Genomic DNA, 57,671 nt, shown 5'->3' with positions numbered 1-57,671 from the left:
AGTCATTGGCATTCGGAGTTTGACTGAATTCGGTAACCCGGTAGGGGCCCCTAGTCCAATCAGTGCTCTACCTCCAAGACTCTTACCTTGAGGCTAGCCCTAAAGCTATTTCGGAGAGAACCAGCTATCTCCAGGTTCGATTGGCATTTCACCCCTACCCACACCTCATCCCCGCACTTTTCAACGTGCGTGGGTTCGGGCCTCCATTCAGTGTTACCTGAACTTCACCCTGGACATGGGTAGATCACCTGGTTTCGGGTCTACGACCACGTACTCATGCGCCCTATTCAGACTCGCTTTCGCTGCGGCTCCGCATCTTCTGCTTAACCTTGCACGGGATCGTAACTCGCCGGTTCATTCTACAAAAGGCACGCCATCACCCGTTAACGGGCTCTGACTACTTGTAGGCACACGGTTTCAGGATCTCTTTCACTCCCCTTCCGGGGTGCTTTTCACCTTTCCCTCACGGTACTGGTTCACTATCGGTCACTAGGGAGTATTTAGCCTTGGGAGATGGTCCTCCCGGATTCCGACGGAATTTCACGTGTTCCGCCGTACTCAGGATCCACTCAGGAGAGAACGAAGTTTTGACTACAGGGCTGTTACCTCCTATGGCGGGCCTTTCCAGACCTCTTCATCTACCTCGTTCTTTTGTAACTCCGTACAGAGTGTCCTACAACCCCAAGAGGCAAGCCTCTTGGTTTGGGCTGATCCCGTTTCGCTCGCCGCTACTCAGGGAATCGCATTTGCTTTCTCTTCCTCCGGGTACTTAGATGTTTCAGTTCCCCGGGTCTGCCTTCTCATATCCTATGAATTCAGATATGGATACCACTCCATTACGAGTGGTGGGTTTCCCCATTCGGAAATCTCCGGATCAAAGCTTGCTTACAGCTCCCCGAAGCATATCGGTGTTCGTCCCGTCCTTCATCGGCTCCTAGTGCCAAGGCATCCACCGTGCGCCCTTTCTAACTTAACCGTTAAAAAGAATCACTATGTGATATCTTGTGTTACTAATTGAATGTGATGTCTACTGTTATCTAGTTTTCAAAGAACACGTTTCGAAGGAATGATCCTTCAAAACTAAACAAGACAGGGAACGTTCTGTTTATAAGACCCAAGGTCTTATATTCCGTATAATATCCTTAGAAAGGAGGTGATCCAGCCGCACCTTCCGATACGGCTACCTTGTTACGACTTCACCCCAATCATCTGTCCCACCTTCGGCGGCTGGCTCCTAAAAGGTTACCTCACCGACTTCGGGTGTTACAAACTCTCGTGGTGTGACGGGCGGTGTGTACAAGGCCCGGGAACGTATTCACCGCGGCATGCTGATCCGCGATTACTAGCGATTCCAGCTTCACGCAGTCGAGTTGCAGACTGCGATCCGAACTGAGAACAGATTTGTGGGATTGGCTTAACCTCGCGGTTTCGCTGCCCTTTGTTCTGTCCATTGTAGCACGTGTGTAGCCCAGGTCATAAGGGGCATGATGATTTGACGTCATCCCCACCTTCCTCCGGTTTGTCACCGGCAGTCACCTTAGAGTGCCCAACTGAATGCTGGCAACTAAGATCAAGGGTTGCGCTCGTTGCGGGACTTAACCCAACATCTCACGACACGAGCTGACGACAACCATGCACCACCTGTCACTCTGCCCCCGAAGGGGACGTCCTATCTCTAGGATTGTCAGAGGATGTCAAGACCTGGTAAGGTTCTTCGCGTTGCTTCGAATTAAACCACATGCTCCACCGCTTGTGCGGGCCCCCGTCAATTCCTTTGAGTTTCAGTCTTGCGACCGTACTCCCCAGGCGGAGTGCTTAATGCGTTAGCTGCAGCACTAAGGGGCGGAAACCCCCTAACACTTAGCACTCATCGTTTACGGCGTGGACTACCAGGGTATCTAATCCTGTTCGCTCCCCACGCTTTCGCTCCTCAGCGTCAGTTACAGACCAGAGAGTCGCCTTCGCCACTGGTGTTCCTCCACATCTCTACGCATTTCACCGCTACACGTGGAATTCCACTCTCCTCTTCTGCACTCAAGTTCCCCAGTTTCCAATGACCCTCCCCGGTTGAGCCGGGGGCTTTCACATCAGACTTAAGAAACCGCCTGCGAGCCCTTTACGCCCAATAATTCCGGACAACGCTTGCCACCTACGTATTACCGCGGCTGCTGGCACGTAGTTAGCCGTGGCTTTCTGGTTAGGTACCGTCAAGGTACCGCCCTATTCGAACGGTACTTGTTCTTCCCTAACAACAGAGCTTTACGATCCGAAAACCTTCATCACTCACGCGGCGTTGCTCCGTCAGACTTTCGTCCATTGCGGAAGATTCCCTACTGCTGCCTCCCGTAGGAGTCTGGGCCGTGTCTCAGTCCCAGTGTGGCCGATCACCCTCTCAGGTCGGCTACGCATCGTTGCCTTGGTGAGCCGTTACCTCACCAACTAGCTAATGCGCCGCGGGTCCATCTGTAAGTGGTAGCCGAAGCCACCTTTTATGCTTGAACCATGCGGTTCAAACAACCATCCGGTATTAGCCCCGGTTTCCCGGAGTTATCCCAGTCTTACAGGCAGGTTACCCACGTGTTACTCACCCGTCCGCCGCTAACATCAGGGAGCAAGCTCCCATCTGTCCGCTCGACTTGCATGTATTAGGCACGCCGCCAGCGTTCGTCCTGAGCCAGGATCAAACTCTCCGATAAAGTAGTTTGACTGACTACGCACATCGCTGTGCGATTTTTAAAAACTGAATTAACAGGTACGTTTTGTCTTGTTTAGTTTTCAAAGATCATTTTGTTCACTTCGTTCAAGCGACTTTATTATTATAACTCGTTGACTCAGTGAAGTCAATAACTTTTTTTAAGTTATTTTTTCGTTATCGCCTTGTTTAGCGGCAACGAATAATAATATACCACCTAGTAAATAATAGTGCAATAGTTTTTTTGAAGAAATACTAAGGAATTTAAAAAGAGCGGCATCCTTTCCCTATGGAGGATACCGCTCTTCTTTATTAGCGTTGTCTCATTTGCGGAAATAACAGCACATCGCGAATAGAAGGGGCATTCGTCAGCAGCATAACCAGACGGTCGATACCGATGCCTAAACCTCCTGTTGGCGGCATACCGTATTCCAGAGCTTCAACAAAGTCTTCATCCATTAGATGAGCTTCATCATTACCGGCTTCACGCTCTTTTAATTGCGCTTCAAAGCGTTCTCTTTGATCAATAGGATCATTCAGCTCTGTAAACGCGTTGGCATGTTCACGGCCAACGATAAACAGCTCAAAACGGTCTGTAAAACGCGGGTCCTCAGGGTTTTTCTTAGCAAGAGGAGAAATTTCTACAGGATGCCCGTAAATAAACGTTGGCTGAATAAGCGTTTCTTCAATTTTTTGTTCGAAGAATTCGTTGATGATATGCCCTACTGTCATAGAATCTTTAATTTCTACTCCATGTTCTTTTGCATATTCACGCGCCTGCTCAACAGTAACCTCTTCCCAGAAATCAACGCCGGTCGCTTCTTTGACTGCGTCAACCATATGGATTCTTTTCCACTCCGGTTTAAGGTCGATTTGCTCTTCCCCGTATTGAATCGTAGTTGTGCCAAGCACTTCTTGGGCGATATGAGCGACAAGGTTTTCAGTTAAGCTCATGATATCTTTATAGTCCGCATATGCTTCATATAACTCAATCATTGTAAATTCAGGGTTATGGCGTGTTGAGACACCTTCGTTACGGAAAACACGGCCGATTTCATATACTTTTTCTAAACCGCCGACAATTAGGCGTTTTAGGTGCAGTTCGATAGCAATACGCATATAGAGTGGAATGTCTAACGCGTTGTGGTGAGTGATAAACGGACGTGCAGAAGCTCCCCCAGGAATGCTGTGCATTGTAGGTGTTTCTACTTCTAAGTATCCATGATCATCAAGGTATCTTCTCATAGCTTGAATGATCTTGCTTCGTGTAATGAATGTATGTTTGCTGTCTGGGTTTACGATAAGATCCAGGTAACGCTGACGGTAGCGCTGCTCAACGTCTTTTAAACCATGGTATTTGTCAGGAAGCGGACGAAGCGCTTTTGTCAGCAATTCAAAGGAAGTTGCTTTAACAGACAATTCGCCTACATTTGTTTTGAAGACTTTTCCGGTTACACCGATAAGATCACCGAGGTCAGAAGACTTGAAGATTTCATATTGGTCGTCACCGACACTGTCTTTTCTTACGTAGATTTGGATTTGGCCTTCTAAATCCTGAAGATGGGCAAAGCCGGCTTTTCCTTTTCCGCGTTTTGTCATCATTCGGCCTGCGATTGTAACTTCAATCGCTTTTTCTTCTAACTCTTCTTTGGTTAGATCTTGATATGCCGAAATAACTTCTTGAGACTGATGAGTTCTTTCAAAACGTGCGCCGAATGGATCGATGCCGTTATCTCTCAGCTGATTCATTTTATCGCGTCTGACTTGCAGCTGATCATTCAATTCTTCATGGTTATGCTCTTCTTGACTCATTGTTATCACTCCATTACAGATATTGTTTCATGAAAAAAGCAGAAAAACTGCCAGCGTAAAACTAGCAGTGAGCAGCAAATAGAGGTAAGTATTATCCTACTTTTGCATTTTGAAGCTCTTTTGCCTCAACTTCAACCGTAAATGCATCTAAAAGCTGTACAAACTCTTCTCTCGTCTCGCAATGATTGATTTCATTACGAACGTTCGCATTGCCTTTTACGCCTTTCAGATACCATGCAGCGTGCTTTCTCATTTCTCTTACCGCTACGTTTTCACCTTTTAAGTCAATCAGACGGTCAAGATGCAGTTTGCATACGGCCATTTTTTCGCGTACTTGCGGCTCTTCTTTTAATTCACCTGTTTCAAGATACTGAACCGTACGGTAAATCATCCACGGGTTGCCCAATGCAGCGCGTCCGATCATCACCCCGTCTACTCCTGTCTCATCGAGCATACGCTTAGCATCCTGCGGTGTCTTAACATCGCCGTTTCCGATAACCGGAATCGATACTGATTGTTTTACTTCTTTGATGATATCCCAGTTTGCCGTTCCTTCGTACATCTGCACTCTCGTACGGCCGTGAAGTGCCACTGCTTTACCGCCCGCACGTTCTACAGCCTGTGCATTTTTCACTGCGAAAATGTGGTCTTCATCCCAGCCCATTCTCATTTTCACTGTAACTGGTTTATTAACAGCATCCACTACTGCAGAAACCATTTCGTAAATCTTATCAGGGTCGAGAAGCCATTTGGCTCCCGCATCGCATTTTGTAATCTTCGGCACGGGACATCCCATGTTAATATCAATGATATCAGCAGTTGTGTTTTGGTCTACAAACTTCGCCGCTTCCACAAGGGTTTCCTTTTTTCCTCCGAAAATTTGAAGGCTGAGTGGTTTCTCACGTTCATCGATATAAAGCATACCCATTGTTCTTGCATTGTTGTAAAGGATCGCTTTGTCACTGACCATTTCAGCGCATACCAATCCGGCTCCGAATTCCTTTACAGTCAATCTGAACGCAGAGTTGCAGACACCAGCCATAGGTGCGAGCACAACCCGGTTTTTCAATTGAATATCTCCGATTTTGAACAATTTTTCTCCTCCTTTCATTTGTTCTATTTTTCTGGCGGCGCCAATTCGTCCGCACTTATATTTAAAACATCTGCTGCATCTTGAATGATGGCAGCTGACGGCAATCGGTTTCCGCGTTCAATTTCGCCGAGAATAGAAACTGATATACCTAATGCTTTTGCAAATCCTTCTTGAGTATAACCTTTCAGCTTTCTGAATGCACGAATTCGTCTACCCCAGATTTCTGCTTCCATACTCTTACACCTTCTTGGTCTGTTTCGGCGTTTGTAGCCTCTTTTTCAACCTGCTGGCAAATTTCCGCAAGAGGCGCAAGGACAAACAAACGCTCATACATTCTCGGATGCGGAACAATTAGTTGCTCTGTTTCAATATTTTCACGATTAAATAACAAAATGTCAAGGTCTGCCGTCCGCGGCCCCCATCTTACTTCCCTTGTTCTGCCTAATTCATTTTCTATCTGCTGCGTCAGTTCAAGGAGTTCAAAAGGGTTCAGTGATGTCTTGATTTCAACAGCCATATTCAAAAATTCAGCTTGGTCTTCGTATCCGACCGGGTCAGTTTCGTAAATAGACGACACTTTAGTGACTGTCACCGCAGCATGCTGATGCAGTAAAGCCACTGCTTGCCTTAAATACGTTTCTCTATCTCCAATATTAGATCCAAGTGCAATATAAGCTATGTTGTTCATGACTTTTTTCTCGTAATTTCAATTGCTACTGATTTATAGTGTCCGGGAATTGGCGGGTCTGGCTTAATCACTTTCACCGTACATTGCTGAACAGGCTGAAATTTTTCGAGAACAGTGCCAGCAATACGTTCCGCCAGCGTTTCTACCAATTTTACAGGCTCCCCTTCCACGATATCTTTACATACGTGATAGAGCTCAGCATAGTTGATCGTTTGCTCAAGGTCGTCTGTTTGTCCAGCTTTGCTCAAATCCAGCTCAGCAGTTAAATCGACTTTAAACCGCTGGCCAAGCTTGTTTTCTTCTTTGAACACACCGTGATATCCGTAAAACTCCATACCTTCTACATAAACTTTATCCATGGTACACCCCTCCCTTATTCAGCATCGCGTCCATCATTTTCGCCATTCTGGCAATTTGCTTTACATCATGGACCCTGACAATGTCACAGCCTTTTTGAATGCCGAGACACACAGTCGCGCCTGTGCCCTCAGCCCGCTCCTCAGGCGGAAGATCCAGAACACGTCCGATGAATCTTTTTCGGGAGGTTGCCAGAAGAACCGGATATCCCAACCCGCTGAAAATCTCTAGTTTGTTCATCACTGCCAGGTTATCGTGATAGGTTTTCGCGAAACCGATACCGGGATCAAGAATAATGTTCTTCTCGTCTACTCCGGCCTCAACAGCAATTTTTACACTCTCCATTAAGTCCGACAGCATATCCGGCAATAAGTCATTGTAGTTTCTTTCAGGGCGGTTATGCATGAGAACAATTGGAACATTATGTTCAGCTGCAACGGAAGCCATCTCCGGATCATGTTTGGCTCCCCAAATATCATTGATAATGGATGCGCCGGCTTTCACTGCTTCATCTGCGACAGAAGCCTTGTACGTGTCTACAGAAATAGGAACACCAAGCTCTTTCGTAATCCGCTCAATCACCGGAATGACTCTGGACATCTCCTCATCCTCAGATACGCACTCAGCGCCAGGCCTTGTCGATTCCCCTCCGATATCAATGATATGGGCACCATCATCGATCATCTCTTTCGCGTGCAGCAGCGCCTTGTCCAAGCTGTCATATTTTCCGCCGTCCGAGAAAGAGTCAGGCGTTACGTTTAAAATTCCCATCACCAGCGTCTTCTCTTTATATGATAAAGCACTGGGCTTAGTGTGGATTACTTGTGTTTGATCTATTGTGTGCTGCGCCATGCTCTTCCTCCCTTTTCATGAATCATGTTCTTTATTTCTTTTTTGTATAACAATTGAAGAGCGGAGGTTGCTTCTCCGCTTTGGCTTCCATAGTTTACTTCTTCTATTTTAGTAAACGGGATGATTTCAAGAACCGAGTTCGTCATCCACGCTTCGTCAGCTGTCAAGAGAGCTTCTAGCTCATATCGGCCCGTTTTGAGCTCCAGGCCGATATTCTTTGCATTTTCTATGATAAAACGTCTCGTGACGCCGTCCAGAATACCGGTATCAAGCGATGGCGTATAGATACAGCGACCTTTTCTCCAGAAGACATTAGATATGATACCCTCTGCAACAGCTCCATCCTCCGTTAGGAAAATTCCCTCGACACGCGGATCATTTCCAATTTCCCGTTTCGCATACATATTATTTAAATAATGATGAGATTTTAACCGGAACGACCCCTCAGGAGTGTTTCTCCGTATCGATAAAATCTTCCCTTCTTTTTGCAAAGGAAGACTTTCTGGTTTCAGCTGATTCACAAAGCATAAAACGGTCGGCTTATCGTACGTCTGGGCGACAAAACCTTTATCGCTGATCCCCGCTGATATGTTCAGTCTGACGCGGGCATTGCCATCCTTGATATCATTTAGCTTAAGCAGCTTGTCCAGCATCTCAAGGATCTCATGCTTTGAAACAGTATATTCGATTTGCAGATCCTTAAGTGCGCGTTCAAGCCGTTCTATATGCCAATCAAGCAGAAACGGGCAGCCTTCGTAGAGCCTGAAGGTTTCGAAAACACCGATCCCATATAAAAACCCATGGTCAAAAGGAGAAAGAACTGCATCTTTCTCCTCCATATACCGGCCGTTTACATATATCATCACGCAATAACTTCCTTGCGGTATGTCTCAATAAAATTTCTGAGCATTTCTTTCCCAAAGGAGGTCATAATAGACTCTGGGTGAAATTGCACGCCCTCTATCGGGAGGTCATTGTGGCGAATAGCCATGATTTCTCCTTCTTTCGTTTGTGCTGTTACTGTAAAACAGCTTGGCAGCGTCTCAGGTTTTACGATCAGCGAGTGGTATCGCGTCGCAACAAGGGGATTTTTCAACCCTTCAAAAATGGTCTTGCCGTCATGCTCGATATCCGAGGTTTTCCCGTGCATAAGCCGTTCTGCCCTAACAACATCACCACCGAACACTTGTGCGATGGACTGATGTCCGAGACATACACCGAAAATAGGAATTTTCCCTGCGAAATGTTTAATTGCTTCGAGGCTGATTCCCGCCTCATCAGGGCTGCACGGTCCGGGAGATATCATCAGAAAGTCCGGAGACAGTTCTTCAATTTCTTCGATTGTGATGCTGTCATTGCGTTTCACAACCAGCTCTTCCCCAAGCTCGCCCAAATACTGTACCAAGTTGTACGTGAATGAATCGTAGTTATCAATCATTAAAATCATTTCTCCGCTCACCTCATCTAATTTTTGTCTCTTCTTTGCTCAGCTCTAATGCTCTTTGCATCGCAAAAGCTTTTTTGAATGATTCCTTGTATTCGTGCTTCGGAACAGAATCAATCACAACTCCTGCGCCGGACTGCATAAATGCCTGCCCTCCGGTTGCATAAATGGTTCGAATGACGATATTAAACTGCAGATCGTGATTATATCCAAACCATCCTATAGATCCAGTATAAAGCCCTCGGCGTGTCGGCTCAAGTTCTTCTATAATTTCCATCGTTCTTACTTTCGGTGCACCAGTAATGGTTCCTCCGGGAAACACAGCATGAATAATATCTACAGCATCATACCCATCCTGCAGTTCACCTTGGACATTAGACACAATGTGCATCACATGCGAGTATTTTTCAATTGCCATGAATTCATTTACGCGCACAGACCCGTAACGTGATACTCTTCCCAGGTCATTTCGCTCAAGATCAACCAGCATGACATGTTCCGCGCGTTCTTTTTCATTGTGGATCAATTCGTTTGCAAGCGCCTCGTCTTCTTCATTTGTTTTCCCTCTGGAACGGGTGCCCGCAATCGGTCTCGTCTCTAATAGCTTGCCCTTTTTGCTGACAAGCAGTTCAGGCGATCCGCAAATGATTTGGAAATCAGGTGTTTCTAAATACGCCATATAAGGAGAAGGATTTACTTCTCTCAAGGTTTTGTATATTTGATATGGGTGGGCAGACAGTGACTGTGACTGCCTTATTGATAGATTGACTTGAAACACATCTCCGCTGGCAATGTATTGTTTGATTTTCTCTACAGCTTGTGAGAACCCATCCTCGGTAAATGGCGCCGCGAAGGAACCATCTGTTTCAGGCTTCATCTCTCGCGAAGAGACAGCGGGAAGCTCAGTCAGCCACATCTGCTCTAACTCAGATAGTTTCACATCCGCTGTTTCCTGATCAGAACCATTAACATGAGTAATCAGCCATAGAGACTCTTCTTGATGGTCATAAACTGCTATATCATCAAAAACAAGAAAATAAATATCTGGTGTTTCTAGATCATCTAATGAGAGCATTTTAAAATTTTCAATGTACCGTGCGTAATCATAGCTGAGAAACCCGATTGCCCCGCCCTGAAAGTCAGGGAACTCATGATTCGTTTCTGTTTCCAGCGTTTTAAACCAGCTGTGGAAGGCCCGTAATGGATCACCTTCTTTAAACAGCATCTCATCACCATGCTTAATTGTAGTTATTCCGTCTTTTCCTTTCACAGTCGCAATTGGATCAAGACCGGCTATACTATATCTGCCGCCTCTTGCACTTTCGAGAAGTACATGATGTTTTCGGGATTGCGCAAGTTTCTCAAATTGTTGTAAGAATGAGTCTTTTTGAAAAGGTACTTTTTTGCCTGCCGGTCTGCGTTGTGCCATTTGTATCATTCCTCTATTTTCTTTTTTACTTGTTTTAATTGTAAAGCAATGTTGTTAGTGAAAAAAGTGAATTTCTCTTCCAAGAATAACATTCGTCGCAGACATGGCATATTTGATGCACGAAATATAAAAAAACTCCCGGCGGACCGGGAGTTTTGGCTTTTTTTAATCGAATTGATACAGCGGCGTGCTTAGATAACGTTCGCCGTTACTTGGAATGATGGCCAATACTTTTTTGCCTTTTCCGAGTTTTTTTGCTACTTGAAGAGCAGCATAAATTGCCGCACCTGATGAGATGCCTCCGAGAATTCCTTCTTCACGTGCAGCTCTGCGGGCATATTCGAATGCTTCTTCATTCTTCACAGGGAAGATTTCATCATATACTTCAGTGTTTAAGATGTCCGGCACGAATCCAGCTCCGATTCCCTGAATTTTGTGGGGGCCTGGTTTTCCTCCTGAAAGCACTGGGGAATCTGACGGTTCAACAGCATAAATCTTGATGGAAGGGTACGCTTCCTTCAGCACTTCACCCGCTCCCGTAATCGTTCCGCCCGTTCCGATTCCGGCTACAAATGCGTCAAGCTGATCATCACCGAATTGCTCAACGATTTCTTTACCCGTTGTTTGGCGGTGAATTTCTGGGTTAGAAGGGTTGTTAAACTGCTGCGGCACAAAGTATCCGTGCTTTTCAGCAAGCTCTTCAGCTTTCTTAATGGCGCCTTTCATGCCTTCCGCACCAGGAGTCAGCACAAGCTCAGCACCGTATGCGCGCAGAAGGTTGCGGCGCTCCATGCTCATTGTATCAGGCATAACCAAAATGGCTTTTAATCCTTTAGCAGCAGCAACCATTGCAAGCCCGATTCCTGTATTTCCGCTTGTCGGTTCAATGATTGTATCACCGGCTTTTAATTTTCCTTCTTTTTCAGCCGCTTCAATCATGGCTAAACCGATACGGTCTTTTACACTGCTTCCAGGGTTCATGTATTCAAGTTTTAGATATACATCCGCACTGTTTTCATCTGCAAGGCGATTTAATTTAACGATTGGCGTATTCCCAATTAATTCAGTAATGGAGTTTGCTACACGTACCATTCTCGACACCTCAATTTCCGACTATTTGTATTGGTATTATGTATATAATCTATCAATTTCAAAATTTTTTGTCAATCACTTAGTACTTTTTTCCCCATAAAACCAAGATACATCGGCTTCTTTCCAAAGTGTCTTAACTGTCGCTTTATCGCCTAGCTGATCCATTGCGATTTGCCGTCTGATCTGGTCCTTTACTTCATCAAATGAGAACGTTCTTGCCTTTAGTTTTTCTTTCAGCTGGATAATGGCATATCCGTTGCTGACCTTTATTGGTTCCTGAGACCATTCATCCTCTTTGAGTGTTTTCGCCTCTTCAATGTATGCTGACGGAATGTTGTCTGATGCCTCTGTGACAAAACCTAAATCTCCACCGTATGGTGATGTATATCTGTCTGTAGATCTTTCGGCAGCAACAGCTTCAAAGCTTGATCCGCCTTTCAGTTCTTTCAGGACTTCTCTCGCTTCTTCTTCATCTTTTACAACAATGTGCCGAATTCGATACGAATCATCAAACTGATATAGTTCCTTATTTTTATTATAGAATGATTCCAGTTCTTTGTTTGAGATATCGATATCCCTTGTTAACAAATCCTCAAGGAGGATATTATAACGAATTTGGTCTTTCCACTCTTTCTCCGTCGTATGTTCATCTTCGTAAAAGGAATTATTGACCGCTTTAATCAGCAAAAACTCACGATCAACTTCGCTTTTGGATATTTTAAGGTTGTTCTTTTTAGCCAGCTGCTCAACAACTCGGACATTGATCATGTCTTCAAGCGTTGACTTACCATACTGGTCTTCCATTTCTTTCAGCCATTCTTCTCTTGTCACACTCTTGCCTCCGATAGTCGCAATAGACTCACCGGATGACGATGCGCCGGCTTGGGATTTCGTCAGCGTATATGCAACAGCAATACAGCAAACCAACAGCGCCCCTAAAATAATGGTCCAGATTGTTCTTGATTTCAAACCTGCTTTCAGCCCCTTTTCTCAAATTAAAAACCCGCTAAAGAGCTTAGCGGGTAGTTTGGTCACGAAGCCCTTCCAGCTCTTCTTTTGTAAATAAGTACTTTTCATTACAAAAATGGCATACTGCTTCGGCTTGTCCATCTTCTTCTATCATATCTTGAATTTCTTTTTTGCCTAGTCCTAAAATGGCTGTTTCGAACCGTTCTTTTGAACAAGGGCAATGGAATCTGACAGGCATCGTTTCCAAAATCTCAGGTTTCTCACCTAGGACTTCTTCTAAAATTTCTTCTGGTGTCAGCCCTTTTTGGATGAGCTTAGAAATCGGCTCTACTTGAGATAGACGCTGTTCAATTTTTGTGATTGTTTCATCATCTGTTCCCGGCATCAGCTGAATAATAAAGCCCCCTGCCGCAAGAATGGTATTGTCAGGATTCACGAGCACACCTACACCCACTGATGAAGGAACCTGCTCAGATGAGACAAGATAGTAAGTGAAATCATCTCCTAATTCTCCTGAAACGATTTCTACTTGTCCTGTGAAGAACTCGCGCAAACCTAAATCTTTTACGACACTTAACGTTCCGTTTGTTCCAACCGCACGTCTGACATCAAGCTTGCCTTGTTCATTTAAATCAAAATGAACTTGCGGGTTAGAGACATAGGCTCTGACTTCTCCTTTGGCATTGGCATCAGCTACAATAGCTCCGATCGGACCTCCGCCCTCGATTTTCACGGTCAGCTTATCATCGCCCTTCAGCATAGCGCCGAGCATAAGTGCAGCTGTCATTGTGCGGCCCAATGCAGCGGATGCTGTCGGCCACGTACCATGGCGTCTCTGTCCCTCATTTACCATATCAGTCGTTCTCGCAGCATAAGCCCGAACTTTTCCGTCATACGCAAGTGCTTTTACTAAATAATCCATTACTAAACCTCCTATACACTTCCTACGCGGTTTCTTTCATAAATCAATTCCAGCCCTTTAAGGGTTAAGAATGGATCAACGATGTCTATACAATCTGATTCGTTCGCAATGAGCGGCGCCAGGCCTCCTGTCGCAATGACCTTTGGTTCCTGTTTTGCCTGCCATTTCATTCGCTTAACGATTCCTTCCACTTGGCCGACATAGCCAAATAAAATCCCAGATTGCATCGCGCTAACAGTGTTTTTTCCGATAATATTGTCGGGCCGGGTGATTTCGATACGCGGAAGCTTTGCTGCACGCGAGTAAAGCGCCTCTGTCGAAATTGTAATCCCAGGGGCAATCGCCCCGCCCATGTATTGTTTGTTTTCATCAATATAGCAGTACGTTGTGGCGGTTCCGAAATCTACAACAATTAATGGATTGCCGTATAAGTGTATCGCAGCGACAGCATTTACGATTCTGTCTGCCCCCACTTCTTTCGGATTATCATATTTTATATTTAAACCGGTTTTCATACCAGGACCAACAATTTGCGGCTCGATATGAAAGTATTTTGTGCACATTCTTTCTAACGCAAACATGATTGGCGGCACTACTGACGAAATAATAATGCCATCTATCTGTTCAAACATAAGCCCGGAGTGATCAAATAAGGAGCGCAAAATCATCCCAAACTCATCTTCTGTTTTATGCCTGCTTGTTTCTATACGCCAGTGATATTCTAATTTTCCATCATGATATACACCAAGTACAGTATTGGTGTTCCCCACATCGATAACCAGTAACAACCTCTATCACCACTTTTGAATAGTTTCTCTACTTTACTTTTCACAAACATTCTACAATACCATACACGATCAGCGGCTCATTTGTAAACAAATCGATACCAGAATTGGATGATTGTAAAAGCCGCATCTGAGCCCATCATTTACATAAAAAAACTGCCAGCGTCAGCCGGCAGTTTTTTTAGAAAGAAAGCGAATTACTCTTTCGTATCGTCTTTCTTTTCTTCTGTTTTTGTCAGAATGTTTACTTTCACATCATCGTTCTTTTCATCATCTGAGAAATTACGCTCAGGTAATGTTCCATGATCGATAAGGTGTTTGATCTGTTCAGCGTCAAGCGTTTCAACTTTCAGAAGCGTTTGCGCAATCAATTCAAGCTTGTCACGATTTTCAGTCAGGATTTGTTTCGCACGCTCATAACATTCTTTGATGATGCGCTGAATTTCCTGATCAATTTCGTAAGCGATTTGATCACTGTAATTCTGTTCGTTGTTGAAATCACGGCCTAAGAATACCTGGCCACCCTGAGACTGTCCAAATTGCAACGGTCCCAGTTTTTCTGACATACCGAATTCCGTAACCATTCGTCTTGCAATGTTCGTCGCACGCTGGAAGTCATTGTGCGCCCCTGTGCTGACTTCACCGAAGATAATCTCTTCAGCAACACGTCCGCCCAAGAGACCGACAATTTTATCAAGCAGCTCCGGCTTTGTTTGGAAATAACGGTCTTCTCTTGGCAGCATAACAGCATAACCGCCAGCCTGGCCCCGAGGAACAATCGTTACTTTATGAACCATATCTGCCTCATCTAAAACGAGACCGATAACGGTGTGTCCGCCTTCGTGATAAGCCACGATATTGCGTTCTTTCTTGGAGATAACGCGGCTCTTCTTAGCAGGTCCGGCAATTACACGATCCGTCGCTTCGTCAATATCACGCGCATCGATTTTTTTCTTGTTTTGACGAGCCGCTACAAGCGCAGCTTCATTCAAGAGGTTTTCTAAGTCAGCGCCCGAGAAGCCTGGTGTTCTCATGGCAATTGATTTTAGGTTAACCGTTTCATCCAGCGGTTTGTTTCTCGCATGGACTTTCAATACAGCTTCACGGCCAATGACATCTGGGCGGTCCACTGTGATTTGACGGTCAAAACGTCCCGGACGAAGTAAGGCTGGGTCCAAGATGTCCGCACGGTTCGTCGCAGCAATGATGATAATTCCTTCATTAGCGCTGAATCCGTCCATTTCAACAAGCAATTGGTTTAGCGTCTGTTCACGTTCATCGTGTCCACCGCCGAGACCAGCGCCACGCTGGCGTCCGACTGCGTCAATTTCATCAATGAAGATCAAACAAGGCGCATTCTTTTTCGCATTTTCAAACAAGTCACGCACACGGGAAGCACCGACCCCTACAAACATTTCAACGAAATCAGATCCGCTGATGCTGAAGAAAGGTACGCCGGCTTCTCCTGCACAAGCCTTGGCAAGCAATGTTTTACCGGTACCCGGAGGTCCGACTAAAAGCACGCCTTTCGGTATTCTGGCGCCGAGCTCGGCAAACTTGCGGGGATCTTTCAGAAACTCAACAACTTCAACAAGTTCTTGCTTTTCTTCGTCAGCCCCTGCAACGTCTTTAAATTTGACGCGTTTCTTTTCCTCTGTATACAGCTTCGCTTTACTCTTGCCAAAGTTCATGACACGGCTGCCGCCGCCTTGAGCCTGATTGAGCAGGAAGAAAAACAGAATAAAGATAATGACAAATGGGATGATGGTCGTCAGGAACGTCACCCATCCGCTTGTTTCTTGAGCGGGCTCAACCTTTACGTCTGTCTTTTTCAAAGCGTTAAATATCTGGTCTGCTCCCTTTCCTTCAGGAACATGAGTCAAAAAGTATTGATCTTTGTCGTAGTTTTTCAGCTGCCCTTTTACCTCATAAACACCTCTGACAGGCTGAACCGATACGCTATCAACTTTCCCGTCATCCAGGTTTTTGATGAACGTACTGTACGACATATTTTCTGTTTTCGGATTTGAGGTCTGGAAGTAGCTCACAACCCCGATTACTACTAATAAAATAAGTAAATAAAAAATGGTATTACGGAAGACCCGATTCATTCCTTACCTCCTCCCACAGTAAGCACAACTATGTTCAATAGTACCATAGAAAATCATTCCAATACAAACAATAACCATCTCGGAAGCAGGCTGCCGATCAGCTTTCATAAACTGCCGGTTTTAACACTCCGATATAAGGCAGATTGCGATAGCGCTCAGCATAATCAAGTCCGTAACCCACTACAAACGCGTCAGGAACTTCAAAACCGACAAAGTCTGCTTTGATGTCCGCTTTTCTTCCGCTCGGTTTATCCAAAAGGGTAACAATCTTAATTGATTTTGCTTTACGGTATCGGAAGAGCTCTACGAGATAACTTAAGGTTAACCCACTGTCGATGATATCTTCAATAATTAAGATGTCCCGGCCCTCTACAGATGTATCCAAATCTTTAATGATTTTGACTTCTCCAGAAGAAACCGTAGAATTTCCGTAGCTTGATACATCCATGAAATCCATTTCCAAATATGTATCAATATGCTTGATAAGATCCGCCATAAAAGGAAGTGCTCCTTTTAACACACCTATTGCCAACGGAAATGTATCTTGATACTCGCTCGTTAATTCTGCACCTAACTCTTTTACTTTCTTTTGTATCTCTTCCTCTGAGATCAGTACTTTCTCGATATCATGTTTCATCATGATTTTGCTTGCCCCCTACACTTTTCATGCTGTCTATATTGTAATACAATGCGGTCGCTGTTTGGAATCACAAGATCTTCAAAAATTGATTTTTTCAAGCCAGGTATCCAGATAATTTCACCGCTTGCGTCCGTCACAATCGGCCAGTTGTCTCTTTCTTGGAGAGGCAGTTTCTTATCAATAAATATATCCTTTACCTTTTTTGAGCCGTTCATCCCTTTTAGTTTGATCCGGTCTCCAGCTTTTCTCGTCCGGATTGTTAAGGGAAACCGCACCTTTTTTTCACTTGTGATAAAAACAGCATTCCCATGTTCTTCAGGCGAGTCCGCATAATGCTTTGCCTCTATCAGATATCCATTGGGGAGCACTGCCGTTTCATCAGCAGCTCCGCTAATTTGGTATTCAAAGGGAACATTTTTGCACTGCCATTGTTCAAATGTAAACAAACATGTCTGATATGATTTGACCACCTTCAGTCCTTTCGGAAAGTCCAATACTCCTGAAGGACTGCCATTTTCCGCCCAATCGAGAAACTGCTGAATGTGATGGGCTGAAAAGGATGATGGAACGTTTTCATAAAGATAGTTTAATATTAGTTGAACTCCTCTTCTTTGTAAAGGCATCGGGAGGGCAAGCAATTGAGAGGAATTGATTTCAACTGATGTATTAGACTGGCTTGTGATTACTTTATTCATTTCATCTTTCGTTAATGACTGTAAGAATTGCTCATCTTCCGTCAGTGCTTCACTCACTTTCTGAAACCTTTTATGCACATCAGGAGATTCCTGCTTCAAAAACGGGAGCACTGTTTTTCTTAATCTGTTTCTTGTGTAGTCATCTTTGGCGTTGCTTTCATCCGTCCGGTAGCTCAAGCCATTTTCACGGCAATAGTGAAGGATCTCTTCCTTTGTAATGGTTAAGAACGGCCTGATGATCCGCCCCGTCCCAAATCGTCTAACCGGCTGCATTCCCGCAAGTCCCGTTCCAAGCGTACCCTTAGCAAGTTTCATAAGCATTGTTTCAACCTGGTCATCACCATGATGTGCAAGCGCCAGATAGTCCGCTTGGTGCTTCGACATAATTTCCTCAAAAAACCGGTAGCGGCAATCGCGTGCTGCAGCCTGCTTATTGAGTCCTTTTTCCTGTGCATATGCGGTTACATTGATTTGAGCCGTTTCGCACACGAGCTGTTCAGCTTTACAATAAGCTTGGACGAAACGCATGTCCTCCTCGGATTCCGCACCTCTGAACCGATGATCAACGTGAGCTGCAATAACATTCGCTGAACGGCCGCATAATGTATGCAACGCGTGAAGAAGAGCCATTGAGTCCGGACCGCCGGAAACGCCTACAATGATTGTCGCCCCTTTTAACGTAAGATTGTGTTTGTTTAAAAAATCTTTGACACTTTTCACAATGTCCTCCTCACAATGAGCAGGTATTTTAAAGATATTCATATCCTAACACTTTCAACCCCTCCAAGCAAAGAAGAAGCATAGGCTCTGCAGTTTGCACCATTCAGATTAAGAAAAAGACAATATAGGCGAAATAAAGCGCTAAAACACTGATCACGATAAGCGTTGTTTCAAATAACCCCCCCGACTTAGCCGGTTTCTGTTTTGGGGTATATCGCGTCTTCGTTATTTTTCCTTGGCGCGGTTTTTGCTGTCTTTGTCGTGTGGCAGGCTGCGGTGATGCTTTTATAGGCTGTTTTCTTTGTGCTGCTTTTTGCCCCGCGTCTAGCATATCCTTCTTCATTTCATCTGCGGATTGATAATCTCCGTTCAAGGCTGAAAAAAGCACTTTTTTATACTTTTGAAGCAGCGGGTTTCCTTCGATGAGAGACCTAAGCTGTTCTTTGGGCTGGTTCGTTTTCTTAAATTCTTTTTTATGCACACTGTTGATCATAATCATGGCAACTGCGAACAGATCATAGGATGGCTCTGCCTTTCTTGTTCCATACCCCCAATAGCCTCTGTCATAAAACTCCGTATACTCTTTTATCGCCCGGCCTTCCTTTGTCGTGCCGCCCACATCAATGCAGCGGATCCTTGCGGGCGGACCAGTTACGATCAGATTATCAGGTTTAAGATCGCCGAATATCCATCCTTGCTGGTGAAGCACCGATAAGCTGGATAACAGCTGAATCATTAATACCGGTATCCACTCTGCTCCTTTATCACTGACATACTTCAAAAGCAGCGGCCCTTTTATGTATTCCATTGCATAAAATGAAACTTTCGTATTGGCACTGGGAATATAGGCATCATCCGTATCAAAAAAAGAAGGCCCCATCGTAACGGACTGGGCCTTTGAGAAAGATTTCAAGACATTCACTTCAGAAGTAATAGACAGGCTGTCATCACTCACCTTTAAGGCAACATGTCCATCTGATGCTTCTGCCAAATACACAATTCCATTGGCCCCTTTACCAAGCTGTTTACGCAATGTATAAGTGTTTCCATTCCACTTGCCTTTGATTGTCGTACCCGGCTTGAGGCTACATGCCAAACTCGTCAAAGCGTCGTTCATCATCTGCCAGCATGCCCCTTCTTGAGCGTATTTTTTCAAACTGCAGTGTCGCTTCACGAATTGCCGGACCTGTCGGCGTGATGCCGCCTGTCGAAAGCTTTGCAAAGAGTGTGGAAAGAGATTGCAGCTTCGGTGTCCAGTTCAGCACAAGCTCGACCTCTTGTTTTTTCCCGGGAAATATACACATCGCAAATTCGTTATTCCCGATTCGGGAATTGAGGCTTACAGACAAATCAATCAGCGCCTCTTTTACTGTTGGAAGCTTTGGCGCCATACTTGCACTTGTATCAACAAGAACCAAAACCTGAAGATGCACCGTTTCTCCAAGCTCGTCGACCACTTCCATGACTTCGCCGCGTTTTTCCGGAGAAAGCTCTTCCATTTCCACATTCTTTCCGAGAATCTGTTTCAGTTCTTGATTGACTACACCTTGTAAGGTTTGCGTCATCGCTTTTTTTGTTACCATTTGAACAGTTTGTGAAAGCTGAGATGCATAAACGACTTGGTGCACGCCTCCTCCGGCAAGCGCAATCCCTTCGACTTCCTTCATTGCCTCAGGGTCAATTTGATTTTCTTCCATTATACCAATGACATTTACCGTAATCCCCTGCTCTTTAGCAAAAGCAGCCATCGCAAGCGGGTCTTCCCCATGGTTTGAGCAGCCATCCGTTATCAGCAAAATTTGATTTAAATGTCCGTTGTTCACATTCATTCCTCCTGGAGAATACGAGGATTCTCAGATTCATATATTCCCATCTTCGCCAGAAGAAATTTGATTTATACGGAAGCGTTATGAAATTTCTTGTTTGTTTTGAAAGATTGCCGGAACAGGAATGGATGCCCACTTCGGTGTATTGTGATCAATCCGGACGACAACAACAGTCATATCGTCCTCAATTTGACCGGATCTTGTGCGGATGACTTCTTCCATAAGCAAATCGGCAATCTCCTGCGGGTCATTTGTTTTCAACCCTTTCATTTTACGCTTCATCCATAAGTCGTGATTTTCCACATGCTTAGGCCCCTCAAAAATGCCATCACTCATCATAATTAAGAGGTCACCCGCTTTCAGCTGTTCACTCACAACCTCCACATCGAATTCATTAATAATACCGATTGGCAGATTGCTCGCTTGAACTTTCATGACCTGGTCACCCCGTTTGATAAAGCTAGGCGTCGATCCAACCTTCAAAAATTTACAGCTAGCATCTTGAAGATCGATAATAGACAGGTCAAGCGTGGAATATATTTCATCAGTTGTCCTTAGAGACAGTATGCTGTTGATCGTTTTAATTGCTATTTTTTCATCAATTCCCGATTCAAGGATTTTTTCAAGAAGCTTGATCGTTTCATTGCTTTCAAAATGCGCTCTTGCGCCATTGCCCATTCCGTCACTGATTGCTGCAGCATATTTTCTGGCTCCAAGCTCCATCATGCTGTAGCTGTCGCCGGAGACAAGGCCGCCGCCCTTCGCAGCGTGAGCAGCTCCCGTGGACACCCTGTATGATTTTGTTGAACCAAAGGCGACATGGCTGTATCCATTCGGATGCGGAGAGTGCTGTTCGGCTTTCACAAGAATTTGTTCTTCCAGAATGTCAGACAGCATAGGGGCAATGATTTTTTCACTTTCTCCATGTCCGCTGAACGGAATGGTCATTTCAATATCGATATTTCCTTGTTCAAGGCTATAGATCTCGACATGCTGAATCTCAATTCCGAAATGTTGGAGTGCCTCTATGATTTGCTCTTCCTGCAGAAAGTGCTGTTCTCGCTCTCTTTTTATTTCCCGAGAAAAGTCGGCCATGACTTCAGAAACGCCTAAAAGCTGTTCAGCAACAAGACGCCTGCTGTCTTGGACTTTTTTCTTGAGTGTCAAATGGGCATGATGATGTGCGAGCTCATCCTCAATCAGCTCTTCAACCTGCTTTGATTTAGAACAATGCTGTTGAAACTCTTTTTTCAGCCTTCGGTTTGATGCATATTCTTTTTCCTCTGTTTCAAGCATAACTTGTTTCATTAAGTCATATGTTTTATCAAAGTTCTGTACCCAGCACCTGTTTTTCTTGTAGCACGTCTGACAGGAATGCTCCGTGATTTTGCTTAAGAACAGATCAACTTCGCTGTCATCTGTCTGTTCGTCTGATGCTTGGTAAAAGGTTGCAAAGCTTTCAGACAGCGCGTGAAATACATTGGAGAACTGGTCTACCTTCTGAGCAGTGACATCACGGATTTTTCTAGCGTATTGCTGTTGCTCTTGAAGATGCTCGACAGTTCCCGGAATATATCTCGCCACTTTCCTTGTAATAGATTGAGGTGTGAGCAAAAACAGGCCGACTGCGATTAATGACTCATAGAGCGTTGTCATCAGACCGGCAGAGCCTTCACCATATAAAGATATAAGAAGTGATCCAACGATCAGACCGATTGCTGCACCCGCTTTTTTTCCTTCCTTCAGCAAACCGCCTAATAAACCGGAAAAAGCAAGCAGACTCATCTGATAGAGGTTTCCGATATTCGCCAAGCCAAGAATCAGGCCGGTCACAACACCAACCGTACAGCCAATGCTTGCTCCGCCAATAAAGGAAAAACTCAATACAACATAACGAGCCAATATATGTTCTGCCTGCATTCCTTGGTAGGACAAGCCGGCCAGCCCCGTTAAAACAGAAGCAATAAGAATCATAAAGCAGATAATTTCCTCTATTTTTAATGATTGTTTCACTTTTTTCACAGTGAAAATCGGAAGGCTCTGGAGAAAAATCAGTGTTAAGATAAACGAAAGTCCAGCCTCAACGATAGCCATTACATAATCATAGGTTGTAAATACGCCATTTTGGGCATAAACAAACCCGGCTCTTGCTGCAGTCATGGAGAAGAACACGACAATCGGGAGTGCTTTTACACGATCGTCGGTAATGAAGGCAGCAACTTTAGAAAATACAAAGAATGCCAGCAATGCCGCCAGTATGAGCAATGAGTGCTTTGGAGAAATGGTCAGCGCACCTGCAAGCACAGCCAAAACCGCATAAAACGCTTTGTCTCTTCTGATGAGAAGCATCGCTCCAAAGAAAGGAAGTGCGAAAGGAAGCACTTCGGATAATATGAAAGCACGTCCAAGCAAAAATCCGATGACAACATAAATGAATCCTTTATAGAAAAACAGTGAATGCAAATGATGAGTCACCAGCTTCGTGCCCCTGTTAAAAAACGATTGGAGTTTTTCCAAAGCTTGTCCCGCCATTGGCCCGTTCACTCTTCTTTCTGCTTTTTCCATTCCTCTCATCTCCCACCTGTTATATTCGTTGCCTGTCATTATAGCGAAAGCACAGATAGGATTTTGTCAAAAGAAGGTAACAATACCAAAGAAATCTTCGACGGTTTCTGCCTTGATATTCGTTTATGTCCGAAATGTTGTCTAAAAATGAAAAAAATCGGCTTCTGCAAGAGAAACCGATTTTTTAGGATGACCCGTACGGGATTCGAACCCGTGTTACCGCCGTGAAAGGGCGGTGTCTTAACCGCTTGACCAACGGGCCAAACAAATATGGTAGCGGCGGAGGGGATCGAACCCCCGACCTCACGGGTATGAACCGTACGCTCTAGCCAGCTGAGCTACACCGCCATATTGTTTTGTGCTTCTAAGCACAAGTTATATAATACAAAGGTTTGTCTCTTTCGTCAACAGAAACTTTAATGTTGTAATTTTCTGACTCTTAAAGAGGGTGAGGATAATAAAAAAGCATCCGTCGGGATGAACGGATGCTTCATTTATTTTATAGAAAGCAGCAAGTTATCCTCTTCTTGCTCCGCGCCCTCCACGTTTTGATTCCGTATTGCGTTTTAAAGATGACAAGCGATCTTCGCTGTCTTTTAAAAACTTATTCATTTTCTGTTCAAAAGATTCTTTCGGACGGAAATCATTTCTAGGTCTGGCTTGCGGACGGTCTTTAGCTTTTTTAATAGATAAACCAATTTTCCCGTCTTTTTCAACGTTGATGACTTTCACTTCAACTTGGTCGCCGACTTTTAAGTGGTCGTTAATGTCTTTGACATAATTATCAGCTACCTCACTAATGTGAACGAGACCGGTTGAGCCTCCAGGCAATTCAACAAATGCTCCAAAATTTGTAATACCTGTAATTTTCCCTTGCAACTTGCTGCCAACTTCAATCGACATAAAAAAAGTGCTCCTCCTTAGGCTTATAAAAAGATCGTTTGCTTAATTATACCTAAATAAAAATTTAAGTGTCAACAAGGCTACTTGCTCTTCTTCTCCACATTGAAGATAATTTCTCCGTCTCCAGACATGAATAAGTCCCTTCTGGCAAGCTCTGTGACGTAATCCTCATCCTTCAATTTGGATATTTCTTCTTTTAAATCTGTTTGTTTTGTCTTTAAACTTTTCAGTTCTTTTTCAAGCTGTTCTTTCTTTTCTTCTTTTGCACTAAGGGAAGATGTTTGGGACCATACAGAGCTTGCCAGCACAATTGCCGTCAGGAATACTAGGGCGCCGAATACAGTTAACCGTCTGTACAGCCCTTTGCGTCTTCGTTTCTTCAGCTGATTTTGCCGTTCTACTTGTTCTTTATAGTCGTTTTGTATTTCAGTTATCGTTCGTTCCCTGGAAAAATTCAAACCAGACGGTCCTCCTTTCATTTCTTCAAAAACCGTGTAATGGTCGTTCTTATGGTTATCAATAGTTTCTTCTTCTTTTTGAGAAATCCTGCACCTTTTTCAAAATAACGTCTAAAAGTTAGACGCATTTTCACAGGAAGAAGTTTCAAACATTGTTTCGCGATAAAACGGATCGGAAAACACAGAACCATGACTATTTTATATAGACACAGCAGGAGAAAACCTATCAGGCTGTATGTTTTCTTGAATAAAAATGCCGCCATCCAGATGATCGCTCCGCATGTCCACACAATAGGACGAAATAACACGTGCTGAATGAGTTTTTTGAAGAATTGATAAACAGAAACAACAAGGTAAATGATGAATTTCAGTATTTTTATATAGATTCGTTTGCAAAGGCTCTGATACGTCGCAACGCCCAGCAGAACCGCTAAAAAGATGTAAATCCTGAATTCTCCCTCATTTACATGAAGCAAGACATAAAAGAAAAGCAGCCCTTGCACAATCCAGAAAAGAATATCATGAATAAATAATAGCCATCTGGCTGTTTTGGCACGAATGACAAAGAGCCGGTATGTATCAAGCGAAGCACCAAGCCAGAGACCCATACCGGACATCGCCAGCATTGTATAGAATTGTGTCGTCAGCGTCATTTAAACAACTTGCTAAAAAACCCTTTAGCTTTATCCCCTTGTTGTTCGTCTAAGTACACTAAATCAAATACCCTGCCTTTAATCGAAACAATCCCTTTTTCCACATCAAGATTTTTCATCTGCAGGTTTTGGCCTCTGACGGAGAGCATTCCCATCACCGTTTCCAGCAGGAATTCTTCGTTATCAAAACTCTCCACATGCTTAACCCCAGAAATATCTAAATGCTTCCGGCCTTTCATTGTCACATCATGCTGTTCCGGAACAGACGAAGAACCTTTTTGATCATAATATGAATTCATCTATTCAGCCCCCATATCCTCGATACTTTTAGCATTATTACTGCATTGTATGAGGTGGGGGATTTTTTTAGAACAAGCCTATTCGCCGAGTTTTTCTTCTTTTAGAATCGTGTACATGTTTGCAGCTTCTTCTTTTTTCGTCGTGTCTTTCAATTCATTAACTTGAACCGTTACAAGCTTTTGGCCGAAGCGGACCGTTAGTTCATCTCCCGGTTTTACGTCAGAGCTTGCTTTCGCCTGGTTTCCGTTTATAGAGATTCGTCCTTGGTCTGCTACTTCCTTCGCTAGTGTACGTCGTTTGATCAGCCGTGATACTTTTAAAAATTTATCTAATCTCATATCTATGATTTCCTCTCAGTTTCTTTTACTTCGTTCCACAGTTTGTCCATGTCCTCAAGAGACATATCAGCCAGCTCAATTCCCTTTTCCTTCGCTGTTTCTTCAATGTATGAGAACCGTCTCCGGAATTTGTCATTAGTCATAGTCAGCGCTTCCTCCGGCTCTATTTTGTAGAAGCGGGCTACATTCACCAGCGCGAACAAAATGTCGCCAAACTCGGCTTTAAGATTGTGTTCATGAGGAGCTTCAGAAACCTCAGAAGAAAACTCCTTCATTTCCTCACTTACCTTTTCCCAAATATCGCTGACGTCTTCCCAGTCAAAACCGACCTTCGCTGCTTTTTTCTGCAATTTAGCAGCTTTCGAAAGAGCTGGAAGGGTTTTCGGCACACTGTCTAGTAACGATGATTCAGATGTATTTTTTTCGGCCTTTTTTATATCTTCCCAATTGGCCAAAACATCGTTTTCATCCTGAACCTTAACATCTTTAAACACATGGGGATGTCTTCGGACCATTTTTTCACTGATTCCTTTTATGACATCATCAATTGTGAAATAACCTTCATCTTCACCAATTTGCGCGTGAAGCAAGACCTGAAGCAAAACGTCGCCAAGCTCTTCGATCATATGGTCTGTGTCTTCTTCGTCAATAGCTTCGAGAAGCTCATAACATTCTTCAATCATGTACTGCTTTAATGACTGATGCGTCTGCTTTTTATCCCACGGACATCCATTAGGTCCGCGAAGCTCTCTGATGATGCTTCGAAACGTGGAGAATTCGTGATAAAGCAGCTTCTCTTCTTTAATCGGCGGAATATACACACTTGTTAAGTTGTTCAAGGCGACATTGCGGTCCAGCTCAAATAATGGCACTGTCCTGATCTCCTCGCCACGGCTGCCTGCTGCAGTCACAATGACGACCTCATAATCATCAGGCAGCTTCTCCATCAATGTCAGCTTGACTTCAGAAGCCGTCATTTGGTCGTAAACCTGACATATGATCAGATGATGTCTGAGCTCAAGCTCATCCGCGGACAATGTGCCGGCATCCACAAATTGAAAACCTTCAATCGGGTCAATTTGCAAAGAATTAAATGTGGCATCAAGAAAGCTTTGTCCTCCCGCTACTTTCACTTGAACGTTTTCCTTTTCCTGCCGCTCCGTCAGCAGCTGAACTGTTTTTTCTGCGACAAAAGGGTGTCCCGGCACAGCATAAACCACGTCCTCACGCCGCGCCGCTTCAAAGAGGATATCTGCAATTTCTTCATATACCGCCTCGAACTGATCATGTTTCTCATATATATCATCAAAGAAACGGATGTTCTTCGTTTCTTTTTCAAGCTCCTCAATTAAAGGATGATCCTTGGTTCTGACATACAGCGTATCTGCCTTCGTCAGCAGCTTGTGTATACCAATTGTCAATTGGTCCATGTCTCCGGCACCAAGTCCGACGACAGTAATTTTACCCGCCATTTTGTTCTCTCCTTCTCATGAATTTGCTTAACTTGCTGCCGAATGGCACACTGTTCAGCTCTTCATCTGTAAATATTCCCAATCTCATCATACAATAAATAAACACCGCGCCACCAATGACAACAGCAGAAAGACTCTCAATCACAGCCGCTCCTCTTCCTTTAGCAGGAAACAAAAAAGTCCAGAAACGCATATACGCAAGCAAGACAGCTGACATCAAAAGAGCAGATCCAATAATCGGAATCAAAACGCCTCTAAGCTTATCGAGCCATTCCTTTTGCCGAAGCTGATACAAGTTAAGGCCGGCGACAGCCGCAAAGGAAGCCGCTGTCGCAAGCGATGCGCCTTCAATCCCATAGCGCGGAACCAAAAGTGTGTTTAACACCCATTTCACTGCAACACCCGCTCCCACCGCTATCGCAGGAAAAACTGTGTACCCCGCTCCCTGTAAGACTGCCGCTGCCGTTACCGCCATAGATGCAAACAAAATGGAGCAGCTAAATACTTGTAACGCACCTGTCCCTTCTCCATTTTGAAACAGCATGATATTCACCGGCTTTAGAATGCAAATCAACCCAGCCGCTGCGCCCGTACCGAGCACAAGGCATAGTTTCAAAGATGACGTGATTTTTTCTTTCATGATCTTCAGCTCATTGTTTTTTACGGCCATAGAAATATACGGAACGAGTGACGTCGCAATGCTCACCGCGAAAATTGAACCGAGCTGCAGCAAGGGTTGTCCCCTATCATAGATCCCCTTTAGGCGTTTTGCTTCTTCGCTTGCCTCACCGCCCGAAAGCAATGCATATAAATTCAAAGCATCAACAAGCTGGATAAACAAAAGCAGCAAACTGCTTACACAGATTGTAACCGAATATAAAAGCAGTTTTTTCGTCAATTCTTTTGTTGTGATGACATTTTCGTTTTGCCTATCCGTTTGGTTGTCTCTTTTTGTTTTGAACCAAAAAAACCCCAGTATCACCAATGCAACCAAACTTCCGGCAAGAGAGCCTGAAGCGGCTGCCGCTCCCGCAGTATAAAGCGAGGCTTCCTTTTTCACGAGCCAAAATGATAAACCCAAGAGCACTGCAACACGCAGAAACTGCTCTGTCATCTGTGATAAGGCTGAAGGGAGCATTTCGTGCCGCCCCTGAAAACCGCCTCTAAGCAACGCAACAAATGGGAACAGCAGAAACGCGTACGCGGTCACTTGAATTAACACGGCTAGATGCGAATCTCCCATAAAGAGTGCAATAGGAACAGCACCCAAATATAAACAAAGAAATAATAAAATACCGATTAAAGACAAAAATAACGCTGATATTTTTAATATGGTGTGATGATTTTTTTCACTATAATCATTCATCAGCTTTGAAATAATGACTGGAAATCCTGATGTGGACAGCATGACGGCAATACCAAGAAAGGGATATACCTGCTGATATATATAAAATCCAACATCGCCGACAATGTTTTGAAACGGGACTCTGTAAACGGCACTTAAAATTTTTGTGATGACGCCTGCCAGAATTAAAACAAAAGCCCCCTGCCAAATCCAATGCCGTTTAACGCCTATTGAATTGTCCATCCAAAAGCTCCTTCCCAACGTCAGGGGCAATACGGTTCACGTATTACCGCGGCACAAATAAAAACGAGGTTATTATACCACATCCCAACCCTTGGATTCCTTTTTCGGCACGCATGAAAAAGAACAGCGTCCCAAGGAGAGCTGTTCTTTACATACCTATTTTCGAAGAAAGGAATAAGACCTACTGTTCCATTTGACGAGCCAAAAATCCAGCTGCTGTTTCAACGGCTTTATGCTCTACTTCGCCCATTGTCTGATCTTTTGAAAAGATCACCACAGCACCTATCGGATCACCGTTCGCCACAATTGGGCCGACAGTATAAGAATTCATGTCCTCATCAATTCCATTCACAAGCTGTACTGATTTCGCATCACTCTCAAGCACGGAGCTGCGCTGATCCATTGTTCTTTCCAGCATTTCGCTGATTGACTTGTTTAAGTAATCTTTTTTGGAGCTGCCGGACACGGCAATATATACATCACGATCACAAATCAGCACTGAATGGCCGAGGCTGTCGTAAAGCGCGTCTGCATACTCCTTTGCAAAGTCTCCAAGCTCACTGATCGGAGAGTACTTTTTCAAAATCACTTCTCCGTCACGATCTACAAAAATCTCAAGCGGATCGCCTTCCCTGATTCTCAGAGTTCTTCGAATTTCTTTAGGAATCACGACCCGACCTAAGTCATCAATACGACGTACGATACCGGTTGCTTTCATCTCTGGTGCCTCTCTTTCATTTGATGGTATATACATGTGGGAAAGACCTAAAGCAGTTACTTTATGTACCTTCCGCCTCGCTTGAAATTAGTATCCGTCACATCAAATGTAATATACACCAGAGAGTAACAAAATTTACGTTGATGAAATGGTTTGCTTTTTCACATCTTTTAAGCCCTTCAGCATGCCCAGCACGGTGTCGAGCCATTCATCAGCACTACGACCTTTCGTCTGTATGGAGATTTTGAGTTTTTTCCCTTCCATTCCCAGTCCGATTTGTCTGCCATATTGATTGCCAAGCTCAAACAGCTTCTGTCCGTCAATTTCAGCACTTGCTTCTTCAGAAATCGTCAATCTGACAGCATCTTTATCCTGCTTAATCAGCTCGACACGTTCCTGTCTCGCATAGACCTTCATTTCTGCAACAGTAAACAAGTATTCGACCTCTTTTGGATAGTTTCCAAAGCGGTCGATCATTTCATCTTGAAGCTCATTCTTCTCTTCGATTGTCGCCACAGACCTGAAGCGTTTATACATATCAATTTTCTGTTTGCCGTCTTGAATATAAGTTTCCGGAATATACGCATCAAGCTCGACATCAATTTCTGTTTCAAACTGCTCTGTCTTCGCTGTGTCTCCTTTACGCTCCTCAATGGCCTCCTTCAGCATTTGTGAATAGAGGTCAAATCCGACCGAATCGATGAAGCCATGCTGCTGGGCACCAAGAAGATTCCCGGCTCCGCGAATCGTTAAGTCACGCATTGCGATTTTAAAACCGGAACCTAGCTCTGTGAATTCTTTAATAGCCTGCAGCCTTTTTTCAGCCACTTCTGTCAGCACTTTATCCCGGCGATACGTGAAGTACGCATACGCCACACGGTTAGAACGGCCGACACGCCCCCGCAGCTGGTAAAGCTGAGAAAGTCCCATCTTGTCGGCGTCAAATACGATCAGCGTATTGACGTTCGGGATGTCCACGCCAGTTTCGATAATGGTTGTGCTGACGAGAACGTCTGATTCTCCTTCAAGAAAACTTAGCATAACGGTTTCTAATTCATTTTCTGTCATTTTCCCATGCGCATATGCTACCTTCGCGTCAGGGACTAGCATTGAAATTTCATCCGCTTTCCGCTCAATGTCCTCTACCCGGTTGTACAAGAAATAGACCTGGCCTCCGCGTGCAAGCTCACGTTCAATCGCCTCTCTGACAAGAGCGCCGTTATATTCCACAACATACGTCTGTACGGGGAAGCGATTTTCCGGCGGAGTCTCGATGACTGAAAGGTCCTTTACGCCAAGCATAGACATATGCAGCGTACGCGGAATCGGCGTTGCTGTTAACGTTAATACATCAACATTGGCTTTTATTTGCTTGATCTTTTCTTTATGGGTTACACCGAAACGCTGTTCTTCATCAATGATGAGGAGCCCTAAGTCTTTATACACGACATCCTTTGATAGCAGCCGGTGCGTCCCGATGACGATATCAACCGTTCCGTTTTTCAGCCCTTTGATTGTTTCGTTTGCTTCTTTTCTCGTTCTGAACCTGCTGAGAAGGCCGATATTAATCGGATAGTCCTGGAAGCGCTCTTTTATGGTTTCATAGTGCTGCTGTGCCAAAATTGTTGTCGGAACGAGCAGAGCTACCTGCTTTCCGTCACCGATCGCCTTAAACGCGGCACGTATGGCAACCTCTGTTTTACCGTAGCCCACATCTCCGCACAGCAAGCGGTCCATCGGACGTTCTCTTTCCATGTCTTTTTTGATTTCGTGAATAGAACGGAGCTGATCCTCAGTCTCTTGATAAGGGAAAGCCGATTCGAATTCACGCTGCATCTCATGGTCAGGAGAAAACGCATAGCCCTTGCTCGCTTCTCTTTCGGCATACAGCTTAATTAAGTCATCAGCAATATCCTGAACGGATGTCTCTACTTTTTTCTTGACCCGCTTCCATTCACTACCGCCTAATTTATACAGCTTTGGCTCTTTTCCTTCGGAGCCGACATATTTTTGCACCTGATCAATTTGTTCTACAGGGACGTAAAGCTTGTCACTGCCCTGATAATGTATATTTAAATAGTCTTTATGAATGCCGTTGATTTCAAGAGTTTCGATCCCCAGGTATTTTCCGATCCCGTGATTAATATGAACGACATAATCTCCAATTTGAAGCTCAGAATAGCTTTTGATGCGCTCTGCATTGGTAAGCTTCTGTTTTCGCGGCTTCTTCTTTACACGGTTTTTGAACAGTTCTTCTTCCGTGATAACGGCAAGCTTCATTAACGGCAGCTCAAATCCCGATTGGAGCTCGCCTTCCATGATATAGACCTGTCCCTGAACAAGCGCTTTTTTGCTGTCTGTCACGGCGGCCTCGATATCATAATCAGCCAAAACAGATGACAATTTCTGTGTACGTTCCTTGTTTGCTCCTAAGAACACAACAGTGAAATTTGATTTTTTAAAACGCTCCATTTCGCCCGCAAGCACGTTCATTTGGCCATGGAAACTCTGCATTTGCCGGCCTGACACATTGACGATATTTTGCGGGCTCGTATGGTGTACATGCCGCAAAAATAAAGAGTAGTACAGCAGAGGCCGTTTTTGCTCAGCCACTATTTTTTGGAAGCTGAATGACAAACGAATGTCATGCAAAATCTTCCCTTCCTCAAGAAGATTTGTGATAAACTCCGCTTCTTCTTTTTGAAGCTGTTCTTCCATCTCATGAATCCGACTGACTTCATCCAAAATCAGAAGTGTATTATCAGGTGTATAATCTAGTAAACTAGCAGGCTTTTCATAGAAATATGAGAGATACTTCACGAGCTCCTGATCTGTCTGGCCTTCAGACAAGCGTTCTTTATCGTGAGAAATATTCGCATGAAGTATTTCTTTTTGTTTGTCAGCCTTTAATTTTTTCAGGCTCGCGGCAAGACCACTATCGATTTTCTCCATCGCCCGCGCTTTTTCTTCCGGTCTGATAATTAATTCCTTCGCGGGACCGATATTGATCGAGGTAAGGGTCTCAATTGACCGCTGATCATCTGAATTAAAGCTGCGGATTGAATCCACCTCGGTGTCAAAAAGTTCAATTCTCACCGGATTCTCTGAAGTCAGCGGATAAATGTCAATGATTCCCCCGCGAATACTGAATTCCCCAGGCGCAGAAACCATATCAGACCGCTCATACCCTACCTCTACCAGCCGTGAGGCAAGCTGGTCAGGTTCGATATCATGGCCTACCTGAATGAGCATCTGGCTGCTTTTCCACACCTCTACAGGCGGCAGCATTCTTCTGATTGCAGCTACCGGAGCAACGACAATTGGCGCTTCTCCATTCGTTAGTCTATTAATGACATCTAATCGCTGTGCCCGCAATTCAGGGCTTGCAACTGCGATTTCTGATGAAATGAGTTCATTGACGGGGTACAAAAGGACAGACCGATCCTCTAGAAGTGAAGTCAGATCATCTGTTACTTTCTGGGCTTGATATAAGTTATGGGTGATTAAAAAGATAGGCTTATTCGTTTCATTAGCCAGAGCAGAAGTAAAAACAGAACGCGCGGAACCCGACAGACCGGCGAGCAGCTGTTCCTTCAGGCCCTCGTGTAAACCGTTGATGATGGATTTAAAGTCATCGCTTTCTTTTATAAAGGTTTGAATGTTGTCCATATGGCCCCTCCTCTCTGTTTCCTGTGAGAACAGAAAAACGCTTTGGTCTAGTGTCTACACCAAAGCTTTTTATTGAATAAATGTGTGATTTTCGTGGTAATGCGGATTTCGGTCAAGCGCCTCTTGGCAGTCTTCACATATCGTCAAAACATGGACATCTCCATTTTCTTTATAAGAAATCATATCGTTTCTTTCCTCATTTGTTAAGTGCTGAAATCCAAGTGAGTCTGTCGATACCATTGAAGATTCGAGACTGCCTACTTTCACTCCGCAATGACGACAATAATAATGCAAAGCCATACAAGGGACCTCCTGATGAAAAAGTCATTTTGGTGTAGTATGGACTTTGTTGTTACATTTTATACCTTTGCGTTAAATTCGTTCATGACTTCTAAAAACGGTTTACTCAAAGAAGCCTCACAAGCCTTCACAGATTTATCAACCGCTCCTTCGATCTCAGGTGCCTCCTCCTTGGTAAAGGAGCCTAACACATAATCAACGACCTTCATGCCGTTTACAGGCCGGCCGATTCCGATGCGGATACGGTCAAACTCGGATGTACCAAGATGCTGGATCAGTGATTTGATGCCATTGTGCCCTCCGGCGCTTCCTTTCGTTCTTAAACGGATCTTGCCAGTAGGAAGGTCAAGGTCGTCGTAAATGACTGTCAAATCTTCGTTATCGACATCATAGTAGTCCATTAAAGGCCGCAAACATTCTCCTGATAAATTCATATATGTAAGCGGTTTTACAAGTAGAACCTTTTTGCCGGAAACAAATCCGGTTCCGTATAATCCGTTAAATTTATTTTGATTCAGCTCTATATTCCATTCCTTTGCAAGCTGATCTATCACCATAAATCCGACATTATGCCGTGTATTTTCATAGTTCTTCCCCGGGTTTCCGAGACCGGCAATCACAAGCATGGCGAATCCTCCCTTAGTCACATAACTCCCGTCTTCATAAACGGGCTATAATTCTTCTCATTCTAGCACAAAAGACGTAACCGCGGGAGGGTTACGCCTTAAGCTATTATTGTTCGTTTTCACCTTCTGGCTGAGCATCGGCAGATTCCTCTTCATCGACCTCAGCTGCTTCCTGCTGCTGCGGAGGAAGGATTGAAGCCACAACCTCATCTGATTCATGATTAAAGGAGTAGTCACCGCCAGCAGGCAAATCCGCAATCGTCAGTACTTCATTTACATCGAGGCTTGAAATATCAGCCTCAATCGTTTGCGGAATGGCTTTTGGCTTGGCCTTTACAGTAAGTGCATATAACGGCTGCTGCAGTACGCCCCCGTTTTTCACTCCAATGGCTTCTCCGGTCAGATGAATCGGAACTTCCACTTCAATGTCCTCACTCATATTAACTACTTGAAAATCAGCATGAGTGACTTCATTTTTCAGCGGGTCCGTCTGCAGGTCTGTTACCATGACTGAGTGTTTTTCTCCGCTGACCTCAAGCGTAATGACTGCATTTTTGCCTTCGTCCCTCAGCGTTTTGATGAGCTCCACACTGTCTAATGACACAGGTTTGTTGCCCGTATCCTTCCCATATATGATACCTGGAACATGTCCTGAAGTACGGATATTCCGAAGAGACGAACGAGTAAAGTCCGTTCTTTCTTTTGCCGTTAAAGTTGCCATATTCAGCACCATCCTATTGTCGTTTTAGTTGTCCTATTACAAACAATACCCATAACGATAAGGATTTAAACCTCGAAAAATGGTTTAGCTGAACAGATAGCTGACTGATTGCTGCTCATGAACGCGAATAATCGCCTCGGCCAGTAGCGGTCCGACTGAAAGCTGCTTAAAGCGTTCAATTTTCTTTTCTTCAGGAAGCTTGATGCTGTTTGTCACAACAAGCTCTTTAATTGTTGAATTATTAATCCGTTCAACCGCAGGGCCTGATAGTACAGGGTGTGTACAGCATGCATATACTTCTTTCGCTCCGTTTTCAACGAGCGCATTAGCAGCAAGTGTAATCGTACCTGCAGTATCAATAATGTCATCGATGAGGATAGCAGTCTTCCCTTCGATGTTACCTACAATATTCATGACTTCCGCCACGTTTGGACGCGGACGGCGTTTATCGATAATCGCAATCGGCGCTTTTAGTCGGTCAGCCAGTTTGCGGGCACGTGTCACACCGCCATGGTCTGGTGAAACAATGACGATATCTTCAAGATTTTTGCCTTCAAAATATTCTCCTAAAATCGGAACACCCATTAAGTGGTCAATCGGTATATCAAAGAATCCTTGAATTTGCGGCGCATGCAGGTCAAGTGCAATCACACGAGTCGCACCGGCTGTTTCAAGCAGGTTAGCGAAAAGTTTAGCTGTGATTGGCTCACGGGATCTTGCTTTTCTGTCTTGACGCGCATAACCGTAATAAGGAATAACAATGTTAATCGTTTTTGCAGAAGCGCGTTTTAACGCATCTACCATAATCAGCAGTTCCATAATATGCTCGTTAACGGGGTCACTTGTAGACTGGATGATGTAACAATCACATCCGCGAATACTTTCTTCGATATTAATTTGGACTTCCCCGTCACTAAATCTTGTGACAGAACATTTCCCTAATTGAACTCCAACTATATCTGCGATTTCTTTTGCAAGCTCTGGATTCGAATTCAAAGAAAAAATCTTTAAATTCTTATCTCCGTATTGATTAGACATGGATAAACCTCCGAATTTAGGATTATTTTTTATGAATATTTTTCACATAACCGTCTTTATTTACTTGTCTCGCTCTGGCAATAGCAAGTGCTTTTCCAGGTACATCTTCCGTAACAGTTGAACCTGCCGCCACATAAGCGCCTTCTCCGACTGTGACAGGGGCAACCAAGTTGGAATTGCAGCCGATAAACGCGCCATCTTCAATTTTTGTCAAATACTTATTCTTTCCATCATAATTGACAGTAATTGAACCGCAGCCCAGGTTTACATCAGTGCCTACCTCAGCATCGCCGACATAGCTTAGATGAGATGCCTTGCTTCGGTCTCCGAATTGAGTCTTTTTAATTTCTACAAAATTCCCGATCTTCACTTCATTCCCGATGACAGAATCAGGTCTGATGTGAGCAAAAGGTCCTATGTTTACATCATTCCCCACTTTACTGTGATTGACTACCGATTGTTTAATCACAGTACGGCTGCCAATGGCACTATTCATAATCTCCGTATGAGGGCCAATAATCGTATCTTCTCCGATTTGCACCTCACCTTTAATCACAGTTCCAGGGTAAATCACAGTATCGCTTCCGATAACAGCGTCAGGAGAAATATACGTATTCATCGGGTCAATCAACGTCACGCCATTTTGCATATGCCGTTTATTAATACGCTCTTTCATAAATTGTTCTGCCTGAGAAAGAGCAACTCTATCATTAACTCCGAGCGTTTCTTGGAAATTACCAGTCTGGTAAGCGGCAACAGTTTCGCCTTCATTTTTAAGAATCTCTATGACATCCGGCAAATAATACTCGCCTTGGGCATTATCATTAGACACCTGATCAATAGCCCGGAATAGCGCTTCATTGTCAAAACAATACGTACCGGTATTGATCTCAGTTACAAGACGTTCCTCTTCAGAGGCGTCCTTATGCTCAACGATTTTTTGAACCGCTCCGTTTTCGCTGCGAATAATGCGGCCGTATCCGGTTGGATCTTCTGCAACCGCAGTTAAAATCGTAGCTTTCGCTTCTCTTTGTGTATGTTCTTTCAGCATCTGTTCCATCGTCTCTGCTGTCAAAAGCGGCGTATCTCCGCAAATGACAATCGTGACGCCTTTTTCGTCAGCAAGAAATGGCTGTGCCTGTTTTACAGCATGAGCAGTGCCAAGCTGTTCTGCTTGAAGCGCGTACTCGCTTTTATCACCAAGCTGCTTTTTCACTTCTTCCGCACCATGTCCGACAATCGTGACAAGCTTCGATAAAGATAATTTTAAGGCTTCGTCCACGACGTGCTCTACCATAGGCTTACCGCAAACTGGATGAAGGACTTTATAAAGCTTCGATTTCATTCTCGTTCCTTGTCCAGCCGCTAAAACAACTGCAAACCGCTTATCCATTTATTGGCCTCCAATATCCCTTTTATCCATAGAAAAATATATCCTAAATATCTTCTGATTTCAAGGAGACTTCATGAAGTGCAAGAATTTTCTATTGAGTGCAACTAAGTTTGAAAAATCAGAATTAAAAAAGGACCGCCGGCAAAAGGCTTATGTCAGCCCTTTCAGCAGTCCTTGCTTTTTGGTTATTTTTTAAGAAGCTCCAGCTTCTTCGAATTCTAATGCTTCAGTGTCACCCAGACGATGATACTCATTTAACACGGCATCTTGAATCTTTCCTCGCGTGCTTGAATTAATAGGATGAGCAATATCGCGGAACTCTCCATCAGGGGTGCGTTTACTCGGCATCGCAACGAAAAGACCATTGTTTCCATCAATCACACGAATATCATGTACAACAAATTCGTGATCCAGCGTGATGGATGCAATCGCTCTCATGCGACCATCGGTATTCACGCGGCGTAATCTTACGTCAGTAACTTCCACAGTAGTTCACCACCTTTTCCCTATATAAAAGCATTAGTGTATCAATTCCACGATTTTTTCTGAAATCCTGCTCGTTTTTAAAATATTTTTTGAAAAAATAGGATATAGTTACACAATTAGGTCATAAAGCTTTCATTTCGGGCATAAGGTAAATAAAAAAGTGATCCCGGGCTCTCCCAGAATCACTTTTCTTATTATTTCACCAGTGCAATAACTTCAATCTCGACTAACGCATCCTTCGGGAGTCTCGCGACTTCAACACAAGATCTCGCCGGTTTGTGAGTGTCAAAGTATTGTCCGTACACTTCGTTTACTTCCGCAAACTGTTCCATATCCGCGATAAATACAGTTGCTTTTACAACTGTTTCAAAAGAAGCACCCGCTTCTTCCAGAACCGCCTTTAAATTGCTGAATACTTGATGAGTCTGCTCCTTAATATCGCCGTTCACCATTTCGCCTGAAGGAGTCAAAGGGATTTGACCTGAGCTGTAAAACATATTGTTGACGATAATCCCTTGTGAGTAAGGCCCGATTGCCGCTGGGGCATGTTTTGTGTGGACTGCTTTTGTCATGATTCTGTCTCTCCATTCTTTAAAAGATTGTCTTTAAAAAAACGCAGAAAATTGCCATTCTGAATTTCAATGGACTTCTCTTTCATGTTGATGGTTGAAAGAGTAAGAAGTGACATATATTCATCAACAAGACGTTCATCTACTCCTTCGGCTTCAACTAAGACGCCGATTCCCGCCACATTTGCGTTAAACTCATCCAACAGGTTAATCATACCATTAATTGTGCCGCCTGCTTTCATAAAGTCATCAATAATGAGTACGTTTGAACCCGTTTTCATGCTTCTTTTCGCAAGTGACATTGTTTGAATGCGGTTTGAGGAGCCTGAAACGTAATTAATGCTGACTGTGGAGCCCTCTGTTACCTTATTGTCTTTACGAACGATCACAACAGGCACATTCAAATAGCTTGCAGCTGCGTACGCAAGAGGGATGCCTTTCGTGGCAACGGTCATGACAACATCAATTTCGCGCTCTGCAAACACGGAAGCAAACAGCTTCCCTACCTTGGAGAGTACAGATGGCTTTCCTAAGATATCCGTTAAATATACATAACCGCCCGGAAGGATACGCTCAGGATTTGCCAGCGACTGTCCAAGTGTCTGCACAAACTCTTCAGCTTCGGCCTGCTTCATTTTCGGAATATATTTAACGCCTCCGGCAGCTCCGGGAACAGTAAGCAAAGTACCGATCCCCTGCTGTTCAAAGGTTTGTTTAATAATTGTTAAATCTTCACTGATCGATGATTTTGCAGATTCATACCGCTCAGAGAAAAAGGTTAGCGGTATTAACTCGTGCGGATGGGTTAACAAATAATTTGTTAAGTCCACCAATCTGCCGCTGCGACGAAACTTCATGAACTTACCCCCAAAATCCGAATATTTTAAGATCAATATAACTTAACATACGGATTTAATCAAGAGCGTTCTGTTCGCCGATCATTCTCACCGCATAAACTTGATCGCAGAAGCCTCTTAACCCGTTATAAATTCTCTGCACCTTTGACTCATACTGAACCAGTCCAAACACTGTCGGGCCGCTCCCGCTCATTAACACGGCATCTGCACCAAAGCGTTTCATCTGGTTTTTGATCATCGCAACTTCAGGATGCATATCGAGCGTAACAGATTCAAGCACATTGCCTAAACGGCTGCACATTTTCTGAAAACTCTTTTCTTCTATCGCCTCGATCATGCCTTGTACATCAGGATGCTCTATACCATCCAGTTTCAGCGCTCTGTACACTTCAGCAGTTGAAACACCGATTGTCGGCTTCGCTAAAATGACCCAGCAGTGCGGAGGCGTGCTGATATGTTTAATTTTCTCGCCGCGCCCTGTTGCTAATGCAGTTCCGCCATAGACACAAAATGAAACGTCAGAGCCAATTTCCGCTCCAAGCTCAGCAAGCGTTTCCGCGGACAGATTTAAATTCCACAGTCTGTTCAGCCCTCTGAGCGTCGCCGCCGCATCACTGCTTCCGCCGGCAAGACCGGCAGCCACCGGAATTACCTTCGTAATCATGATGGAAACTCCCTTTTTCACGTTGTATCTGTCCTTGATCAGCTTGGCAGCCTGATAAGCTAAGTTTCTTTGGTCATCAGGCACAAATCGGTTGTGGGAGGAAACCCTCACTTCATCCTCTGCCAGCTCCGTCAATTCAATTCGATCAGCTAAATCAATTGTCGTCATGATCATTTCGACTTCATGATAGCCATCCGGGCGTTTTCGGGTGACGTCAAGTGACAGATTGATCTTAGCTGGCGCTTTTTCTAAAATACGCATAGCTTTCACCTACTTCTCCATCTAAACATAAGTATGAACATTGTATCACATTTGAAGTACAGGATGAACATATCCATATTCAGCCCATTATGTATTTATATCCAAAATAAAAAAACCAGGGAACAGCACGTCCCCCGGGTCACATCCTTATCGGTTATTCTGATTCTGAGCCATTTGCTGTTCGGCGATTTCAATAGCACGCTTCACCATGTTACCGGCATCGCGAGCCCGAATTTCGCCCCAGCCGCCATTTTTTACTGTGTCATAAAAACCAAGGTCTTTAGCCAGCTCATATTTAAACTCATCTGACATAACTCCACGACGTCTGCCCAAACGAAACAACCCCTTTTTTAGAAGTGATAGCCATTCGTGCACGTCACGATAATATGTGACTGTTTTATCTTTTGTTAAATCAGATGGAACTTTCGTTAAAATTATTGGAAACCAAAAAAGGGCAAAACAAAAAGCAGTAAACAAAAGGTTCACTGCCCGTTAAAATGCCACTGAGCTTGCGGCGTCATCATTAAATGTCAGCTCAACAGTCTCAGTCAAAATATCAGCATAACTGTATGAAACTCTTTCAAACGAGTTCTCGTCTTGATCTAGTTGTATCACAAAAACAGAAGGGTACGTCTCAGCTAAAATGCCCGAACGCTCAATCGTTTTTCGGCGGCCACCGTTTGCTTTTAACGTCAGCCTTTTACCTAAATTCCCATCAAGCGATCTTTTAATATCGGACAACGTCTTCGCCATTGCATCCACCTCACTACATTTATTGTACAACACGAGCCCATTTTTGTCAAATAAAATTTAAATTATATCAACGTTAACAAGACGTTGTCAATAAAATTATTTTGACAAAATTCTATGATTCCTCAATTATGTTCCGCAAGTTTCGGTAAATTATGTATCATTATGTAAAATAAAAAACCCGCATAGCTCTCCTATGCAGGTTTTCAACTGTTAATTGGACTTATAAGGCATACCAATTCTCAGAACTCCTCTTGTTTCAATACCTCCAAGCCCTTTCTCTCTTGTCAGCGTATTACGGAGCACTTCCCATACATTAATCCGTTCCATAAACGGCGTAAAGCTGATCTTCGCGACGATATATACCGGATCAAGCGCATGAATATTGACTCTTGACGGTGAACTCGCAAAATTCGCCCCCGCTCTGATGAGTGATTCAAAATGGGATTGGCAGGCCCCCGCAAAAATAACAAGCTGATCTAAGTGAGGGATCTTTTTTCGGGCTGTTTGAACTGTTTCAACAAAGTGCTTAGAATGTCTGTACGCATTCAAATCATCAATACCGCCCTTTTGCTTCGAATACGCATCATGCCCTGTGATCACCAGGATATCAGGTCGATATTTGTCGAGCAATTCTTCAATAGAAGCAGACATTTTCTTTTCATGGCAATGGATGCCATAGACCGGCACTCCAATTTTTTTATAGACATTCAGGCATTTTTTCAGATATGCTTCGTCACCATCCAGATGAAGCACTTTGCCCGGCATATGGAAATAATGCTCCTGATGCTGATATTGGCTTGTCGCATAGTACTCCTGCTTTTCTCTGAGCAGTTTATAATCCTGGCGGAGTAATTCGAGCGACTCATTCATTCTGCTCTCATCTTTCTTTTTCCGCATCATCTGCTCATCTTTTTTCACTGCTACCAGATCAGAAAAATCCGAATCAGCAATCAGCCTGACTTCATCTCCATGCAAAATGGCAATTGAATTTCCTTTGCTTGTTTGCTCTATTCTTATAATTCGAAACAAAACATCCATCTGATAGGATTTTCTGGCTACCATATCCCCTATTTGAAATTGCACGTTCCTCACTCCACACATAGACTAAGCCTCATCATGAAAGAAAGAGCCTTGAGAAAGCGCCTTTTTTCGCTGAGTCCAAGTTTTTCTTATCATTGAATGAAAGGTCCTTCTCTAGCCTATGTAGCGGCAGTCCATGTGGTGCGCAAAACAAAAAGCCCTTTTAGAAAAGGGCTTTATACAATCCGTTAGACAGCGCTGCGAATTCCTCAATAGACAGGGATTCACCTCGGCGCTTGCCGTCAATATTTATTTCTTCGAGCACTTGTTCAATCGTTGATTTTTGCGCTTTTCCTTCAGGCAGATTGTTAACTAAGTTATTGAGCAGCGTTTTACGGCGCTGTGCAAAGCTTGCCTTGATGAGCTGAAAGAAAAAGGATTCGTTTTCCACGTCCACTGCCGGGCCGTCTCGGAGAATCAGCCGGATGACTGCGGAATCGACATTAGGCTGAGGAACAAATACGGTTTTCGGTACGATCATCACCGTTTTGGCTTCTGTATAAAACTGCACCGCGATTGAAAGCGAGCCGTACTCCTTAGATGAAGGATCAGCCGCCATGCGCTCAGCCACTTCTTTTTGCAGCATGACCACAATCCCTTTCAGCGGAAGATGTTCTTCAAGCAGTTTCATGATAATCGGTGTTGTTACGTAATAAGGAAGGTTGGCAACTACCATGATCTCATCACAATCTTGAAATTGTTCTTCAATGACTGATTTGACATCAGCCTTTAACACGTCCTGATGAATGACAGTGACATTGTCGTAAGGTGACAGTGTATCCTTCAGAATCGGCAATAATCGCTGATCAATCTCAAATGCCACGACCTTTTTCGCCCGCTTGGCAAGCTGTTCGGTTAAAGCCCCGATTCCCGGGCCGATTTCAATGACACCTGTTTTCTCCGTCACTTCTGCGTGATCGACAATTCTGTTTAAAATGTTCGTATCAATTAAGAAATTCTGTCCTAAGCTCTTTTTAAAAGAAAAACCATATTTCTTCAGTATCTCTTTCGTTCTAATCGGTGTCGCAATATCTTTATTCATTCTGTTCCTCCCGCATAACGGTATCGAGCGCACTCATAAAATCACTTTTTTTAATTTGAAACATTTGCAGCCGTTTTTGAAGTTGTTTGCCATTTGTATAGCCGATTTTCAACAGATCACCCAGTCGTTCCCGGCGGCGTTTGGCCGCAGGTCCGCCTATTAGTCCGGCATGAATCAAATCCTCAGCTGAAATGTCACTCGGCTGCGCTTCCATCTCCTCATGCACATTTTCTAAACATGCCCTAATGCTTTCAACCGATGCATGCTCCACACCAATTCCCCGCTTGTTTTTAGGTTTGGCAAGATGCTTTGGCAAAAATGCATGCTTACAGCCGGGTACAGCCTCTGAGATGGTTTTGCGAATCTTCTCTCCCGGAAAGTCCGGATCCGTTAAAATAATGACGCCTCTGGTCTTCTGGGCCAAACGGATTTGGTCAATCACATGATCATCGATGGCTGAACCATTTGTTTCAATTGTGTCTGCATCAACAGCCAATTTGATGCGGGCCGTATCGTCACGCCCCTCGACCACAATGATCTCTTTTATTTTCATTATTTCCTCCAAGACAAAATAAAAACTTTTGTATATTCATGAAACTTTTTCTTATGTCGAGCGTCTAATAAGCAGAAAATGCACTTTGTCTATTATAACGAAAAAAACAGAGGGCGCAAAACCCTCTGAATACATAAGTATATACTAATTTAAGATTTTAATTTTGACTGTTTTATTTCCCCATCGGTACGCCGATGATTTCTCTGGGAAAAAGACGTCTATCTTGTTCCCTTTAATCGCTGAACCGGTATCTGCAGCAATGGCATATCCATAGCCTTCCACGTGGACTTTGGAGCCTAGCGGAATGACATTTGGATCCACAGCGATGACTTTGGCATTCGGATTATTTTTTAAATTGACGCCTGTCGCTGTATGTCCTGAACAACCGCTGCAGCTTGCCGTATAAGCCGTAGATGATACAGTCATGACTTTGCCTGTTGATTCATTGCTGCGGGACACAACTGTTTTTGAATCGCCTGAAGCACTGACCGTTTCAACTTTTGGACTGGTTTGCTTTGTGCCGACAGCAATCACTTTATCTTTGCTTTGTTCAGCTGTTTCTTCTTTTACAAGCTCTCTGGACACTTCTTTACCGTTTTCTTTAACGACTTCGAAATGTTTTTTTAGCTTGCCTTCTTTTCCTTTTTGGACGACCTTTTCTTTCCCTTTTTCAAGAGAAGCGTCTTCTTGCTTTTTCACATCAAACGCAATCTTCTCTTCAACTACATCGGTGACCTTTTCGATACGAGTAATTGTAATATCAGCCTTTCCTTTCGTCAGCTTTGCATCTAACGCAGGCTTGATTTTATCTTCGTCTTTTATGTTCATCTTTTGCTGTTTTAAAAAGTCAGCGACCGTAGTCGAAGTCGTCCAGATCTTCTTTTGTTTCCCTGCATCATTCACAGTAACCTGAAATGCGGGCTCTATGTTAATCTTCATGTCTTTCGAAATATCTGTATCTATTGCGGGATCAATTTGATCTTGTTCTTTCACATCAACATCTTGTTCGTCCAGTAATGCACCGACCGTTTTTGCTGTTGACCATAACGTCTTTTCTTCCCCGTTTATTGTAAGCTTCACAGGTTTTGCAGCCTCATACACAACGTCCATGTCTGCTGTTATCTTTGTCTGTTTAGCAGGTGTGATCTTGTCTTCGTCTCTTGTCTTTATATCAAGCGTCTCCAAAAGATCACCGACTGTATTTGCATGTGTGCGTATATGTTTCTTTTTGCCATTGATAGAAACTGAGACTGATTGTTTCGTCAGCTCATGAGCCGCGTACGCAGTCCCGCTTCCTGCCAAAAGCAAACAAGCAGCAACCAGAATGACTTTGCTTTTGCTAAGCTTTACGGAAAACAGCTTTTTCATTTTTTGTGTGATGAAAAACGCCTCCTTCTCCTCGGAGAGATTATATAGAGTATCTAAAAGGCTGTCAACCCTCCCTTCTCTTTCTCCCAAAAGCTCAGTGTCCTCTTCATTATCCTGAAATACACTGAGAAACGGAAGAAAGACTTGTCGACAAACCTATCCTATGAGGAGAAGAAAGCATGTAGAACTTTTATAGAAAAACGCTGTAAGGGACAAGCTCTTACAAAACCCGCTAGCGTTTTTTGTCAGTTTATACGGAAAAGTCTTTTTGCATTTTCAGTCGTGATGGAAGCAATCTCTTCAAAGGTCATTTCTTTTAATTCGGCGATTTGTTCTGCCACATATTTCACATAGCTTGGCTCATTTCTTTTCCCGCGGAAAGGATGCGGTGTGAGAAACGGGCAGTCCGTTTCAATCAGCAGCCGGTCATTGGGAATTTCCTTCACTACTTCCTTCGGTTTCTTCGCATTTTTAAATGTCACCGGTCCCCCAAATGATAAATAAAAATTCATTTTCATGCATTCTCTTGCCACTTCCGCACTTCCTGTAAAGCAGTGCATGATTCCGCCCACAGCTTCTGCGCCTTCCTCTTTTAAAATGGTCACGACATCCTCCGTTGCATCACGGTTATGAATGATAATAGGCAAATTGACCTCTTTCGCTAAGGCGATTTGTTTTCTAAACACCTCTTTTTGAATATCTTTAGGTGATTTATCCCAATGATAATCCAGTCCCATTTCCCCTATCGCTACCACTTTCTCATGAGCAGAAAGCTCTTTAATCCACGCTAAGTCTTCCTCTGTCATGTCAATAGCGTCAACAGGGTGCCAGCCAATGGCTGCATAAATAAAATCATATTCCTCAATCATTTCCATCGCACGGGTAATCGTCGGACGGTCAAAACCAACTACGACAATTCGTTCAACTTTTTCAGCTTTTGCCCGTTCAATAACCTCTTCAAGATCAGTATCATATTGTTCTGCATTTAAATGCGCGTGTGTATCAAACAACATAAGTGAAAAACTCCTTTCTTGTCGAAACACAAAAGGTGTTCGACGAATTGTTACACGTGAAACACCTTTTGTTTTATCATTATTTAATTCTTGTGCCTTTTGGTAACGACTGATCGATAGACACGACCTTTAAAACGCCGTCTGCTTCTCCTGCAAGGATCATACCTTGGGAAAGCTCTCCTCTGAGTTTAACCGGTTTTAGATTTGTTACACAAACGAGCTTTTTTCCAACAAGCTCTTCAGGCGTATAATGCTTCGCAATGCCGGATACCACTTGGCGCTTTTCAAAACCAAGATCAAGCTGCAGCTTCAATAAACGGTCTGCTTTTTTCACTGGCTCTGCCTCAATGACCTCAGCTACGCGAAGCTCTACATCCATGAATTGATCAATCGTAATTTCAGGTAAACGATCGACCTCTTGCGGCTCTTCTTCTTTTGTTTCTTCTTTCGCTGGTGCCGAACCTTGCATTTTCCCTTTGATGTAAGCAATTTCTTCTTCTGCCTCTAAACGAGGGAACAATGGCTCGCCTTTTTGTACTTTTGTATCTTTCAGCTGGCCGAAAGTTGTAATGCTATCCCAAGCTTTTAAAGATTCATCAGTAATGCCCAGCTGCTCGAACATTTTTTCAGGTGTTTTTGTTAAGAATGGCTGAAGCAGTACCGCTGAAATACGCAATGATTCAGCGAGATGATACATAACTGATCGCAATTCTTCTTCTTTTGCCGGATCTTTCGCAAGCACCCATGGAGCTGTCTCATCAATGTATTTGTTTGTGCGGCTGATGAGCTGCCATAAAGTCGAAAGTGCTACCGAGAACTCCATATTTTCCATTGCTTTCTCATAAGCTTTCACTGTTTCTTCAGCAACCGAAGTAAGCGTTTGGTCAAATTCCGTAACAGCACCTTTGTAAGAACCGATTTGTCCGTCAAAATACTTATTAATCATCGCAACAGTACGATTCAATAGATTTCCTAAATCATTCGCTAAATCATAGTTGATTCGCTCAACAAATCCTTCCGGCGTAAATACACCGTCAGATCCGAACGGCACTTCGCGAAGCAGGTAATAGCGAAGCTCGTCTAAACCATAGCGTTCAATTAATGTAACCGGATCTACAACATTTCCTTTTGATTTCGACATTTTTCCGTCTTTCATCAAAAGCCAGCCATGCGCGAATACCTGCTTCGGCAGCGGAAGATCCAGCGCCATCAGCATAATTGGCCAGTAAATAGTATGGAACCGTACAATCTCCTTACCGACTAAATGAACATCGGCAGGCCAATATTTTTGATAAAGCTCATCATTTTCTGTATCATAACCGAGTGCCGTTAAATAGTTAAATAGTGCGTCAATCCAAACATATACAACATGCTTTGGATTTTCCGGCACCTTCACGCCCCAATCAAAAGTGGTACGTGATACTGCCAAATCCTCAAGTCCAGGTTTGATAAAGTTATTAATCATTTCGTTTTTGCGTGATTCTGGCTGAATGAATGTCGGGTTTTCTTCATAGTATTTCAGAAGACGATCCGCGTATTTCCCCATGCGGAAGAAATAAGATTCCTCTTTGATCAATTCAACTGGGTGACCGCTGTCAGGGCTTTTTCCGCCGATGACCTCTCCCTTTTCATTCCGCTCAATATCAACGAGCTGAGTTTCCGTGTAGAACGTTTCATCAGGGATGCTGTACCAGCCTTCATACTCATCAAGATAGATGTCCCCGTTATCAAGAAGCTTTTGAAACACCTTTTCAATGACAACTTTATGCCGTTTTTCTGTCGTGCGGATAAAGTCGTCGTTTGAGATTTCAAGCTGCTTCCACAGTTTTTGAATATCTGCCGCTGCGCGATCCACATACTCCTGAGGTGTAATGTTTTCCTGTTCAGCTTTTTGCTGGATCTTTTGTCCATGCTCGTCCGTTCCCGTTAAATAGCGAACATCGAACCCTTTTAATCTTTTGTAACGTGCCATTGCATCTCCCGCGACTGTCGTATATGCATGGCCGATATGTAATTTTCCGCTCGGATAATAAATCGGTGTTGTAATGTAAAATGTATTGTTTTCTTGCGGCATCTTGAAACCTCCTAATCAGAATGTCAAAAAGCTCCCGCCCAAAGGACGAGAGCGGCGATAAGTGCAAATCATATATGAATATTATTTATATTTATCCTTTATCTATGATACCATCTTAGCCTTTAAGATCAAGAATATATACATACACCCTGAAAAAGAATAATTAAAATTAAAAATCTTTAATGAAAATAAAAAAAGTCTGTTCGTGTCGAATTTTGTCGTATATAATCAAATGAAATAAAAAACTTTGGTTCGAAAGTCTTGATTTAAAAGGATTTTTAGTAGGATAATAGCTTTATTAAATATTTATAAAATGCTGTTATTTCGGTAGTTTCTAAGACATTACTGACTATAAGAACTAATTCTTACAATCAATAGTAAACAAAATGATTGACGATTATTGGAAACCTTGTTATGCTATGAAGGTAAGGATTTTGTCGAATAATGACGAAGAAAAATATAATTTAAACAAATAAGTATCTCTTGGGAGGAGAATGTTTATGAAATCTACTGGTATTGTACGTAAAGTTGATGAATTAGGACGTGTAGTTATTCCTATCGAACTGCGTCGTACTCTTGGAATCGCAGAAAAAGATGCTCTTGAAATCTATGTTGATGATGAAAAAATCATCCTTAAAAAATATAAACCAAACATGACTTGCCAAGTAACTGGTGAAGTTTCTGATGATAACCTTAAACTTGCAGGCGGTAAATTGGTTCTTAGTAAAGAAGGCGCTGAGCAAATCATCAGCGAAATCCAAAACCAGCTTCAAAACCTTAAATAATCATTTCTTGTACAAAAAACGTTCTTGTTATGACACAAGAACGTTTTTTTATTGCTTAATATGGTAAGCATCGTACACTTCACGCTTTGGTACATTGCGATCGACTGCTGCTTTTTTAATGGCTTCTTTAGACGTAGCGCCTTTCGAGATGTAATGCTCGACATGTTCTTTCGCAGTGAGGGTTTCCCACCATTGTTCTTCCTCATCTGCCTCTTCATTATTACTTCCTTCTACGACAAGACAAAACTCGCCGCGTATCTGATCCTCGTTTGCCCATCCAATGACCTCGGATATGGTTCCTCGGATAAACTCTTCATATTTCTTAGTGAGTTCACGCGTTACAGCAATTTCCCGATCTCCTAATATCTCTGCCATCGCTGACAATGTTTCCTTCAATCTGTGAGGCGCTTCATAAAAAATGATCGTTTCGCGCCGTTTTTTAAGGGCTTCAAGCTCCTTCTTCTTTTCTTTTTTCTGTCTGTTGAGAAAACCGTAAAAGAAAAAAGGCTGCGGTACAATACCTGAAGCAATAAGAGCTGTTAATGCAGCATTTGCCCCCGGCAACGGAACAACATAACCGCCTATATCCGTAAAGTCCTTTACAATTTCCGCTCCGGGATCAGAAATCGTCGGCAGACCGGCATCACTGACAAGAGCAATGTTTTTTCCCGATTTCAGCCATTCAATAATTTTGTGCCCGCTGCTTTCTTTATTGTGTTCGTGATAGCTGACGAGCGGTGTTTCAATTTCATAAACATGACAAAGCTTTTTTGTTTGCCTCGTATCTTCCGCAGCAATCGCATCCACTGATTTCAGCGTGTCAATCGCCCGGAATGTCATATCCTCTAGATTTCCGATTGGGGTTGGAACCAAGTAAAGAATTCCCATGTCCGACTTTCCATTAAAGCTCATTTGGCGCCTTAACATATACAGCCTCCTTGCTGTTCCGCTTTTCTTCTATATAAAGCTCTTTTTTCTTCCGAGTTAGTTTTTTGAAATAATATTCCGCCTGCATAGCTTCTCGCTTTGTTGAAAAGCTCTCGGCAAAAATTAATTCAACCGGACGTCTTACTTTTGTGTACTTTGCGCCCTTTCCATCATTGTGTGTTTTCACTCGTTTATGCAGATCGTTGGTATACCCGGCATACCAGCTATTGTCCTTACATTTCACGACGTAGAAGAAATGGTTATTTGTCTCCATATAAAATGGTCCTGATTTCTTTTGTATATTCATTTTGTTCATCATAAACGAATAAAGGAGGAAGAATTTTCAAATCCGGGCGCCCGCCTTTGATGCCTTCAACCAAAATGGTATTGGCTTCTTTCCCTTGCTTCGGATAGACAAATTGTACACGTTTCGGCTCGATTTGATAAGCCTTCATCAGTTCAAAAATCTCCAGAAGCCTTCCCGGCCGGTGAACAAGAGCTGCTTTTCCCCCTTGCTTGAGCAGCTTGCTGCTGACTGAAATGACATCCTCCAGTGTGCAGTGGATTTCATGTCTTGCGATTCGGAGATGCTCGTTCATGTTTTGTTCAGTTTGTTTCGGCGTTTTAAAATACGGCGGATTGCAGGTGACAACATCATATCGATTATGTCCAAGTTTCTCCGGCATGTTTTTCAGGTCATCATGTATGATCTGGATCTGATCGTCCAACTTATTATACTCCACGCTGCGAACAGCCATATCATGCAGCCTTTCTTGAATTTCGACTCCCAGAATGTCTGCTTTTGATCTTGTACTGAGCAGCAGCGGCACAATACCATTGCCGGTGCATAAATCAACAATTTTCCCTTTTTGAATCGGAACGTACGCAAATTTGGACAGAAGCACAGCGTCCAACGAAAAAGCAAACACTGTTGGGCTTTGTATGATTTTCATGTCCTCTGCCAGCAAATAATCTAATCTTTCATCATCATGTAATGAAACCATCTTCTTATCCTTTCAGTACCTTTGAAAAAGGCTCCCGTCTTATGCGGAAGCCTTTTCCCTATTTTTTATTTAAGAATGACAGACAGAAAAGACAATCTTCTTTTCGAACACTACCATAGTGGACATTGCAGATATGAAATCCTTCTTGATACAGACGTGCCAGATTATCATATCCTTCCCCTATATCAGTTTGCTCTGTCTTCTGTGTTTTTGATTCTTTTTTATCAGCTTTGAACTTTTCAATCTGCTGCGTCGTATCGTCCAGCCGTTTGCGCAAATGCTTGTTTTCAAGCTGTAAATGATGATTTTCCTCAATCATCTCACCGATATGCTGCTTCAAATCCCCCAGCTGCCGGTACAGTGAGCCGATTTGTTCTTCTAAGTTAATGACTGTATCAAATAACTCTTTTTTATCCAAGGTTCCACACCTCGTTAATCTGTGGTTTGTGCGGATACGACGCCCTCTTCCAAGAGCTCTTCCCAAGTATATTCTATCACTTTTTCACGGTTTATCAGTTCCACCTGAAGCACCCGTTCCAGAATATTTAGTCCGACGACCTTCGCGGGACCGTTTGCTGTCGTAATCATTTCTCCTATATCCGGAAGCTGTTCTTTTGCCGTCTCATACTCATCGTTCTCATATTTTAGACAGCACATCAATCGTCCGCAAAGACCCGAAATCTTCGTAGGATTTAAAGACAAGTTCTGATCCTTGGCCATTTTAATGGAAACGGGTTCAAAATCTCCAAGGAACGTTGAACAGCAAAGCATTCTTCCGCAAGGACCGATTCCTCCGAGCATTTTTGCCTCATCCCTTACTCCTATTTGGCGCAGCTCAATTCTTGTCTTAAAGATAGATGCCAAATCCTTTACAAGCTCTCTGAAGTCGACTCGGCCGTCAGCAGTGAAGTAAAAAATGACTTTATTGCGATCAAACGTGAATTCAACATCGACCAGCTTCATATCCAAGCCATGCTCAATCACTTTCTTTTGGCAGATATCAAATGCTGATAGTGCTTCCTGTTTATTTTCTTCTACAATGAGAAGATCGCGCTCGTCAGCCACACGTATCACTTTTCGAAGGGGAAGCACCACATCATGCTCATCCACCTGTTTATTTGCAATCACGACCTGGCCGTACTCAACGCCTCTGACAGTTTCTACAATTACGCAGCTGTCATGTTCTATATGAAATCCATTCGGATCAAAATAATATATTTTACCCGCTTTCTTAAAGCGGACACCAATTACATTGTACAAGCTTATCCCTCCTGCAACATTAACACCAAGTGCTCCATTAATCCTTGTACATTCACATTGGAATGAAGCCGTTTCTTTGCTTCTAAAACAGCAAGTATCTGATTCGTAACGCTTTGTTGTGTTGATTGTAGCGCATGCTGTTTTATTGATTGGAATAAGTCTTGATAAATCAATTTATCTTCATTTCCTATTTGGATGGACAACACATCACGATATATCAATAAGAGCATATCAAGACCCATTTCTTGATGGGTTTTTTCTTTGAAAAAGGGCATCCATTGATCTTGAATAAAGAAAAAAGCATGTCCTTTCCGCTGGTGTAGGACTTCATACAATTTTATCACTTTCGCTCTAGACTCTGCAAACTCATCATTTCGACTTAATTCGACTGCTTCTGCTACATTATTAGTCATGTTGGCCAGAAGCCTTGCCATATGAAGCGAGACGTCCTGTTCGATCAGTCTATCTTCAATTGCTTTCGGCTGCAAAGGCTGAAAAGGAAGGGTTTGGCATCTTGAAATGATGGTATCCAATAACCTTTGGGGCTGCTCAGTGATGAGGACGGCCATTGTGTCCTTGTTTGGTTCTTCTAAAAATTTCAGCAGGCTGTTCGCCGCATTTGCTGTCATTTGATCTGCGTGCGAAATAATATACAGCTTTTTATGCGATTCAAGTCCTGTCTTAGAAAACTCTTCTTGGAGCGCTTGAATTTGCGCCTTTTTGATTGATAAGCCATCAGGCTGAACAAGATGGAGATCAGGATGGTTCCCTGACTCTATCCGTTTACAGTTTCGGCAGCTCTCACAAGGCTCCGCGCCATCCTCCAGACAAAAGAAGCTTTTTGCAAGAAGCAGCGCGGCATCAAGCTTGCCTGTTCCTTTTTTCCCCTCAAACAAATAAGCGTGTGATAGTCTGTCCTTCTCAATACTATTATATAAAAGCTTCATCACTCTGGGCTGAAGCTCGTTCATTTCCTTCCAGGATATTGCCATTGTATCACTCTCTATGTGTAAAGGTTAATTAATAAACCTTTTATTTCGCCAATACGCTCCAGCAAATCAATTGCCGGTTTTTCCTGATCCATCATCTCTTCCGTAAGCTGTATCAATTTGTCATCTATTTCTTTCACAAGTCCCAGCGTTCTGCTGTTCCCGTAAAGGTCAAAGCTTTTCGATGTTTCATGTGAAAGGCCGCTGTCCACAGCTTCTTTGACAAAACGTTTCACAAGTCCTTTAAATCTCGCTAAGTCTTTAAAATTCCGAGATTTCGTTAGCCTTTTTCCGAATGCCTCTATATCAGATAACAGCCTGGTAAGCTGATCTAGCTTCATTTTACTGCTTTGGTTTTCCATTGATGTTTTAAACGATGCTGTGATCTCAGATGTTTTCACAGAGGGAAGCTGCTTATTATCTATAAATGTACGTATATCTTTATTAATTTTCACAGTTTCAAATCCTTAAAATTGATGAAATTCATCGACTGGAAGGACAAATACTGTCGCTCCGCCAACTTCAACTTCGACTGGATAAGGGACATAGGAATCAGCATTTCCGCCCATTGGAGATACAGGGGCAATCATCTGATCACGTTTCTGCCCGTTTTCTTTAATGAGACTCAACGCTTTATTGACGCGTATATCCTCGACACCGATCATAAACGTTGTATTGCCTGATTTAAGAAATCCTCCTGTCGTCGCAAGCTTTGTGACTCTGAAGTTGTGATCCGTTAAGGTTTTCAAAAGTCTGTTGCTGTCCTGATCTTGTACAACTGCCACTATCAATTTCATCTGTGAAGGCCTCCTTTAGATTGGAAACAACGTGATCTCGTTTACATTATTATATCAACTATTGGGAAACAGGTCACAATTGAATTTTTTTTAACGCTTCATCGATCACCTTTAGAACATCCTGAACGACGAGGTCTTTGGATTGCCCGGCATCAACTGAATGAAATCTTTCCGGAAATCGCTTCATCAGCTCTTGATAACCTTCTTGTACTTTTGTATGAAAGTCCAGTTTTTCTAAATCGAGCCTGTTTTTCTCCCGTGAGCCATTTGCGTAAATACGCTTCAGTCCTTCTTCCGGATCAATTGAAAAATAAACCGTTACATGGGGCATCATATCTCCAATGGCAAATTCATTAATGGACAGAACCTCATCAATTCCAAGTCCTCTTGCATATCCTTGATAAGCAAGAGAACTGTCTATGAATCTGTCGCAAAGAACGATAAACCCCTGTTCTAAAGCAGGTTTTACTTTTTCAACTAAATGCTGGCGTCTTGCAGCCGCATATAAGAGAGCTTCTGTTTTTGGATCCATTAGTATGTTGTTCTCATTCAGAATAACCTCTCGAATTTGTTCTGCAATATCTATTCCGCCTGGCTCTCGAGTTGCCATAACCTGAAGGCCTTCTGCTGTCAGTATGTTTTTGATTTCCTGCAGAACAGTCGTTTTTCCCGCACCTTCAGGACCTTCGAATGTAATAAATAAACCGCTCATGATTTCTCCTCTTCTATATAAACAAGTAGTTGTTTCTCTTTGATTTTCATATTCCCTTGGACATGCGTTTTCATGCTGATCAAGCGGCTGAGCTTTTGCACACTTTCTTTTGTTATTCTTTCTCCCGCCATAATCATCGGGATACCCGGAGGATAAGGGATGATATCTTCTGCATTCAGCCGGCCAGCTGCTTCCTCAAAGTCCACATATTCTTTCTTAAGCGAATGTAAGACCTTTTTTGGATAAGGCAAGACAGTAACAGGCTGCACTCCCCATTCTGCAGAAACAAACGTCTGATCCGGAGGCGTTTTCTCAATCTCTTCATCAATGCTTCTAATGGTTTCAGCATTTATTCTCCGTTTTCCTCCCAATGGGAGAACGAGCAGTACTTGATTTTCATCAGCAAGCTCAGTGAATATGTTGGCACGCTCTAATATGCTTTGCAGCGTATAGCCAGAATGCCCGCGTTTTGAACGAATTGTGAGCTTTAGCGGATCCGTGATGATCAGTGGATTAGCAGGGTTAACAGCTTCTGCATTTGTAAGTGAATCAAACGTTTGTTTAAGTGTTTGTATCCGCTGCAGAATGTCAGAAAGCTTTTGTTCTTCTATAATATGCTGTACATAAGCGCGGGCAATATCTAACGAAGCCATAATCGGATAAGACGGGCTGCTGCTTTGTAATCGGTTTAAATACTCTGCCACCCGATCCCTGTTAATCCTGCAGCTGCTGTTGAGATGCAAATAAGAACCCATCGTCATGGCAGGCAACGTTTTGTGGGCCGACTGAACAACAATATCTGCCCCCATTTTTAAAGCTGAGACCGGAAAAGGCTCACCTAAAATAAAATGTGCGCCATGCGCTTCATCGACCAAAACAGGTATCCCGTAATGATGGGCTTCAGTAATGATCTCAGTCAAATCAGCACTATGTCCGTAATATGTCGGATTGGTCAGTACCAAGCCTTTCGCATCTGGATATGCTGCCAGGGCCTCTTTAATTGTTCCAAGCGGAACATGCGTAGGCACATGCATCGCTGAATCAACGTCAGGTGCAAGATAAACCGGATCAGCACCGGCCAAATCAACAGCATGGAATACAGATTTATGACAGTTTCTTTGAACCAGAATTGTATCACCAGGTTCACAAACAGATAAAATCATCGCTAAGTTTCCGACAGTCGTACCATTTACCAGAAAAAAACTTTCCGCCGATCCATATAATTGACTGGCAAGCTCCTGAGCTTCCTTAATCACCCCAGAAGGATGATGGAGATCATCCAGTCCTGCCAGTTCAGTTACATCAATGGTGAGAAGCGGATCGAATATTGACTTAGCGTCATCAAAAAAGACATCTCCATTGTGATGTCCCGGAACATGAAATGAATGAGAATTTCTTCTCGCATGTTGAATTAATGCTTTATATAAAGGTGTGTTCATGAAAACAATCCTTTGAATGTGTCTTCTTACACCTTATTATATCGTGCCTCTGACAGAACTTAAAGCCAGACTTACTGGTAACTATCTTTCCTTTATTGTAAGCAGCTTTTGCTTCAGGTCGCCTTCCATCAACATGAGCTCTTCTTCTGCCTGACGGCGTTTGATTCGTCCTTCTTCTTGTATAGTCAGTGTTTCTTCAAGCGTGCTTATTAAGCTTTCCTGTACTTTCTTCAAGGTATCTATATCAACAAGGCCTCGTTCATTTGCCCGGGCAGTTTCAATTGTATTGGTTTTTAAAAGCTCCGCATTTTTCAGCAAAAGCTCATTGGTTGTATCAGATACTTTCTGTTGTGCATCCACTGCATTGCGCTGCCTTAAAAGCGTCAGTGCAATGGCAACTTGATTTTTCCATAGCGGAATCGCTGTCACAATGGATGACTGAATCTTTTCAGCTAACGCTTGGTTTGTATTTTGAATCAGCCTGATTTGCGGTGCACTTTGGATTGTAATTTGCCTGCTCAGCAGCAAATCATGCACCCTTTTATCTAACCGGTCAGCAAATTGAATTAAATCATTCACCTCTTGAACGGCCATTTGGTTATGATCACTCGATTCAGCCTGTTGCTTCAGTTCAGGAATCGTTTTTGTTTTTAATTCCTCCAGCTTCAGTTCTCCTGCAGCAATATAAACATTCAGCGCGGCAAAATATTCTTTATTTTTTTCATATAACTGCTCTAACAGCTTGTTGTCACTGATTAAAGCATTTTTAGAGTGCTCCAGCTTCAAGCTGATTCTGTCTATCTGCACACTGGTCTTTTGGTATTTAGACAGCACCTCTTGAAGAGAACTTGATACTCTTCCAAACATGCGTGCCAAAAAACCCTTTTTCTTAGATTGGAGATCATCAGGATTTACTTGCTCCAGCTTTTTCATCAGCTCTCCAAGTATTTCGCCAATCTCCCCGACATCCTTCTTTTGAACATGATTAATCATATCATGAGAAAAGTTCAGCAGTTTAGATTGAGCTTGTGAACCGTATAAGACAATGCTTTGCATATTTTTATGATCAATCTGTCCAGCAAGCTGAATTGCTTTTTCCTTGTTTTCCTCGGGAAGAACATCAACAAGCCGTACTTGCTCTTTCTCTGCTTTTACAGCCTCCGAACCTGGTATCTCTATGTTACCACCAAAAGGATCTGCCAATAATTCATCTATATGAAGGTCGCTTTGGTCTCGGTTCATCGCTCTTACCCTCTTCCCTTATTTCTTTAATGAATGTTTTGCTGCATCTAATTCAAACTGCAACTCGTCAATTTCATCACCCATTACTTGAGTTAAATCTTCCTCTAAACGCTTGGTCAATTCAGTTAGAGTGATGCGTGTCTCACTTAACGACATCGACAGTTCTTTGCTTTTTTTTGGGTGAGATGATAGAAAAGCATACTTCTCTGTCAATTCAACAACCGAATCGAGAGTTTGATAAAAAAATCGTTCTGCCTGATAAAACCGTTTTGGCTCTTTTTTGGTGAGGAGATAAATCCTTCTCACAATCCTTAGCATTTCTGCATTTTGCTTAAACATTTGAATGCTTTTAGCCTGAAACAAGGCTTTCCTAAGACGGATCATTTTCTGCCTTGCTTCCTCTAAGTTTTTCTTAATGTAAGCATACTCTCTTCCTGTCAATTCATGCTTTTTAAGAAATAACCGTCTTGCATTCCAGATGCCAGCTATATATACGGCTGCTCCAGAAGCAAGCCCATAAACAAAAGATAAAAAAAGCGACTGGTTTAAAACGAAAAAGCTCAATATTCCTATGAAAACAAAAGTCGCACTGCTAGTTAAACTCCACATCAAAAAGTGAAAAAATCTCTGCATGAGATAATCGACTCCTGTGTCTATACTCTGTTTTAATATTATTATCTACTACGTTCAATCCTTAAACAAGTTTCATCTTCTTTTTATTATTAAGAGTATAAAAAAAGACCTTTTCAGGTCTATGAATATAATGGCGGTGTATGAATGCTCTTTAGTTTTTTTACGTAAAACGCATAGTCAGGATCAGAAGTTGATGTAGAAATTACTTTTCTCTCACAATCTAAGCATATGAATTTCGTATAAAGATGAATGCCTCTATTCTTCTCTTGATCACAAATCACACATGTATGATTA

General features: G+C 43.2%; 59 protein-coding genes, 2 tRNA genes and 2 rRNA genes (2 of these 63 cut by a window edge). 1 reads left to right on the top strand and 62 read right to left on the bottom strand.

What is annotated here, in order from left to right:
* The 49 genes from AC0OMA_RS00535 to metG all read right to left on the bottom strand — a co-directional run.
* Positions 1-976, bottom strand: a 23S ribosomal RNA gene (locus AC0OMA_RS00535); it reaches 1,952 nt to the left of the window's first position.
* Between the two features lie 170 nt (positions 977-1,146).
* A 16S ribosomal RNA gene (locus AC0OMA_RS00530) occupies positions 1,147-2,696 on the bottom strand.
* Together the 16S and 23S rRNA genes form the textbook arrangement of a ribosomal RNA operon.
* 308 nt (positions 2,697-3,004) lie before the next feature.
* Complete coding sequence (gene lysS / locus AC0OMA_RS00525) at positions 3,005-4,504, bottom strand: lysine--tRNA ligase (protein ID WP_003226674.1); 1,500 nt, start codon at positions 4,502-4,504, stop codon at positions 3,005-3,007.
* 91 nt (positions 4,505-4,595) lie between these two features.
* Positions 4,596-5,597 carry a tRNA dihydrouridine synthase DusB gene (gene dusB, locus AC0OMA_RS00520; protein WP_014475588.1) on the bottom strand — a complete coding sequence of 334 codons (1,002 nt, stop codon included), beginning with the start codon at positions 5,595-5,597 and terminating at the stop codon, positions 4,596-4,598.
* A gap of 23 nt (positions 5,598-5,620) precedes the next feature.
* Entirely contained in the window at positions 5,621-5,830 is a 210-nt protein-coding gene (locus AC0OMA_RS00515; protein WP_003226678.1) for a helix-turn-helix domain-containing protein, read from the bottom strand.
* Positions 5,782-6,285 carry a 2-amino-4-hydroxy-6-hydroxymethyldihydropteridine diphosphokinase gene (gene folK / locus AC0OMA_RS00510; protein WP_015482701.1) on the bottom strand — a complete coding sequence of 168 codons (504 nt, stop codon included), beginning with the start codon at positions 6,283-6,285 and terminating at the stop codon, positions 5,782-5,784. The genes AC0OMA_RS00515 and folK overlap by 49 nt, the downstream gene beginning before the upstream one ends.
* Complete coding sequence (gene folB, locus AC0OMA_RS00505; RefSeq protein WP_014478613.1) at positions 6,282-6,644, bottom strand: dihydroneopterin aldolase; 363 nt, start codon at positions 6,642-6,644, stop codon at positions 6,282-6,284. Before folB ends, folK begins: the two co-directional genes overlap by 4 nt.
* Entirely contained in the window at positions 6,637-7,494 is an 858-nt protein-coding gene (gene folP / locus AC0OMA_RS00500; protein WP_015482700.1) for a dihydropteroate synthase, read from the bottom strand. The genes folB and folP overlap by 8 nt, the downstream gene beginning before the upstream one ends.
* A complete protein-coding gene (gene pabC, locus AC0OMA_RS00495) occupies positions 7,476-8,357 on the bottom strand; it encodes an aminodeoxychorismate lyase (protein ID WP_015482699.1) in 882 nt (293 codons plus the stop codon). Before pabC ends, folP begins: the two co-directional genes overlap by 19 nt.
* Complete coding sequence (gene pabA / locus AC0OMA_RS00490; protein WP_014475585.1) at positions 8,357-8,941, bottom strand: aminodeoxychorismate/anthranilate synthase component II; 585 nt, start codon at positions 8,939-8,941, stop codon at positions 8,357-8,359. The genes pabC and pabA overlap by 1 nt, the downstream gene beginning before the upstream one ends.
* A gap of 13 nt (positions 8,942-8,954) precedes the next feature.
* Positions 8,955-10,367 (bottom strand): anthranilate synthase component I family protein, encoded by a 1,413-nt coding sequence (locus tag AC0OMA_RS00485; protein WP_015482698.1) that lies wholly within the window; start codon positions 10,365-10,367, stop codon positions 8,955-8,957.
* Between the two features lie 165 nt (positions 10,368-10,532).
* Complete coding sequence (gene cysK / locus AC0OMA_RS00480; RefSeq protein ID WP_003218399.1) at positions 10,533-11,459, bottom strand: cysteine synthase A; 927 nt, start codon at positions 11,457-11,459, stop codon at positions 10,533-10,535.
* A gap of 75 nt (positions 11,460-11,534) precedes the next feature.
* Positions 11,535-12,428, bottom strand: coding sequence for a peptidyl-prolyl cis-trans isomerase (locus tag AC0OMA_RS00475; protein ID WP_015382576.1), 894 nt, complete (start codon positions 12,426-12,428; stop codon positions 11,535-11,537).
* Between the two features lie 46 nt (positions 12,429-12,474).
* Complete coding sequence (gene hslO / locus AC0OMA_RS00470) at positions 12,475-13,350, bottom strand: redox-regulated molecular chaperone HslO (protein WP_015382575.1); 876 nt, start codon at positions 13,348-13,350, stop codon at positions 12,475-12,477.
* A gap of 11 nt (positions 13,351-13,361) precedes the next feature.
* Positions 13,362-14,138 (bottom strand): type III pantothenate kinase, encoded by a 777-nt coding sequence (locus tag AC0OMA_RS00465; RefSeq protein ID WP_010886388.1) that lies wholly within the window; start codon positions 14,136-14,138, stop codon positions 13,362-13,364.
* A 194-nt stretch (positions 14,139-14,332) separates the two neighbouring features.
* A complete protein-coding gene (gene ftsH / locus AC0OMA_RS00460; protein WP_003243881.1) occupies positions 14,333-16,246 on the bottom strand; it encodes an ATP-dependent zinc metalloprotease FtsH in 1,914 nt (637 codons plus the stop codon).
* A gap of 97 nt (positions 16,247-16,343) precedes the next feature.
* Positions 16,344-16,886: a hypoxanthine phosphoribosyltransferase gene (gene hpt / locus AC0OMA_RS00455; RefSeq protein ID WP_003226700.1), complete on the bottom strand. Its 543-nt coding sequence runs from the start codon at positions 16,884-16,886 to the stop codon at positions 16,344-16,346.
* Complete coding sequence (gene tilS, locus AC0OMA_RS00450; protein ID WP_474221812.1) at positions 16,883-18,301, bottom strand: tRNA lysidine(34) synthetase TilS; 1,419 nt, start codon at positions 18,299-18,301, stop codon at positions 16,883-16,885. Before tilS ends, hpt begins: the two co-directional genes overlap by 4 nt.
* Before the next feature lie 103 nt (positions 18,302-18,404).
* Complete coding sequence (prkT, locus tag AC0OMA_RS00445) at positions 18,405-19,421, bottom strand: serine/threonine protein kinase PrkT (protein WP_015482695.1); 1,017 nt, start codon at positions 19,419-19,421, stop codon at positions 18,405-18,407.
* On the bottom strand, positions 19,387-20,124 hold the full coding sequence (locus tag AC0OMA_RS00440; RefSeq protein ID WP_003243782.1) for a vWA domain-containing protein: 738 nt from the start codon (positions 20,122-20,124) through the stop codon (positions 19,387-19,389). The genes prkT and AC0OMA_RS00440 overlap by 35 nt, the downstream gene beginning before the upstream one ends.
* Before the next feature lie 84 nt (positions 20,125-20,208).
* The gene (spoIIE, locus tag AC0OMA_RS00435) at positions 20,209-22,692 is read right to left on the bottom strand and encodes a stage II sporulation protein E (RefSeq protein WP_015482694.1); all 2,484 of its coding nucleotides are present in this window, start codon (positions 22,690-22,692) and stop codon (positions 20,209-20,211) included.
* 190 nt (positions 22,693-22,882) lie between these two features.
* A tRNA-Glu gene (locus tag AC0OMA_RS00430) sits at positions 22,883-22,954 on the bottom strand.
* 9 nt (positions 22,955-22,963) lie between these two features.
* A tRNA-Met gene (locus tag AC0OMA_RS00425) sits at positions 22,964-23,040 on the bottom strand.
* 168 nt (positions 23,041-23,208) lie between these two features.
* Positions 23,209-23,595, bottom strand: coding sequence for a S1 domain-containing RNA-binding protein (locus AC0OMA_RS00420; protein ID WP_003218379.1), 387 nt, complete (start codon positions 23,593-23,595; stop codon positions 23,209-23,211).
* An 80-nt stretch (positions 23,596-23,675) separates the two neighbouring features.
* On the bottom strand, positions 23,676-24,053 hold the full coding sequence (gene divIC, locus AC0OMA_RS00415; RefSeq protein WP_003243211.1) for a cell division protein DivIC: 378 nt from the start codon (positions 24,051-24,053) through the stop codon (positions 23,676-23,678).
* A 17-nt stretch (positions 24,054-24,070) separates the two neighbouring features.
* Positions 24,071-24,706, bottom strand: a complete 636-nt coding sequence (yabQ, locus tag AC0OMA_RS00410; protein ID WP_100506888.1) for a spore cortex biosynthesis protein YabQ — start codon at positions 24,704-24,706, stop codon at positions 24,071-24,073.
* The gene (yabP, locus tag AC0OMA_RS00405) at positions 24,703-25,005 is read right to left on the bottom strand and encodes a sporulation protein YabP (RefSeq protein ID WP_003226714.1); all 303 of its coding nucleotides are present in this window, start codon (positions 25,003-25,005) and stop codon (positions 24,703-24,705) included. Before yabP ends, yabQ begins: the two co-directional genes overlap by 4 nt.
* Before the next feature lie 78 nt (positions 25,006-25,083).
* A complete protein-coding gene (locus AC0OMA_RS00400) occupies positions 25,084-25,344 on the bottom strand; it encodes an RNA-binding S4 domain-containing protein (RefSeq protein ID WP_003226716.1) in 261 nt (86 codons plus the stop codon).
* Between the two features lie 2 nt (positions 25,345-25,346).
* Positions 25,347-26,816 (bottom strand): bifunctional methyltransferase/pyrophosphohydrolase YabN, encoded by a 1,470-nt coding sequence (gene yabN / locus AC0OMA_RS00395; protein ID WP_474221811.1) that lies wholly within the window; start codon positions 26,814-26,816, stop codon positions 25,347-25,349.
* Entirely contained in the window at positions 26,806-28,404 is a 1,599-nt protein-coding gene (locus tag AC0OMA_RS00390; RefSeq protein WP_474221810.1) for a putative polysaccharide biosynthesis protein, read from the bottom strand. Before AC0OMA_RS00390 ends, yabN begins: the two co-directional genes overlap by 11 nt.
* Positions 28,405-28,585: 181 nt before the next feature.
* The gene (spoVT, locus tag AC0OMA_RS00385; protein WP_003218365.1) at positions 28,586-29,122 is read right to left on the bottom strand and encodes a stage V sporulation protein T; all 537 of its coding nucleotides are present in this window, start codon (positions 29,120-29,122) and stop codon (positions 28,586-28,588) included.
* 135 nt (positions 29,123-29,257) lie between these two features.
* The gene (gene mfd, locus AC0OMA_RS00380) at positions 29,258-32,791 is read right to left on the bottom strand and encodes a transcription-repair coupling factor (RefSeq protein ID WP_474221809.1); all 3,534 of its coding nucleotides are present in this window, start codon (positions 32,789-32,791) and stop codon (positions 29,258-29,260) included.
* A gap of 69 nt (positions 32,792-32,860) precedes the next feature.
* The gene (fin, locus tag AC0OMA_RS00375; RefSeq protein WP_015482693.1) at positions 32,861-33,091 is read right to left on the bottom strand and encodes an anti-sigma-F factor Fin; all 231 of its coding nucleotides are present in this window, start codon (positions 33,089-33,091) and stop codon (positions 32,861-32,863) included.
* Between the two features lie 59 nt (positions 33,092-33,150).
* Positions 33,151-33,717, bottom strand: a complete 567-nt coding sequence (pth, locus tag AC0OMA_RS00370) for an aminoacyl-tRNA hydrolase (protein WP_015382565.1) — start codon at positions 33,715-33,717, stop codon at positions 33,151-33,153.
* A 106-nt stretch (positions 33,718-33,823) separates the two neighbouring features.
* Positions 33,824-34,438, bottom strand: coding sequence for a 50S ribosomal protein L25/general stress protein Ctc (locus AC0OMA_RS00365; protein ID WP_181218067.1), 615 nt, complete (start codon positions 34,436-34,438; stop codon positions 33,824-33,826).
* An 84-nt stretch (positions 34,439-34,522) separates the two neighbouring features.
* Positions 34,523-35,476, bottom strand: coding sequence for a ribose-phosphate diphosphokinase (locus tag AC0OMA_RS00360; protein ID WP_003218353.1), 954 nt, complete (start codon positions 35,474-35,476; stop codon positions 34,523-34,525).
* A 22-nt stretch (positions 35,477-35,498) separates the two neighbouring features.
* Positions 35,499-36,869, bottom strand: coding sequence for a bifunctional UDP-N-acetylglucosamine diphosphorylase/glucosamine-1-phosphate N-acetyltransferase GlmU (glmU, locus tag AC0OMA_RS00355; RefSeq protein ID WP_474221808.1), 1,371 nt, complete (start codon positions 36,867-36,869; stop codon positions 35,499-35,501).
* A 192-nt stretch (positions 36,870-37,061) separates the two neighbouring features.
* The gene (gene spoVG, locus AC0OMA_RS00350; protein WP_003218346.1) at positions 37,062-37,355 is read right to left on the bottom strand and encodes a septation regulator SpoVG; all 294 of its coding nucleotides are present in this window, start codon (positions 37,353-37,355) and stop codon (positions 37,062-37,064) included.
* A gap of 194 nt (positions 37,356-37,549) precedes the next feature.
* Positions 37,550-37,927: a 2-iminobutanoate/2-iminopropanoate deaminase gene (gene ridA / locus AC0OMA_RS00345; protein WP_003226738.1), complete on the bottom strand. Its 378-nt coding sequence runs from the start codon at positions 37,925-37,927 to the stop codon at positions 37,550-37,552.
* On the bottom strand, positions 37,924-38,781 hold the full coding sequence (purR, locus tag AC0OMA_RS00340) for a pur operon repressor (RefSeq protein ID WP_003218342.1): 858 nt from the start codon (positions 38,779-38,781) through the stop codon (positions 37,924-37,926). The genes ridA and purR overlap by 4 nt, the downstream gene beginning before the upstream one ends.
* A 55-nt stretch (positions 38,782-38,836) precedes the next feature.
* A complete protein-coding gene (gene ispE, locus AC0OMA_RS00335) occupies positions 38,837-39,706 on the bottom strand; it encodes a 4-(cytidine 5'-diphospho)-2-C-methyl-D-erythritol kinase (protein ID WP_003226742.1) in 870 nt (289 codons plus the stop codon).
* 147 nt (positions 39,707-39,853) lie between these two features.
* On the bottom strand, positions 39,854-40,039 hold the full coding sequence (locus tag AC0OMA_RS00330) for a small, acid-soluble spore protein, alpha/beta type (protein WP_003218333.1): 186 nt from the start codon (positions 40,037-40,039) through the stop codon (positions 39,854-39,856).
* A 159-nt stretch (positions 40,040-40,198) separates the two neighbouring features.
* Positions 40,199-40,459 carry a biofilm formation stimulator Veg gene (gene veg / locus AC0OMA_RS00325; RefSeq protein WP_003218330.1) on the bottom strand — a complete coding sequence of 87 codons (261 nt, stop codon included), beginning with the start codon at positions 40,457-40,459 and terminating at the stop codon, positions 40,199-40,201.
* A gap of 210 nt (positions 40,460-40,669) precedes the next feature.
* Positions 40,670-41,542 carry a sporulation-specific protease PrtG gene (gene prtG, locus AC0OMA_RS00320; RefSeq protein ID WP_015382563.1) on the bottom strand — a complete coding sequence of 291 codons (873 nt, stop codon included), beginning with the start codon at positions 41,540-41,542 and terminating at the stop codon, positions 40,670-40,672.
* Positions 41,543-41,702: 160 nt separating this feature from the next.
* Positions 41,703-42,581 (bottom strand): 16S rRNA (adenine(1518)-N(6)/adenine(1519)-N(6))-dimethyltransferase RsmA, encoded by an 879-nt coding sequence (rsmA, locus tag AC0OMA_RS00315; protein WP_474221807.1) that lies wholly within the window; start codon positions 42,579-42,581, stop codon positions 41,703-41,705.
* Positions 42,574-43,134: a ribonuclease M5 gene (rnmV, locus tag AC0OMA_RS00310; protein ID WP_015253010.1), complete on the bottom strand. Its 561-nt coding sequence runs from the start codon at positions 43,132-43,134 to the stop codon at positions 42,574-42,576. Before rnmV ends, rsmA begins: the two co-directional genes overlap by 8 nt.
* A gap of 144 nt (positions 43,135-43,278) precedes the next feature.
* On the bottom strand, positions 43,279-44,592 hold the full coding sequence (locus AC0OMA_RS00305; protein WP_015382562.1) for a ubiquitin-like domain-containing protein: 1,314 nt from the start codon (positions 44,590-44,592) through the stop codon (positions 43,279-43,281).
* A gap of 155 nt (positions 44,593-44,747) precedes the next feature.
* Positions 44,748-45,515, bottom strand: a complete 768-nt coding sequence (locus tag AC0OMA_RS00300; RefSeq protein WP_014475570.1) for a TatD family hydrolase — start codon at positions 45,513-45,515, stop codon at positions 44,748-44,750.
* A 79-nt stretch (positions 45,516-45,594) separates the two neighbouring features.
* Positions 45,595-47,589, bottom strand: a complete 1,995-nt coding sequence (metG, locus tag AC0OMA_RS00295; RefSeq protein WP_015382561.1) for a methionine--tRNA ligase — start codon at positions 47,587-47,589, stop codon at positions 45,595-45,597.
* Positions 47,590-48,083: 494 nt separating this feature from the next.
* On the opposite strand from metG, the gene abrB reads away from it, so the two are divergent.
* Entirely contained in the window at positions 48,084-48,374 is a 291-nt protein-coding gene (gene abrB / locus AC0OMA_RS00290; protein WP_003226760.1) for a transition state genes transcriptional regulator AbrB, read from the top strand.
* Positions 48,375-48,422: 48 nt separating this feature from the next.
* Here the strand turns inward: abrB and rsmI are convergent, their stop codons facing one another.
* The 13 genes from rsmI to csfB all read right to left on the bottom strand — a co-directional run.
* On the bottom strand, positions 48,423-49,301 hold the full coding sequence (rsmI, locus tag AC0OMA_RS00285; RefSeq protein WP_041517603.1) for a 16S rRNA (cytidine(1402)-2'-O)-methyltransferase: 879 nt from the start codon (positions 49,299-49,301) through the stop codon (positions 48,423-48,425).
* A complete protein-coding gene (locus AC0OMA_RS00280; RefSeq protein ID WP_003242983.1) occupies positions 49,276-49,575 on the bottom strand; it encodes a GIY-YIG nuclease family protein in 300 nt (99 codons plus the stop codon). Before AC0OMA_RS00280 ends, rsmI begins: the two co-directional genes overlap by 26 nt.
* A complete protein-coding gene (locus AC0OMA_RS00275; RefSeq protein WP_003244526.1) occupies positions 49,562-50,305 on the bottom strand; it encodes a tRNA1(Val) (adenine(37)-N6)-methyltransferase in 744 nt (247 codons plus the stop codon). Before AC0OMA_RS00275 ends, AC0OMA_RS00280 begins: the two co-directional genes overlap by 14 nt.
* A 58-nt stretch (positions 50,306-50,363) precedes the next feature.
* Positions 50,364-50,723, bottom strand: a complete 360-nt coding sequence (yabA, locus tag AC0OMA_RS00270; protein WP_003218308.1) for a replication initiation-control protein YabA — start codon at positions 50,721-50,723, stop codon at positions 50,364-50,366.
* Positions 50,724-50,737: 14 nt separating this feature from the next.
* Positions 50,738-51,565, bottom strand: coding sequence for a competence/sporulation regulator complex protein RicT (gene ricT, locus AC0OMA_RS00265; RefSeq protein WP_003226767.1), 828 nt, complete (start codon positions 51,563-51,565; stop codon positions 50,738-50,740).
* Between the two features lie 2 nt (positions 51,566-51,567).
* Entirely contained in the window at positions 51,568-52,557 is a 990-nt protein-coding gene (gene holB / locus AC0OMA_RS00260; RefSeq protein WP_015482689.1) for a DNA polymerase III subunit delta', read from the bottom strand.
* A gap of 11 nt (positions 52,558-52,568) precedes the next feature.
* Complete coding sequence (locus AC0OMA_RS00255) at positions 52,569-53,009, bottom strand: YaaR family protein (protein WP_015382556.1); 441 nt, start codon at positions 53,007-53,009, stop codon at positions 52,569-52,571.
* Between the two features lie 12 nt (positions 53,010-53,021).
* Positions 53,022-53,351: a cyclic di-AMP receptor DarA gene (gene darA / locus AC0OMA_RS00250; RefSeq protein WP_003242755.1), complete on the bottom strand. Its 330-nt coding sequence runs from the start codon at positions 53,349-53,351 to the stop codon at positions 53,022-53,024.
* A gap of 73 nt (positions 53,352-53,424) precedes the next feature.
* A complete protein-coding gene (gene tmk / locus AC0OMA_RS00245; RefSeq protein ID WP_003243137.1) occupies positions 53,425-54,063 on the bottom strand; it encodes a dTMP kinase in 639 nt (212 codons plus the stop codon).
* A complete protein-coding gene (locus AC0OMA_RS00240; RefSeq protein WP_181218057.1) occupies positions 54,060-55,502 on the bottom strand; it encodes an aminotransferase class I/II-fold pyridoxal phosphate-dependent enzyme in 1,443 nt (480 codons plus the stop codon). The genes tmk and AC0OMA_RS00240 overlap by 4 nt, the downstream gene beginning before the upstream one ends.
* An 81-nt stretch (positions 55,503-55,583) precedes the next feature.
* Complete coding sequence (locus AC0OMA_RS00235; protein ID WP_474221806.1) at positions 55,584-56,744, bottom strand: toxic anion resistance protein; 1,161 nt, start codon at positions 56,742-56,744, stop codon at positions 55,584-55,586.
* 18 nt (positions 56,745-56,762) lie between these two features.
* Positions 56,763-57,377 (bottom strand): 5-bromo-4-chloroindolyl phosphate hydrolysis family protein, encoded by a 615-nt coding sequence (locus AC0OMA_RS00230; protein WP_474221805.1) that lies wholly within the window; start codon positions 57,375-57,377, stop codon positions 56,763-56,765.
* Positions 57,378-57,496: 119 nt separating this feature from the next.
* Positions 57,497-57,671, bottom strand: the 3' portion of a protein-coding gene (gene csfB / locus AC0OMA_RS00225) for an anti-sigma-G factor (RefSeq protein WP_015482686.1). 20 nt of this gene lie beyond the right edge of the window; the window shows 175 of its 195 coding nt (coding positions 21-195); its start codon lies off the right edge, out of view; it ends in the stop codon at positions 57,497-57,499.

It is taken from the genome of Bacillus sp. AMCV2 (assembly GCF_056033925.1).
This window is presented reverse-complemented; position numbering and strand designations above follow the sequence as displayed.

What these genes read in the sequence shown, in the direction of transcription:
- lysS (WP_003226674.1), bottom strand. Translation starts at nt 4,504, where the DNA reads ATGAGTCAAGAAGAGCATAACCATGAAGAATTGAATGATCAGCTGCAA.
- AC0OMA_RS00515 (WP_003226678.1), bottom strand. Translation starts at nt 5,830, where the DNA reads ATGGAAGCAGAAATCTGGGGTAGACGAATTCGTGCATTCAGAAAGCTG.
- folK (WP_015482701.1), bottom strand. Translation starts at nt 6,285, where the DNA reads ATGAACAACATAGCTTATATTGCACTTGGATCTAATATTGGAGATAGA.
- folB (WP_014478613.1), bottom strand. Translation starts at nt 6,644, where the DNA reads ATGGATAAAGTTTATGTAGAAGGTATGGAGTTTTACGGATATCACGGT.
- folP (WP_015482700.1), bottom strand. Translation starts at nt 7,494, where the DNA reads ATGGCGCAGCACACAATAGATCAAACACAAGTAATCCACACTAAGCCC.
- pabC (WP_015482699.1), bottom strand. Translation starts at nt 8,357, where the DNA reads ATGATATATGTAAACGGCCGGTATATGGAGGAGAAAGATGCAGTTCTT.
- pabA (WP_014475585.1), bottom strand. Translation starts at nt 8,941, where the DNA reads ATGATTTTAATGATTGATAACTACGATTCATTCACGTACAACTTGGTA.
- AC0OMA_RS00485 (WP_015482698.1), bottom strand. Translation starts at nt 10,367, where the DNA reads ATGGCACAACGCAGACCGGCAGGCAAAAAAGTACCTTTTCAAAAAGAC.
- cysK (WP_003218399.1), bottom strand. Translation starts at nt 11,459, where the DNA reads ATGGTACGTGTAGCAAACTCCATTACTGAATTAATTGGGAATACGCCA.
- hslO (WP_015382575.1), bottom strand. Translation starts at nt 13,350, where the DNA reads ATGGATTATTTAGTAAAAGCACTTGCGTATGACGGAAAAGTTCGGGCT.
- ftsH (WP_003243881.1), bottom strand. Translation starts at nt 16,246, where the DNA reads ATGAATCGGGTCTTCCGTAATACCATTTTTTATTTACTTATTTTATTA.
- hpt (WP_003226700.1), bottom strand. Translation starts at nt 16,886, where the DNA reads ATGATGAAACATGATATCGAGAAAGTACTGATCTCAGAGGAAGAGATA.
- prkT (WP_015482695.1), bottom strand. Translation starts at nt 19,421, where the DNA reads ATGATGAACGACGCTTTGACGAGTTTGGCATGTAGCCTCAAGCCGGGT.
- spoIIE (WP_015482694.1), bottom strand. Translation starts at nt 22,692, where the DNA reads ATGGAAAAAGCAGAAAGAAGAGTGAACGGGCCAATGGCGGGACAAGCT.
- AC0OMA_RS00420 (WP_003218379.1), bottom strand. Translation starts at nt 23,595, where the DNA reads ATGTCGATTGAAGTTGGCAGCAAGTTGCAAGGGAAAATTACAGGTATT.
- yabQ (WP_100506888.1), bottom strand. Translation starts at nt 24,706, where the DNA reads ATGACGCTGACGACACAATTCTATACAATGCTGGCGATGTCCGGTATG.
- yabP (WP_003226714.1), bottom strand. Translation starts at nt 25,005, where the DNA reads ATGAATTCATATTATGATCAAAAAGGTTCTTCGTCTGTTCCGGAACAG.
- AC0OMA_RS00400 (WP_003226716.1), bottom strand. Translation starts at nt 25,344, where the DNA reads ATGAGATTAGATAAATTTTTAAAAGTATCACGGCTGATCAAACGACGT.
- yabN (WP_474221811.1), bottom strand. Translation starts at nt 26,816, where the DNA reads ATGGCGGGTAAAATTACTGTCGTCGGACTTGGTGCCGGAGACATGGAC.
- AC0OMA_RS00390 (WP_474221810.1), bottom strand. Translation starts at nt 28,404, where the DNA reads ATGGACAATTCAATAGGCGTTAAACGGCATTGGATTTGGCAGGGGGCT.
- spoVT (WP_003218365.1), bottom strand. Translation starts at nt 29,122, where the DNA reads ATGAAAGCAACCGGTATCGTACGTCGTATTGATGACTTAGGTCGGGTC.
- mfd (WP_474221809.1), bottom strand. Translation starts at nt 32,791, where the DNA reads ATGGACAACATTCAAACCTTTATAAAAGAAAGCGATGACTTTAAATCC.
- fin (WP_015482693.1), bottom strand. Translation starts at nt 33,091, where the DNA reads ATGGCTTTGCATTATTATTGTCGTCATTGCGGAGTGAAAGTAGGCAGT.
- pth (WP_015382565.1), bottom strand. Translation starts at nt 33,717, where the DNA reads ATGCTTGTGATTGCCGGTCTCGGAAACCCGGGGAAGAACTATGAAAAT.
- AC0OMA_RS00365 (WP_181218067.1), bottom strand. Translation starts at nt 34,438, where the DNA reads ATGGCAACTTTAACGGCAAAAGAAAGAACGGACTTTACTCGTTCGTCT.
- AC0OMA_RS00360 (WP_003218353.1), bottom strand. Translation starts at nt 35,476, where the DNA reads ATGTCTAATCAATACGGAGATAAGAATTTAAAGATTTTTTCTTTGAAT.
- glmU (WP_474221808.1), bottom strand. Translation starts at nt 36,869, where the DNA reads ATGGATAAGCGGTTTGCAGTTGTTTTAGCGGCTGGACAAGGAACGAGA.
- ridA (WP_003226738.1), bottom strand. Translation starts at nt 37,927, where the DNA reads ATGACAAAAGCAGTCCACACAAAACATGCCCCAGCGGCAATCGGGCCT.
- purR (WP_003218342.1), bottom strand. Translation starts at nt 38,781, where the DNA reads ATGAAGTTTCGTCGCAGCGGCAGATTGGTGGACTTAACAAATTATTTG.
- ispE (WP_003226742.1), bottom strand. Translation starts at nt 39,706, where the DNA reads ATGCGTATTTTAGAAAAAGCGCCAGCTAAGATCAATCTGTCACTTGAC.
- veg (WP_003218330.1), bottom strand. Translation starts at nt 40,459, where the DNA reads ATGGCGAAGACGTTGTCCGATATTAAAAGATCGCTTGATGGGAATTTA.
- rsmA (WP_474221807.1), bottom strand. Translation starts at nt 42,581, where the DNA reads ATGAATAAAGATATTGCGACACCGATTAGAACGAAAGAGATACTGAAG.
- rnmV (WP_015253010.1), bottom strand. Translation starts at nt 43,134, where the DNA reads ATGAAAATAAAAGAGATCATTGTGGTCGAGGGGCGTGACGATACGGCC.
- AC0OMA_RS00300 (WP_014475570.1), bottom strand. Translation starts at nt 45,515, where the DNA reads ATGTTGTTTGATACACACGCGCATTTAAATGCAGAACAATATGATACT.
- metG (WP_015382561.1), bottom strand. Translation starts at nt 47,589, where the DNA reads ATGCCGCAAGAAAACAATACATTTTACATTACAACACCGATTTATTAT.
- abrB (WP_003226760.1), top strand. Translation starts at nt 48,084, where the DNA reads ATGTTTATGAAATCTACTGGTATTGTACGTAAAGTTGATGAATTAGGA.
- rsmI (WP_041517603.1), bottom strand. Translation starts at nt 49,301, where the DNA reads ATGTTAAGGCGCCAAATGAGCTTTAATGGAAAGTCGGACATGGGAATT.
- AC0OMA_RS00280 (WP_003242983.1), bottom strand. Translation starts at nt 49,575, where the DNA reads ATGGAGACAAATAACCATTTCTTCTACGTCGTGAAATGTAAGGACAAT.
- AC0OMA_RS00275 (WP_003244526.1), bottom strand. Translation starts at nt 50,305, where the DNA reads ATGGTTTCATTACATGATGATGAAAGATTAGATTATTTGCTGGCAGAG.
- holB (WP_015482689.1), bottom strand. Translation starts at nt 52,557, where the DNA reads ATGGCAATATCCTGGAAGGAAATGAACGAGCTTCAGCCCAGAGTGATG.
- darA (WP_003242755.1), bottom strand. Translation starts at nt 53,351, where the DNA reads ATGAAATTGATAGTGGCAGTTGTACAAGATCAGGACAGCAACAGACTT.
- tmk (WP_003243137.1), bottom strand. Translation starts at nt 54,063, where the DNA reads ATGAGCGGTTTATTTATTACATTCGAAGGTCCTGAAGGTGCGGGAAAA.
- AC0OMA_RS00240 (WP_181218057.1), bottom strand. Translation starts at nt 55,502, where the DNA reads ATGAACACACCTTTATATAAAGCATTAATTCAACATGCGAGAAGAAAT.
- AC0OMA_RS00235 (WP_474221806.1), bottom strand. Translation starts at nt 56,744, where the DNA reads ATGAACCGAGACCAAAGCGACCTTCATATAGATGAATTATTGGCAGAT.
- AC0OMA_RS00230 (WP_474221805.1), bottom strand. Translation starts at nt 57,377, where the DNA reads ATGCAGAGATTTTTTCACTTTTTGATGTGGAGTTTAACTAGCAGTGCG.